The following is a 57671-nucleotide window of genomic DNA, read 5'->3' on the forward strand; positions in this document are numbered from 1 at the left end:
GCGCCAATCCAGCTCTTACCCAACCCACGGTGGCAAATGCAAAGCCTGCTATTCTACGCCCCATGCTACCTGACATCATGAATTCACCTGTAAGCATGAAAAAAGGAATGGCTAGTAGTGGAAATGAATCTACCGAAGTTATTAGTCTTTGAGGAATTACTTCTAATGGAATATAATAGATGCTGGACATAAATCCGGCAACTGAAGCCAAAATAAGGGAAATGGCAATGGGAACGCCGATAATCATTAAGAAGAATAATACAAAAAGGACGATAATAGCTACTGTCATTAATACCCCACCTCAATTTCATATATTGGTATTTTTATGGATTTCTTCATAAACATCTTCTTTTATTACATTTTTAATCGATACCAAACCAAGTAAATGAACCGAAGAGTGAACCAGACAGGACAAGGAACAGATGAGCACAGCTCCGTAAATAAAAGTCATATTTATTCCTAACGACGGTGAAATTTGTTGACTAGTAAACTTCAATATACTCCATCCATATACAATTAAAAATAGAAACAGGAACGAATTTACTATTTCAATAAACGCCAATAACTTATTTTTGAATTTTTTAGGTAAATAATGGTGTAATATTTCTACTTGTGCGTGGCCCTTGCTCTTGTAAACTATCCCAATTCCTAAAAAGACAATCCAAACAAACAAATATCGAATGAGCTCCTCGATCCAGGTTAAATTAAATATAGAAAAATCGACCATAGGAAGAGCCTTTTTCACCATCATACTCTGTAAAATAAAACGTGAAAACACTTGATATACTGTTGACAAAAAGGCAATGACAAAGAAAAAAATTAGGAAGAAACGACTTATTTGATTAATTTTCCCACTCAAATTACCCATAAATACTTTCAATATAAATCCCCCTAAACTTTATTTAAGGCTCTCAACTTTCAAATACAAGTCTTTGCCTAAAGAAGACTCAAATTCCTTATAAACAGGTTTAACTGCCTCCCTAAAAGACTCTAAATCAGGGTTTTCTTCAATTTGAATTCCGCTTTTCCTTAACTCTCCCAATATCTTTTTTTCATCCTTTATAGCTACTTTTCTCTCATATTGGATAGCCTCTTGTGAAGATTCTTTTACGATTTTTTGTAGATCCAGGGGTAAAGTATCAAACGTGGTTTTACTCATGATAAAAACAGCTGCATCATAATTATGGGAAGTTAATGTTAGATATTTTTGAACTTCATTCAATTTATTCAAATAAATTTGTGCGAGTGGATTCTCCTGCCCGTCCACAACCTTTTGTTCTAATGCGGTATAAAGTTCCCCAAATGGTACAGGTACTGGATTAGAGTCGAGAGCCTTAATAAAAGAAAGATATGGTGGGGATTCCTGAACTCTTAGTTTTAAATTGGAGGCATCTATACTTGTTTTTATTGGCTTTTTATTGTTTGTCATATGTCTCCAACCGTTTTCCATATAACCTAAATTTATTAAACCTCTATTTTCCAAATCTGCAGCAATTTCTTTTCCAATCTCCCCATCTAAAACTCTGAAAGCATGTTCACGACTTTCAAATAAATAAGGTAAATTAAGTAGATTAAACTTAGGTGCAAAGTTTGTAACAGGAGCTACTGAACCAATGTGGAAATGAATGGACCCTATTTGAGCTCCTTCAATTTGATCCCTTCCATTCCCTAATTGACTACTAGGAAAAATGTCAACTTTTATTCTCCCCTCTGATCTTTTTTCTACTTCCTCTTTGAACTTTAAGGCACCTTTGTGATAAGGGTGAACCTCAGTCTGTAAATGTCCTAACCTTAACACATATTCGGCACTTTTCTCCTTACTTGTTACAGCATCAGAGCAACCACCAAGAATGAAAATTAAAACAATAAGAATGGAAGCATATCTTTTCATGTAACATCCTCCTAACATTTTGTAAGCCCTTTCATTAATAAAGTCGACTTGCCTAATTCCGTACATATAAAACTAAAATTTCATTTTAAACCTAAGTTGTTCAGTCACCCAACCACTAAACTTATTTTATTGATAATTTCCAAAAAAATCAATAACTTTTTAAGTTATTTATCGAATATTCAAAAAATAATACAGTTTTCCCAAAACAAAAATCTAATAAAATCAGTATTTTCAAAATATTTAATTTTTTATTTTAAAATTCCGTTGATAAAGATTGCAGAAAATGATTTAATTAAATTATTGGTTGGGTCATTGAGCCACTTTGTTGCTAAATTCCAATTTAAAGTTAAAGGAGGATAAAATTTGAGTAGCTTAGCAAGGGGAAAAATAAATGAAAAGTCTATACCCCCTCCAAGTCCTAACCCCAAACCTTATTTAAATTATATAGGTTTTATAAAGGGACTTTTATTAACAGCTGCAATAGCCTTTATCGCTGGGATTGTTATAAAAATTCCCATTTTTTCGGTAATGGGGAGCATGATTATATCAATCATTTTGGGTATGGCATGGAAAGCAACAATAGATGTTCCACAAGGTTCAACAACTGGGATAACATTTAGCAGTAAAATATTACTGCGTGCAGGAATTATTTTGATGGGTTTAAGATTAGATTTACAACAGATTATTTCAGCAGGCTTTTCCATAGTTTTGATTGATGTAATAGTAATTTCTTTTACACTGGGTTTTATGTTGTATTTAGGAAAACTACTTTCTATTGATCGACATTTATCAGCCCTAATCGCAGTCGGAACTGCAGTATGTGGAGCAGCAGCCATTGTCGCTATCGCCCCCTTAATAGGAGCTAAGAAAGAAACTACGGCCATATCTGTTGCCTTTATCGCTATTCTAGGAACAGTAGTAACGATTGTATACACTTTTATATATCCTGTCCTTGATTTAACTAGTTATAAATATGGTGTATTAGCTGGCTCAACTCTACATGAGTTAGCTCATGTAATTGCCGCTGCAGCTCCCGGTGGAAATGCAAGCAGTGATACGGCGATTCTTGTAAAGCTAGGGCGAGTAACCCTTCTAATTCCTGTAGCGATCATTTTTGGTATTTTTTTTAAAAAAAGTCACACTGTAAATATTAAGAAAAGAAGTTTGAAGGAATTACCCATACCCTGGTTCATTTTTGGCTTTTTAGCAATGTGTATTTTGAATACATGGGGGGTTTTTTCAGAGTCCATTACAAAAATATTAATAACATTAAGTATTTATTTATTATCCATGGCTATGGCTGGTCTTGGTTTAAGTGTCAACTTCAAAGAGTTTAAAAAGTTGAATCGCAATGTTTTGCTAACAGGCTCAATTGGCTCTCTTGCCTTAATAATTTTAGGATTTTTTCTTACCAAAATTTAATATAGGTATGAGTTGGGAACAATTCAGCTTGCAGATGATTCTTTAACAAAGAGAGATTTCTGCGAGCATTTTTTATATCACAAGGATAAATTAATGCGTTTCCAATAATGCGAGCCGAAATATGGATTGCTTACTAAATAAGGTCATGTTTAAATAAAATAAAGGTTGGGTCATGGAATCTCTTTAAATGTCCACCTTTATATAGGCAAATACTGTCTGTATCAAAAAAGATAGGAGAGATATACAATGATCGTCAATAGAAAAGGGGTCTCGGAACAGGTTGCAGATAATATAAAAAAAAGAATTCAAGATGGGGTATATAAAGAAGGTGAAAAAATCCTAGGTGAAAGAGATATGGCCTTAGAACTTCAAGTAAGTAGAAACACGGTTAGAGAAGCTTATAAAATTCTTGAAGCTTATGGGTACTTGACTGTCAAACATGGCACAGGTGTATTTATTTCTTCACCAGAATATCAAATACAAAAAATGACAGAAGCTTTTTTTGTATCTTCCGATCAGGTAAAAGATTTTTTTTCAGTTCGAAAAGTTTTAGAAGAATCCACAGTAAAGTGGTCCATTGAAAACTCTGATTTAGAACAAGTTAATCAATTAGATCGAATTATTAATGAAGCAAAAGAGGTCGCAAAAACTAACACAAACTTTGACAGGTTAGCAGAATTGGACCATAAATTCCACTTAACTCTGGCCAATAACTCTAAAAATATGGTACTTATTAGGATTATGCATTTTCTCATCGACTTATTGTCTGAATCTCGAATGAAAACTATTCAAATCCCAGGACGTGCTATACAATCCGTACAGGAACATAGCAAAATTCTTGAAGCCATTAAACAAAAAGATATCGTATTGGCACAAAGGTACATGAAAGAGCATTTAGAAAGTGTTGAGAAATCTATTACCGACAACAATTAATTTATTTAAAAGGCTGTTCATTATAAGACACTTGATCATTGTTATTATGACATGCATGTCATAAATAGCATGGTAAGAGGTTTTATATGAACAGCCTTTATATTATTAAGTCAGAAGGTCTGTTTTCATGGGGCATGGAAAAGGGATGTCAAACTGTTCACCCAATCTAACCAGTTCTCCTAAAACACTGTCCGGCAAATGAATTCCTTCTTTTAAACTATTTAGAGCCTCCTGTCTTCTTCGTTCCCCAGGATATCGTATCTCACTGCTTTCCAGAGCTTTAGGAACCGCTTTCATTTCTTTTAATAGCATGTTAATAGATTGAAAAAATACATCAAGGTCAATAAATTTCTTAATATCCAATAAAATAAAAAAGTGCCCGACATTTGCAGGTTCAATCTCTTTTTCATCATATAAATTTTTTACTTTTGGCCCAAAAGCAGCCCCTGATAGTACACCTGTCAAAATTTCTACAGCTAAGGCTAAAGCCGCTCCTTTAGCTCCGCCCAGAGGTAATACCGACCCCTCAAGAGCAGCTTCGGCGCTAGTAGTCGGCTGACCTTCTCTATCTATTGCCCAGCCTTCAGGTATTTCCTTTCCTTGGTTAGCAGCTAAGATAATTTTCCCCCTTGCTACTATACTTGTAGATAAATCAATGATTACCGGCTTATCATCATCTGTGGGAAATCCAAAAGCGATAGGGTTCGTACCAAAGAATGCTTTTTTTCCTCCCCAAGGCGCAATGCCTGGAGGTGAATTAGTAAATCCGATACATACTAAATTTTGCTCAGCCGCTAATTTACAAAAATATGAAGCTGTACCAAAATGATTACTATTTTTAATAGCAATGGCAGTTGTACCTGTACTTTTAGCCATTTCAATACCTTTTAAAATAGAATGGTAACTGATTACGTGCCCGAGACCATTGTCTCCATCAACCACCAATACAGAAGGGCTTTTTTCTTGAAGTTGAATATTAGGTGATATATTTATTCTGTTATCTAAAAACCTTTTAGAATAAATTGGAAGTCTACTAATACCATGGCTGTCTACCCCTTCCATATTCGCTGTAACTAATGAATCTGCAACTACACCAGAATCCAATTTGGACATTCCCATTTTCCCCAATAGTTCTTCACAAAAACTCTTTAACGCTGATTCATTATACCTTTTCACTAAGATCCTCCTCTGAAATCGACTTTTATTTATCTCAATCTTCTAAAAAGAATCTCCCTACTAGAAATGTGTAGGGAGACTACTTAAGTTATGCACTTCGATATAGTTTTGTCATTACAAACTCTTTATGTCCAAGTGCTTCTGCACTTGTCAGTCGTCCATTCACAGTTCTGCAAATCATTTCCATCAATTGGTCCCCCGCTTCTTCAAGTGAAATTTGGCGAGACAGTAAACCTTGTACATCTACATCAATATGTTCACTCATGGTACCTGCCGTAATTGGATTTGCTGTGATTTTCACTACTGGTTCAACTGGATTACCAATAATATTTCCTTGCCCGGTTGGGAAAAGATGAAGGACAGCTCCGCCAGCGGCCATTAGAGTAATACATTCAGCTGCTGCTGATGAAGTATCCATGAAATATAATCCATTACCATTCTCAGGGCTTTCAGCTGGTTCAAGTACTCCTATTATTTGCTTTGTTCCCGTTTTAGCAATATTGCCAAGGGCTTTTTCCTCGATTGTAGATAGGCCGCCAGCGATATTTCCTTGTGTTGGCTGTGAGCCTAGAAGATCTACACCTTTTGATTCAATTTCCCCTACGTAATCCTCATAAATGGATGTGAACTTTTCTTTCAATTCAGGAGTGGCCATCCGATTATAAATGATGTGCTCTCCTCCAGTTAGCTCCGATGTTTCACCGAAGAATACTGTAGCTCCGGCATCCACAAGGCGATCAACCGCTTGTGAAACTGTTGGACAAGATCCTAATCCTGTTGTGGTATCTGACTCACCGCATTTGATACTGATAGTCAAATCTTTTAATTCAACTGGTACTCTTTGAAGCTCTGAAGCCCACTGTGAATACTCTTTGGCTTTCCAAGAAGCTTTACGAATGGTCTCTAAATCTCCATTACCTTCTATAGAAAAGTATGATACAGGCTTTCCTGTTTCAGCAATACCATCTGCGATTTTCTTAGACCAATTTTCTTCGATACCAATTACTATAACAGCTGCAACATTTGGATTAGATCCGATTCCAATCATTGTTCTAAAATGCAGGTCCAAATCCGGACCATACTGCAATCTTCCATAAGCATGTGGAAGAGCTATAGTTCCTTGAATTTGATTTGCTACTGCTTCACAAGCTGCATTCGAAATGTCATCTACAGGTAAAAGAATTACATGATTACGTACGCCTACTTTACCGTTTTCTCTTCGATATCCATAAATTTGTTGTTCCATCTTTACCACCTCGCCGTTTTAATATTGTGTGTATGGACGTAATCGCCCACCACCCATGATTTCGTTGTTAAACCAATTTGAACACCATATTTCATTACAGGTTCTGCTGCATTTAGATTAACAAGAGAGATTTTGTGCCCTAGGGGGATATCATCTAGTGCTTCCACTTCCACTTCCGTATTATCATCCATATAGATACCAACTACTTTTTCTCCTTTTTGAATCGGAGTTGTAGCCACACCTACATGATCACCTTGGTGGTGAATTAGAAATTTGTGAGTGGATAACAATGGTTGAGCTTCAGGATTATTTTTCACGGGTGTTTCCGTATGACTATTCTTGCTCATTAAATTTCCTCCTTTGTATTGGTATGGTGACCCAACCAATATTTATATTCTTATTTAACCACCAATAAATTGTATAGTCAATAACATTTTTAAATTTTCTGAATATTATCTTTATTTTTTCACTTTTAAAATTTTATTCATGCATCAAACAATGCATAAGGAAACTTTTCCACTCAATACTTTAATTATTTCTTTTGCCACTAATGAAGAAGTACGGATTTGAGATTCATTAGTTAGACCAGCGATGTGAGGTGTGATAAAAGCATTATTACACTCAAGTAGAGGGTGTCCAAGATCAAGAGGTTCTACTTCAAGAACATCTAAAAAAGCACCGGAAATCATGTTGTGATTCAATGCTTCCGCAAGAGCATTTTCATCTATGATTCCTCCTCGGGCAGTATTAATAATATAAGAGGTTGGCTTCATTAATTTCAGCTCATTTTGTCCAATCAAAGAATAAGTTTGAGGTGTCAATGGCACATGGAGTGAAACAAAATCTGATTTAGACAATACTTCATTAAGCAATGATTTGATTTCAACACCTGTCTCCGATAAAATATGGTCATATTCAGTCACAAACGGATCATAGCCTATTACATTCATTCCAAAAGCTTTAGCCCTTTTTGACACCCGATGAGAAATCTCACCCAAACCAACTAAACCAATTGTTTTCTGATACAATTCCCCGCAAGTAAACTTTTTTCTATTCCAATTTCCTTCTCTTACATCTAACTCAGCTAAATGAAGAGGTCTCTGAACGTTTAACATTGCAGTAATAACGTATTCAGCCACAGATGTTGCGTTAGCATGTTTTGCATAAACAACTTTTATGTTTTTTTCTTTAGCTATTTTTAAATCTATATTATCCAGGCCCACACCAAGTCTACCTACTGCTTTTAAATTAATTGCCGAATTCAATAAATCATGATCTACTTTTGTTTGATTTCTTACAATTACAGCATCGAAACGAGGAATAATCTCAAGTAATTTTTCCCTCTTACTCCATAAGGTTTCATCATATTCAATCTCAAAACCTTGGTCCGTCAGTTCCTTTATTCCTTCTTCCCAAATCAGTTCTGTAATTAATATTTTCATAACTAACCCCTCTCTTATATGTGTTCCAAAAGCTTGTATATTAATATCTTAATATCACTTAATTTTTTGATCTTATTACTACAAAAAACTCTTTTGAATAGTAAGATAGAAAACAAACAAACTTATAATATGGCTGTCCATTTAAACGACAGCTTCGCTCCCCTTTCGTCCCTTTACGATTTTGACTCTACTTTTTTTTGAAATGTCTGATAAACGGCTGCAGCATCTTTGTTTCCTAAATCCATATTTTGTGCTTCTTGAAGATGAACCAATGCCAATTTACTAAACTGGGCAGTATAATTTATTGTTTCAGCCATCTCTACACCAAGACGTACATCTTTTTCGGCCAAATCCACAGAAAACATTGGTGTATAATCATTTTGCAAAATTAATGGCCCTCTCAAATTCAACTGGGCTGAATTGGCCCCAGTATCATGCAATAACTCTTTGAATTGTGATGGATCGATTCCAGCTTGGATAGCCAATTGAAAACCCTCACTCATTACTGATAAATTTGCCATTCCCACCATATTACTTATTAATTTAAAAGCCGTTGATTGTTCAACATCTCCCAAGTACGACACAGGTCGCCCAATTTTTTCTAAAATTTCTTTGTGACAGTTAAAAACAATTTCTTTGCCCCCGGCAAAAATGGGTTCTGTACCTTCTTCCGCTTGAGCAGGCCCCTTGCCTAGAGGACAGGCTAAAAATTCCACACTATATTTTTCTGCTTCATCCGCAATCACTCTAGCCGTATCAGGGTCAATGGTACTAACGTCAATCAATACAGCCCCCGGTTTCATCGCTTGAAAAAATTTATCGTTTTCAATTAACAATTCAAGTAAGTGTTTTGGCAAAGGCAAACTTGTAAAAATTAAATCTGCATTAGAAGCTATTTCAATCGGAGAAGCAGCACTTCTCCCCCCTAATTTCATCACTGCTTGTACAGCTTCAGGGTTAATATCGTATAACATTACTTTGTAACCTGAACGAATTAGATTCTTTGCAAGTCCACTCCCCATTTTACCTAGTCCAATAAACCCAATTTCCATATCATTTTTCCCCCTTAAAATTTAATTGAAATATATTTAGTCTCAAGATATTCTTCTACTCCCTGATGTCCACCTTCTCTTCCTAGGCCACTTTGTTTCACTCCTCCAAAAGGTGCTTGAACCACAGTTGGTGTGGCATCATTCACGCCAACTATTCCATACTCTAATTTTTCAGCTACCCTGATGCTTCTTCCTAAATCATTTGTGTAAAAATATGCTGCGAGTCCATAATCAGTTTTATTTGCCGCCTCAATCACTTCTTCTTCAGACTCAAAAGTATAAATTGGTGCTACTGGACCAAAAGTTTCTTCATAAGAAATCTCCATATCGGGGGAGGCATTTGATATAAGTGTAGGTTCAAAAAATAATTCATTAGCATTCCTACGCTTTCCTCCAGTTAAGAGGACCCCTCCTTTTTCCAAAGCATCTTCCACTTGATACTCTACTTTTTTGATGGCTTCTTCATCTACAAGTGGTCCTACTTCTGTTGATTCCTCAATACCATCCCCAATTTTAAGACTATTCACTTTTTCAGTTAACAGAATTTCAAATCGATCTTTTACTGATTTCTGCACATAGAGACGGTTTAAACAGATACAAGTCTGACCACTATTTCTATATTTACTTATAATAACTCCTTCAGCTGCTTCCTCAAGGTTTGCATCTTCAAAAACAATAAATGGAGCATGACCTCCCAATTCCATTGATACCTTCTTAACTTGCTGTGATGATTCTTCAATAAGCTTTTTCCCAACAGCAGTTGATCCAGTAAATGTGATTTTTTTGATAGCTGGATTTTCCATCATTTCATTTCCGATATGTTTAGAGCTTCCAATGACTAAATTGAGTACGCCTTTCGGAAATTTAACTTGTTCAATCAGTTCAAAAAGACGAATAGCACTGCTAGGAGTTTTACTGGCTGGCTTTATAACAAATGTACAACCTGCAGCCAACGCTGGTCCCAGTTTTCTTGTTAACATCGAAACAGGAAAATTCCATGGAGTGATTGCTCCTACTGGTCCAATGGGTTGTTTTAATACCTGCAAGCGTTTGGATGGACTTGATGAAGGAATGCTTTCACCGTATATTCGTTTTCCTTCTTCCGCATTCCATAATAAGTATTCTGCCGCTAACTCAATTTCTCCCCTAGCTTCTTTAATCGGCTTACCCATTTCAAGTGTGATCAATTTAGCTAAACTTTCTTTTTCTTTAAGCATTAATTCATATAATTTCGTTAAATAGACTGCACGTTCTTTAGCAGTTAATACAGCCCATTTGGGAAAAGCGTCATTCGCCGCCTTAATTGCCAGCCTAGTTTCTTCGGTAGAACCGTAAGCAACTGTTGCTACAACTTTATTAGTAGCAGGATTCAAAACGTCGTACGTTTTACCAGAAAAAGCTTCTGTCCACTCGCCATTGATAAAAAGTTTTTTTGTTTTAGTTTTTATGCTATTGTTCAAGATTTTCCGCCCCTTTAATTAAAATAATAGAATTTTCAGATAATTATTTCTTTAAAATCTTAATTTCATCCACTATATGAACTTCATTTTTAAGTTTTTCAATTTCTGAAATATCTTTTTTAAATGTCTCTTTTGCAAAGAGAGTAGCTATCAAAGAAATAAGGGAAGCACATACTAAGAAAAGTGAGATGTATAAAACTCCTCCTTCCCATAGCAACAAAGATGAAGCAATAAGAGGAGTAAACCCTCCAATAATACCGGATACTTGATATACGAATGACAAGCCACTATATCGTACATGGGTACCAAACATTTCTGTAAAGAATACCGATTGGATACTAAATAAAGCTGTTGTACCAAGAACATAACCCAGAGTAATAGCTAGATAAATGATTACCGCAACCCCTGAGTTGACTAAGGAGAAAAAAGGGAATGCAAAGAGTACCAAAAAGGATGTTCCAATTAGATATACAGGCTTCCTGCCTATCCGATCAGATAAAGCACCAAATAAAGGTGAAACGACTACTGCAACGGCTGATGCTACAAATACTCCAGTTAATGCAACATTGCTTGAAAGTCCTAATTGTGTGTTAACATAAGAGATGACAAAAACGTTGAACAGATTAAAACTCACGGTTTCACCTATCCTTGCCCCAAATGCAATTAAAATACTTTTCGGATATGCCCTAAACAATTCGACTATTGGCAGTTTTACTTCCTTACCAGTCTCTTTTAGTTCTTGAAAAGCAGGAGTCTCCTTTACGCTAAATCGTATAAAAGTACCTACACCCAAAAGAATAATGCTGATTATGAAAGGAATCCGCCATCCCCAAGCTAAAAATTGTGCTTCAGGTAATAAAGTTACTATTGTAAAAGTACCGGAGGCTAACAGCAAACCTAGGGGAGTAGCGGATTGTAATAATGCTCCCCAAAATCCTCTTTGCTTTCTTGGGGCATGTTCTATCATTAACAAGGAAGCTCCTCCATACTCTCCTCCGAGCGCAAACCCCTGAAATAGACGCAGAGCTACTAACAAGATTGGTGCCCATACTCCGATTGAATCATACGTTGGTAATAAACCTATTGCAAATGTAGATCCGCCCATCAATAAAAGGGTAATTACGAGAATAGATTTCCTTCCGACTTTATCGCCAAAGTGCCCAAACACTAGTCCTCCAAGAGGCCTTGCTAAGAAACCAATAGCAAATGATGCAAAAGCGGCAATAGTACCAACTGTAGGATCTAAATCGGGGAAAAATAACTTGTTTAATACAATTGCCGAAGCAGTCCCATAAAGGAAGAAGTCGTACCATTCCATCAACGCACCCACAAAGCTAGCACCTGCTACCCTCTTCATCGAGGTTTCATTATTACTCATCACATCATTCTCCTTATACTATTGATGTTTACTCCCTCTCACTTTTAAAGCGCTTACAAATTCGATGAGAAAACTAATCACTATATCAATCATTAAACATTAATATCTTAATCAGCTTCCACCCCCCCTAAATTGGTTGGGTGACCCAACCAATAATATTATTAAACCACACTTTCTCTTTCAAGACAACATATTATCTAAATATTCACACTATTTATTTCGAAGAGTCACAATACCATCAAACTAAAAAAATCACTTTTTAATTTAACAAAGAATCTTAGATTTCAAATATTTTTCTGTAGAACCCTTAAGGGTTCCTAAATTTGTTAATCATTTATAGTTAAACGATTAACCTTATGTATAAAAAATAACAAAAAAAACCAGATAATTCAATACAAATATTTCATTTTCTTGAAAATGTTATATGGAATAATTGTATTTTACTGATCATTTCGTTGTTTCCCCTAAAAAAATATGATAAATTATTAATTGATAATTGCCCATGAAGAAAAACGATTAACTTTACTGCAGATGGTAGGGAGAAAAAATGAAAATAACAATAAAAGATATAGCAAGAGAAGCTGGTGTTTCTACTGCTACAGTGTCCCATGTCATTAATGGGACAAAGAATATCTCGGAAGGTAAGACTAAACTAATCAAAGGAATAATTGATAAATATAATTATGTTCCTGATATCAGAGCGAAGAACTTACGCAATCTAAAGACTAAAACAGCTGGTTTAGTTGTCTCCTCATTTCCGGACTCTCATGTATCAGGCATTGTGAATGGAGTAGGAAAACGAGCTCGGGAATTAGGCTATCAGATGCTTTTTATCAACACAATTGAAGATCAAGAATACGAGAAAGAAACCATTAAACTTCTCAGCTCCCATATGGTAGATGGGATTATTATCACTCCTTCTAAAATGGACTCACAATATTTAAAAAAGTACATAGAACAAAATCTTCCCATTATTCAAGTGCTTCGGTATGATCCAAATTTGCCGCTAATTCCAAAAGTGACGATGGATGATTTTCAAGCTGGGTATGATGCAACTGTTCATTTATTACAACACGGTCATCACCATATAGGGTTGATCTATGCCAAAGCAGATGTCACTTCTACTACTGGAAGAATTGAAGGCTATAAGGCTGCTTTAAAGGATTACCATTTTACTTTTAATGAAAGTTACTTAGAACTTGGAAATGCTACGGTAGAAGGAGGACTGAAAGCAATTAAACATTTAATTAATCGTGAAAAACAAATTACCTCATTATTTGTTTTAAACGACTTAATGACAGTGGGTGCTATGCAAGGGTTAACAGCACTTTCACTTAAATGTCCTGAGGATATCGCTCTAATAGGTTTTGGAGATTTTCCAGCAGCAAATATCACTAGTCCTCCGATTACTAATGTTAGTATGTCTTCTGAAACAGTTGGTCAAACCGCCTTTGATGTACTGTTAAATAAAATAAATAACCCTTCTTATTCCAGACACATTCAAATTCCTGCTTCACTAATGATTAGGAGATCTTGTGGTTGCTAAGTAAGATTATTATAAATAAGTTACCTATTCTTCTTAATTTTATTCTGTTAATTTTACTGTTGATAATATTTTAAATTGAATCTAAAAATCGGTGCTGGTAAAAAAAAACATTTGATAGACATAGAACTTACATGGCTTATTTAATTCCAGATTAAGATGCAATTCCAAAAACAACTTGCTTATGTATTTTGACATCATTTTGGACAGATTTCAGCCGATTTGGAGAAGTTGTCTTTTTTTTTCATCATATGCATCGATTCAATGCCACTCATTATTGAAGTGGCTGTTTCCTATGACTTGAATCCTACCATAGAACGCACACGCTTCTATACGAAACGTTAACCACTTATGTTGTTAGGATACCGCATTCGTGGTGATGCCTGAAGGCGTTAAAACCAGACCACTTTAATGGCTAAAGGATACGATGGATTTTTATCAATTGTAACGACATGTGTTAAATCCTTTGGCAGCATTCAGACCAACAACTTGTTGCATTGTTTTTACTCCTATACTTACAAACCAGTATCCCTAGTACTCCATGCAGCTTGGCTTGTTATACGAAATCTACGTCCCAACGAGCCTAAAACATGTTTCTACAAGTATGGTGATGACAGTTAACTCCATGGGCCCATGTCCCATACACCCGGACTTTACCCTGGTTACTGATATAATTTACAAAAATGGTGCAATTGAAATCCAAATTCATATGTTTTCCTTACTATCAACAACACTTCATATTACTGGTTATCGGATAAAAAGTCTGGGATACGATCTCCTTCTAACAATAAAAAAGATTGTTTGTATTCCCACCCAACATAACTTGGACGGCAATGAGTTGCATATGGCAAACTATCTGAAAAGAATGATATTAATGAATCCCTGACGAAATCCCCGGATGTCATCCCCGCAAAATATCCTAATTCAAACGGGATTCATATGTATTTTCGACTGTAAAACTAAATAAAGTTCCGCTTTCATTAGATTCCAAATTATATTTTATATATAATGTCTTAGCTATATCCTCAATTATTTTTAAGCCAAGTCCCTTACTTTTACTTTCGATATCAAAACCAATTCCATTATCCTTGATACTGACCACATTATTTTCAATGGTTATCACAAGTTTATCAGCCTTCGAATGGTTTAATACATTTTGAAAGACGTTATCGAATAACCTTTGCAGCCACAAGTCATTACTCATCCATTCCAACTCTCCATTTAAAGGATGATATATTAATTCAATACCATGCATGTTATACAAATAGCCCCATTTTTTAACCATCATTTCTAATAAAGCGTGCATATTCACTTTATCATTCAAGATATAAGAATTATCTAATTCATCCGTGGATTGAATATTATATTCATTTGTTAATTCGGAAATATAATTTATTTGTTGATATAGTGATTGTAATAGTGGAGCTTGTTCCGTATATTGGCCTTCTAAATAAAATAATTGTAATCTTACTGCTGTTAAAGGTGTATTGATGTCATGCCTTAATTTATTTAAGAGTTCCTTTTTCATTTCCTCTTGTTGCTTTAGTTCCAATTCACGATAGGTCGTTCTTTCAATTAGTAAGTTTACCGATTCAGTTAATTTCCCGATTTCATCATTGTTATTAACCTCTAATTTATTCGGAATCTCCTCATCACTGGCTAAATTCCTGATGGTTTCATTCAATATATTTATTTTATTTAATAGTGAGTTAATAGATTTGGAAAATAAGAAGGCTAACAATAATAATGATAAAATGAATACTCCCAGCATTGTAGGATATGCAAAAGATTCATGAAAAGGAATGTCACCATTTTTAGGTTTAAAGGCCCAATCATAAATTAGTGACATAAGGATACTGATCATCAGTAATATACATGGCACGCTAATGACGGCACTAAATAACAATAGCTGGTATTTTCCCTTTAATTTCATTTCTTTATATAGGTATTCAATCTATACCCTTCTCCATATATATTTTGGATGATTTCACCTGTGTTATCATTGATTTTAGTTCTAACTTTTTTTATATGTACATTCATGATATTTTGATTCCTATCTTCGAGCTGCCATAAATATTCAAAGAAATGTTCTTTCGTTAAAATCCGATCCCTATTTTCATATAAATAGAAAAAAATTTTACGCTCTATCGCAGTAAAAACCACTTCATTATGCAAGTCATTATTGAATACCTTCTTATGTTCGGCATCAATATATAAATGTTTAATTTGTGCGAAAGTACCATATTGATTTTCCAGCAACTTCTCCATTCTTAGTAATAGCTCCCTGGGATCAAAAGGCTTAGTCATATAATCCTCACCAATTTTCAAACCTTGAAGTTTGCTATCCATATCATTTCGGGCAGATAGAAAAATAACTGGAATATTCAATCCTAGACTTTTTAGTTTCTTTGTAATTTGATAGCCATCATCTCCTGGCAGCAAAACGTCCATAATGACTAAATCGATCTCATTGATGATATCATTAATATCTTTTCCTTCTTTTATCCAACATACATTGTACTCTTCGCGTTGCAAAATTTTTTTCAGTAAATCACCAATCATCCAATCATCTTCAACAATCAAAATATTATATCTTTTCATCACAAACCCTTTCTTCATTCATTTGATAAATTCCATGGAAAGATAATATATTTCATCAGGAGCGTATAAATAAATGCTGTGCGTCCCTTTCAGTTTTATTACATCCCCTTTTAATAGTTTCTCTGCAAAATCCTCATAATCTTCTTTTTTTTGTTTTGTATATTTTGAATTTTCATTTTCATCGGCTATCGCATCCAAAAATAAAATGGGTGTATCTTTTGGTATTGGCAAGTTAACTGATTTTTTACCATTATTGTAACTCTGTAAAAGTTCTTGCTCCATATCATCATTAAAAAACTGTTTATAAGATAGTGTTTTATACATTTCCTTTTCATGGTCAGTCAAAAATGATTGCCGGATCACTTCGGGATTATAAACAGCAGAAGGTACAAGACGGTGCAAACCCATTTTCGTTAAAAGATTCAATCCTTTTACTGTCAATGAATCAACCATGCCCATTTTATGAGTCACATATTGGTGCGGTAAACCAATATCCAAAGCAATAATTCCCTTTACTTCACTTGGGTATTTTTGTGCCCAGTAAATAGCCTCAATACCTGATACCGAGTGTGGAACCAAAATATAAGGAGGTTTATTTCCACTTTCCATTAACGATTTCCTGCTTTGTTCCAATATTGTATCGATATCCCTATCATCATGAAAAACATCACTGTATCCATATCCAGCCCTTTCAATGACTGCAATCTTATTTTCTTTTGCAAACTTACTATATAATCCTTTCAATTCATAAACAGGAGCAGCAATTCCGGAACCGGACATAAAAACGTATGTATCCTCACCGCCGCCTTCCATATATACATTAATTTCTTTGTTATTAAAATCAACAGGTGTTCCTTCACTGATTAATGATGATTCCTTTCCCTTTTGATAATTATGGTAAATAAAAACAGCCATCGCTACAAATAAGATCATAGCAAAGAAGGTAAAAAATATATTCTTTGATACTTTAATTATTTTTCTCATATAGAAAACTCCTTTCAAGTTATACTGAAAGGATATATGTTAAAAATAAATTTCTAATTAATTTTCTTTGTATATTTATTTTCACTAAGAAAAGTTTAACTTTTAATGACCAGTGAATTTCATTAGAAAAAGGCTGCGTCAAAGCAGCCCTAACTATTGAAGGAAAGCAACCCTCTACCATATTCCTACGTATAAATAATATTATATGTAGGTTTAAGCACTCCGTTTGGATATTGTTTCATTTCAACTAAATCCAATTTTAGACTTGGCTTAACACTGCCGAAAAGAGGGATGCCTTCACCGATGATGACTGGATTCACTTTAAGCACCAATTGATCAATGAGTTTATGTTTCAATAACGATCCAGCCAGTTCTCCGCCCCCGCAAAGCCATAGCTTTCCGTCACCTTGCTGTTTGAGGTTTTCAATAAACGCAACGGCGTTTCCCTCGATAAGCTCTACCTCCTCATTCGATTCAAACTGAAGGGAGCTCGAGAATATATAATGTTTCAAACCCTTATAACCTGGTTCACCCGGTTTGGCTCCGAATTGAAATCCAAATTCATATGTTTTACTTCCCATCAATACCGCTTCATATTGCTGGATATCGGATAAAAAGTCCGGGACATGCTCTCCTTCAAATAAGAAAAAAGAATGATTGATATCCCCTTCCAACATTGCTTGGTCGGCAATGAAATTATCCAGTGAAACGGCTACATGATATACCAATTCTGCCACTTAGCATCCCTCCAATAGAGATTACACATTTTACGCGAACAAAGTGTGTGCCATAATCGATTGTAAAAGGTATCAAATAGCCATATCGATTATTCTTTTGATATGGTATTCATTTGTTTCGACACCCAATTGAGTACATAAGTATTCATTTAGTCTGAGGAATTCTGGGATCATACGTCTTAACGTTTTAATAATTTCATTTGAATTGCGGCCACAATCCCAACTTTCCAACAGGGATAACTGCTTTCCAGCTAACTTACTTCTATTGCCCTCGATTTTTGTCCATGCTCCATAGGGAACATCTAAATGCTCTTCCATTTCCATATACCAACCAGAAACAATCAGCCACCGTATCCTATCAAGATTGGATAGTGCATATAACATTTCTCTTCTCATAACGGCCCTGTAGGTTTCATGGACAAATGCAAGCAGCTTTCCTCTCCAATGCTCAACTTCATCAGGTGTAGGTCTATACACTTTCTCTGCCGATTCTTTTATAACAGGACTCATAATATTAAAAGGATCATAGATGACTTTTACCTCTTTTAACCAGATGGAGGGAACAATTTCCTCAGGTGCATGATACCAGCTATCCACTTTTACAAAGGTATTATAATGAGTGACGACATACGGTGAATAAGGATTGCAGTCTTCATGAAATGAAACATCTCCCCAATTATTGGCTCTATCCCTTTTTCCTTTTAAAAATTCTGCTTTACGTTTTGGATTAACAATGGTGTGCAAATCTATATCGGAGTATTGATCATCGTTTCCTTTTGCTAATGAACCAGCAATGTAAATAGCCAAAACATCAGGATCTGCCGATAAATCTTTTAATGCATTTTCCAAAAGAATATCGCGTTGTTTCGGTAAATTTGCATCTCTTTTTATATGTTTGCTAACGAATCCCGCACACAAGACCATCTCCTTTTTTTGTAAAGCCGTCAAAGTAATATATATTCGTGAATTAGAATAAAATCCCTTTAGCAGTATTGCCGTTTCATATATATACTGCTTCTTACCGCATTGTTTTCTTTGCCGAGTACCCGCTTTATCGGGAATCTATCCATGCATCTTCCGGTATGATATTATTTTGAATAATAAGTTAAAAGGAGGCATCATTTCATGTTTTTTGCAAATACCCCCGAACCGCCCTATTACGCTTGCATTTTCACTTCCCAAAGAAGCGATAAGGATGCCGCAAGCTATAATTCAACCGCTGATTTCATGGATGAACTTGCCGCTCAACAAGATGGCTATTTAGGAGTCGAAAGCGTAAGAGATCAAAACGGGTTAGGAATTACCGTATCCTATTGGAAGTCCTTGGATGCCATAAAGCTTTGGAAGGACAATGCCGCTCACAAAAAGGCACAAGAAAAAGGTATGAAAGATTGGTACTCGTCATACACCACCCGAATTTGTAAGGTTGAAAGAGATTATACAAGCAAATGAGTAAACTAAGATTTATGAATATATAGTTATAAAAAAAACCGCTCTACTATTTTGGGTTAGTAAATTCGAACGTTGATTTCCATTCCAGGCACTCGCTTTCCGCGGGCGGTCCGGGAGCCTCCTCGGCGCTCTTCGCGCCTGTGGGGTCTCCCTTGGACGCGCTTTTCCCGCAGGAGTCTCGTACCTTCCATTTCAATCAACTAGAATTTTTTTCACTTTAGGATGTTCATCCCAAACCAAAAAGACTAATTCCCATTATGGATTTTTACTGTTTTGTGAAACTCTTATTAAATTCGACATTTCACCATACCCTTGGAGTTACTTTCAGATACCAAAGCCGCTTGCGAACTTTTTTAACTGAAATCAAACTAGTTTTCCATTGAGTTTGTCTTCAGCATGAGACCGCTAAAATCCCAATTGGTAATCATCCCTTCAGTAAAATCGTAAAAGGGCGTCGGGATGAGTGCATTCCGAAATCCACTTTTGTCGACAAACAGGGACCGCTTCTTAAACGATCTTCACAATGAATTAATTAAAAGGAAAAGCCGTTAAGATCTTCTTTTATGAGTGAGTACATGTATAAATCATCGAATTTGCCACGGGTATATTCATAATGCCTAAGAAGTCCTTCTCTTCTAAATCCTTGTTTTTCCACTAGTTTTTGGGATGGGTGATTATCAGGTTCAATTAAAGCTTCAATCCTTTCCAGGTGAAAGTGGCGATAACCATACATAACAACTGCTTCCAATGCTTCACTCGCAATGCCTTTTCCCCAATGGTCTTTACTTAATTCATATCCAATTTCAGCACGATGGTGTTTGGTTACCATATTCAGAAAACCACAACTTCCTATAACCTTACCGGAATCTTTTAATGTAATTCCCCATCTAATTCCCGAACCTTTTTCGAATATAGATTCATACCACTTAATTTCATCCCATACATCATTTACTGTCTCGAATGGATCTAACCCCATTGGCTTCACCACATCTGTATCAGATAGATATTTGAACATGTCACCCGCATCTTCCAGTGTTACCTCCCTTAATATCAATCGTTTGGTTTCAATAACCGGAAATACCTTCTCCATTCAATTTCCCTCCTCCAAACTCCCATTTCCATATTTAACTATTTAATCATTGCCTAATTAAAGTCGATAATCAACGCTTAATTGCATAGAAAATTATGATGTTAAATAAAAAGGCATCCCTACTTTCGTAGAACGCCTTTTTTTCGTTTACTTCATTATTTTCGGTTCCTTTACTGCTGAGATCATTAAAAACATGGGCCTTCGATTTTCATCTTTCATTTCAGGAACACTTTTTAACATGTCATCAGAAGGCATCGGTTCCTTTACTGCCTTAATGCTGAAACCAGCACCAATCAAGTCATTCATATATGTTGAAATCGTTCGATGATACTTTACTACGTTTTCGGTTAAGAAGGTTGTTTCTCTCACACCTTCGTACTGATAGTTGTCAACTGGCCAATGCAGATGATTGCCGTGATCATCGTCATACCAAGCTTGTTCGTTGCGAGAAGTAAAGATTGGATGTTCAACCGAGAAAACAAAAGTGCCTCCAGGCTTTAAACAATCATGGACCTTTTTGCAGATTGTCTCATATGACTTAATGTAATGAAAAGCCAATGAACTGATAACCACATCAAATTCAGAGCCGGAAAAATCGATATCCTCAATCGGCATTTTAATATATGAAATACAAGGGTCATCCGTTTTTTCACGTGCTCTTTTAAGCATATTGTCGGAAATATCCACACCAACGACGGAACTTGCCTGTTGCTCTCGGGCAAATCGGCAATGCCAGCCGAAACCGCAGCCCAAATCAAGTACCGTTTTATTACGCAGATTTGGCATTAGCTCTTTTAATACATGCCATTCTCCGGCAGCTTCGAGTCCTTTGACTGATCGTGGCATTTGCTCATACTCAGAAAAGAAATTTGCATCATCATATTTGTTTTGTTTCATAACTCATACATCTCCTATAATTCAAGGTAGCCTCCTAAGATTTATACCACATCTATTACAGGAGGCTACCTATCTCCTTCTCACCATTTTTTTCACCTCATTATCTTGATGGATCACTGTCCTAATACTAACACATTGCTTGTTTTCCTACCCTCCCACATAAAGAACAAAATACTTCAAATTAGTTGTTATCCTTGATTTCAAATTGTAGGCATTAGGCCTTATCTCCTAATGTCTTTTTTAGTAATAAGTCTTTTTTACTCATCCTTAATAAGTTATCGAGAAGATAAGCAAACTATACCTTATTGCAGCTTATACGGAATCTCCCCTACCTAGGCTTATTTCTCAAAAATTACCCAGGTAGTAAGTAAAGAATACATGTTTAACCATTATTCTTAAATTGCTTAATCTAATTTAAAGGGGTGAATATATTATGAGAATGAAAAAAGCATTTATAGGTCTCTCACTCTTATGTATGATTGTTCCTGGTATTGCCAAGTCAGCCGATTCTTTAAATTCCGTTGCTGAAAATGATCGGAGCAGTATCGTTGCAAATTGGAAATTCACAAAACAACATGTCAAAAGCGGTTCAATCGATAAAGGTAATTTAATTATTGAAGATACAACCAAACAAGGAAATGATTTAGAGTTAGTGACGATAGGTGACCCTGCATCACCCGAATTAAAAAATATGTTGAAATGGTCTGAAGAAGATTTTTATGCTCAAGATAAAGTTGATAGCTTGAAATTCGCCAATTACGAAAACGCCCCTGCAGGAAGGTATTTTAAAACCATACGGGATGCGCCTATCAATTCAGAGAATTTCGATAGGGGTTTTACCATTGAATTTGTATTTAAGATGCCAAGGAAACCCAAAAGTGACATGGGGCTTTTTTCAAGACAAGGACAGGCGGCAGATCTTAATAAAATGGAAGGCGAGAAAAAAATCCTTTCTGCTTTATCTATATCCAGTGATCAAAAATTGCACTGGACAAGCCATCCATCCAATTTGAACTATAATGTAAGCAATTGGTCTCGTTCTTTAAATGCTGGTGAATGGTACCATTTGGCAGTCGTTAATGATGGTAGCACAACGACTCTAACTTTAAATGGCGTTAGTGATTATGGAGAATCAGAAAAGGCCATAGGTATTGCAGCATTAAAAGGTAAAGGCTGGAATATCGGTGCAACAGAATGGGGAAATAAGTTAAATGCGCTTTTCGGAGGGAATATCCAGGAAATACGAATTGCCAATAAGGCATTGACTGAAAAAGAATGGCTAGTACAGGATGCTCGTGACGATGAACCCTTTGAAGGATCAAACAAGTCCTTCCCCATTCTAACGAATAAGAAGAATTATAATTTCCTCTTTATTCCAGATACCCAGAAATATTCAAGCCAAAATCCTGAGATTTTCAATAGTCAAATGAACTGGATATCCAATAACACCAAGAAGAACAATATTATCATGAATACATTTGTTGGTGACATTGTCGATAGTGATTCAGAAAAACAATGGCAGAATTCGCTCAGAGCCATTTCTCTTTTGGATAAAAAGGATATTCCATATATGATGGCGGCTGGGAATCATGACTATGCTGCCGGAGATCCTTTTTTAACACATTATGGGCCACAGCGTTTTATGAATAAAAACTACTATAAGGGGTCGGCTCCCTCTGGGTATAGCTCATATGCAATCGCTAAGGCAGGGAGTTATGAATACTTAGTTTTAATCGTGGATATGAAAAATCTCCATAAGGACTTGGAATGGACAAAAAAAGTTCTGGAACGGCATAAAGATAAACCGACAATCCTCGTCTCACATGATATTATTTTTCCGAAAGTTAAAGATGATAAAACCATTGCCGCCGATTCGTCCAATGGCCGGCTGATATGGGATGAACTTGTAAAGAACCATAATCAAGTGTTCATGACGGTTAATGGACATTTTTATGGGATAGCGCATCGGGTAAAACAAAACTCAGCAGGAAATGATGTCATTCAAATGCTGGTCAATTACCAAACGAATTATCGAGGGGGAAATGGCTGGCTAAGACTTGTAGAATTTGATGAAAAGAAAAATGTATTATTATTCCGTACTTATTCCCCATATGTTGACGGAATGACTAGGAAAGAAAAGTCCTATATTGATTATAAATTTTTAACAGGTGAAAATAATTCATTTAAATTGGATTGGGACTTTAAGCATAGATTTAATTTCAGGTAATGAACAGCGCGGAAAAATCCAATTCCCCAGGTGTATCTGATTAACCTCATCAACCTGGGTGAATTCCTTTTATTGGGCTGCCCTCCTATGTGTTCAGTCGTCCAAGAAGGATATACGTTCATTCATGATGATCTGAGATGCTGCTATTTTTCTAGTTTTCATGCTGCTTTTTTCACCACTGATTTATACTTTCCGAAACCATTAACGACAAGGACCCCCAATATCGCAATACTGCCGCCAATGACTGAAAGGGTACTAGGTACTTCCTGCAGCCAAACCCAAGCGACGAAAATGGCAATCACAGGTTCAATGTACAACAAACTGGAAACGGAACTGGCTTTTCCTAATGATAAAGCGACCGCCCAAGTTACATAACCGATGGCCGCAGGGAAAATACCAACAAAAACCGCTGATAAATGACCTTCCAAAGTAGCATGTTGAATTTCTTGAAATAGCCCAGGAAAAAATATAAAAAAGGGTATTGTACCGATCCATGTGAAGTAAGCTGTCAATTCAATCGGATTATAACGGCTAAACAGTGGCTTTTGGAAAACAAAAAACACCGCAGAAGCAATAGCTGACATGAGTACTAAAAAAGCTCCTTCAGAAATATTCAGCGAAGGTCCTGCGGTACCTAATGTTATTAAGGTGATCCCTGTGAATCCAATTCCTAAACCAATCCATCCGTATAGTCCGAGGCGTTCTTTTAAAACGAACGCAGCAATGATCGCGATGAAGACAGGTGCTGAACCGATCAGCATTCCAGCCGTTCCCGCCGAAACCGTTTGTTCCCCGAATGTCACCCCGATATGGTAAATACTAATGCCAATAAATGCAAGGATCGAAATCCTCAACAAATCCTCTTTTTTCGGGAGTCGAAATTTCACCCCAGGCCAGAGAGCATAAAGGATAAAAACTCCTGATGCTATAAGATAACGAACAAGTACCAAATGACCGGCTGAATACCCGCCATGCAAGCTTGCACGAATAGCAGCGAATGTAGATCCCCAAATAATAACTGTAATAGATGCCAATAAAAATGCCTTTGTGTTCAAAAACTATTCCTCCCAACCATTCCCTATAAACTGAAGGTATCATGGATACGTGAGAACTTCAATAAAATTTCTATCTCGCTGTGAAGTGTCACAGTAAAAAACGAATTAGAGTACAGTCTGAGTTGTAATCATCGCTGAAAAAATTCTATTACATTTGGGATTGGATTTGAAATCTTTGTTTAAAGATGGATCAGGTTTGAAAAGCATGTTAAACCAAAGGTGCTTCGTATAGGAAGCACCTTTGGTTTAGACTGGAGACAAACTCGATATTAAGATTGCCTATATTTTTTTGAGTGAGTGTAAAATATGAACGTTAATTTCCACTCCAGGCACTTGCTTTCCGCGGGCGGTCCGGGAGCCTCCTCGGCGCTCTTGCGCCTGTGGGGTCTCCCTTGGACGCGCTTTTCCCGCAGGAGTCTCGTACCTTCCGTTCCAATCAACTTTGTTTATAAATTCAAATGGAAACCCTTTTGTCTACAAACTTGTTTACAATTACCTTTTCCAAATTTAAGCTTACTTGAAATATTGGCTTGAGGCTTTTACACTGTAACCGTTTTGTGCTGTAATACTGAAAAATAACGTTTAAAGTGTAAATTTAATTAATTATTTTCTGGTTTCCAAGATGAAAAGCGTCTTTCAATAATGCCTAAAAATGAAGTAAGAATGATTCCCGTAATCGTAATGACTAACACGCCAACAAACATGCGATCTGTTTGTAGATTTTGACCATTGCTTGTCAATTGGTATCCGATACCAGCTGTCGAAGCGAATAATTCACCTACAACCACTGCAATTAATCCTTGACCTATACCTAAGCGAATACCGTTTAAAAGGAATGGTACCGTCGAAGGCAATGCAATTGTTTTAAAAATTTGAAATTCACTTGCACTAAATGTCCTTGCTGCTTTTATTAAGTTTTGATCTAATGTTAACATAGCTTTTTGAGCGCTCATCACTATTGGAAAGAAGGCCATCAAAAATACGATAACAATTTTTGATGCTGGCCCGATTCCGAATGCAATGATGATCACTGGTAATAGGGCGACTTTAGGAGTTACATATAATCCTGAAATGAAAGGGTTAACCACTGCATTAAAGGTAGAGTTCCAACCTGATAACACACCTATTGGGATTCCAATAAGTATGGCTAAAACAAAGCCTGAAACAAATTCGTAACCACTCACCTTCATATTTTCCCAAAAGGAAACTTCTTGGACCATTAAAACTGCCGCTTGTGCAATTTCAATTGGTGAGCTTATGAACAATGGATTTATCCATTCATTTTGAGAGGCAGTTTCCCAAAGCAACAGGAATAGTAAAACAGAAGCAACACTGATAAAAAATGACTTTTTTTCTTTTTTCATTTTCTTCGCCTTTTTTATCTTTTGCTTTGATTGTGTAAGTTCTATCGTACCCTTCGTCATAGTGTTCTCCTTTCACATTAATTATTTCTCTTTATTATCGAAACCTTGTTTAGAAGACTCCTGTTCAATAATGGACCAAATATGATCTACAAACTCTAAAAATTCCGGGCTGCGCTTCACATGGAGATCTCTTGGTCTAGGTATATCAACATCAACAACCTCCACTACACGTCCTGGTCTTGCCCCAAAAACAAAAACTCTATCAGCTAAAAATACCGCTTCATCAATTTGGTGTGTAATGAAAAGACTTGTCTTTTTTGTCTCATCCCATATTCTAAGTAACTCACCTTGCATAAATTCCCTAGTTTGTGCGTCCAATGCCGAAAATGGTTCATCCAATAATATTAATGATGGGTTTACCGTTAATGCCCGGGCCAAGTTTACCCGTTGCTGCATCCCACCTGACAATTCATGTGGATAATGATTTTCATAACCTTTTAAACCGACCATTTCAATAAACTCTTTAGCCTCTTTCTTTTTCTCTGCGGTTATTTGCTTTAACAGTTCAACTCCATAAAGAACATTTTCCAAAACAGTTCTCCAAGGTAATAGACTCGGGTTTTGAAAAACCATTGCCCTGTCCTTGCCGGGACCATCAATTTTTTGCTGATCTAATAGTATTTCTCCCTTACTTGGCTTTAGCAATCCAACTACAGTATTTAAAAAAGTGGTTTTTCCACAGCCGCTCGGCCCAACAATACATATAAATTCACCATCTTTAATATTTAAATTTATATTCTGCAGGGCCATCACTTCTGCACCAGTTTTATTGTTTACGTAAGTAACATCTAAAAAACGAGTAGACAATTTAAAGTTATCCAGTTGTGCATTTTCCATCTTACCTATCATCTCCTTTCCATTCTAATTATTTTTTAAAAGCCTCTTCTATATAACTATTTGTCCAAATAACATCTTCAGTTGTATCCTGTTTAGTAGAAACGCCTGATATCTTGCCAAATTCAACTAATGGATCCTGGGCATTATCCCAAGCCTCTTGATTCATTTCTCCATAGCCTTTAAAAGTGTTTTTCAATCCGATTAGTGATTCCTCTAGGATATCTACATCAATTCCATCAAAATAAGATTCGATTGATTCGGCTGCCTCTCTTGGGTTATTACGTGTGAATTCCATACCTTTCCCTATTGCCCGAACCACTTTCAAAGATGTTTCGTGATTTTCTTCTAAATATTCTTTTTTAGCAAATACAGCTTCCCAGACCATATTCCCATACATTGGCTCTTCACTTGTATTGATTACAATGTCTCCTATATCTTTACTTTCCGCTTGTAAACCCATTGGGGGTGATGCTATTCCCCCGTCAACAATCCCCTCCTGCATACCGCCAATCTTCGATCCATCTCCTGCTAATTTGACGGTTTTTAGAGTATTGGGATCAACTCCATGCATTTGCATTAAATGACGGGTGTATACGTCTCCAGAATCTCCAACAAGGTTTGTACCAATAGTTGCGCCTTTCAATGAAGCCACTCTATCTTCAAGTGATGAGTCTTTAGAAACATTCTTTTTCTTTTGATATTGTTTAGAGAGTGTAATTTGATAGGTTAGCGCAGAATTTAAAGATTGAATTGCCAATAAATCTTCACCTTTGTCAAGAGGAGTAAACATACTTCGAGGACCCGAGACCGCAAACTGAGCTTCGCCTGATAATACAGAAGCGATTACTTGTGCTCCTCCACCACCAGAAACAATTTCAGCTTCAATTCCTTCCTTTTCAAAAAAACCTTGTTCTATTGCTACATACAATGGGGCAACCGACAATAATCGTGCAGGTTCCGTAAAAGTAAGCTTAACCGCTTTTCCTCCTGAATCCCCTTTGTTTTCTGTAGTTGTTTCGTCACTTGGACCGCATGCAGATACTATTAACACCAAACAAAGCAGAACGAATGCCAATTTATTCTTAAACATATTACTTACCTCCCTGAATCAGATATATTTTTAGTTCAATTGAAAATTTCCCATACAAAGATATTACTGTTCCCTCCTTATTTTCGTTTTATATACAAAACATATTTTTATATACATATCAATTCTAAAACAGCTGTCCTGGTATGGTCAATTACATTTTGGAAAATTTAGATAATTCAGTGGATTACCAAACAAAAAAACACTCTTTTAGAATCATGAGTGTTCTTTAAAGGGGAAATGAAAACCGCCTTAAATTATGCCGCTCCTTTTTTACATCTTTTATGAAGCTTCCTGGAAATCTGTATAGTACTTAATAGATCACTAACAGTCCTTTTTATGTTCATGAAAAATCAAAGAAGCCCTACTTTGATAAAGTGGACTTGTTGGGAACTTGGGGGATTATTGGAAATGCAAAAGAAAATTATGGAAAAGTGAATGACTATCTAAATATTGTCCCCTTTCCGCCTTTTATTGTAGGGTCAATAATCTTTTTCTAACTCCTCATTCGCTTGATTATATCACCCACTTCAAAGGCAAGACGCATAAGCCCCCTTGCTTCAGGATAAGTTGGACAATTGGGGCTATAAGGAAAAAGAGAACAATTCCAGCTGATATTCCCCTCCGACCACTTTGGGTATCGGTATGACCTTAAACGAGAAGCTATGATACTCAAAAGAGTTTTTCAATAGGTGGTGAATCAAATATTCCGAGTCATTACTTTCTTCTTATTGATAAATATCTCAATTTATGTCAATTGAAACCAAATTATGAGTTTGTTATCTTAGTTAATGAACCGGTTCATGACTAGTTTATGTATGAATATTAGTCACAATAAAAGGAGAGATGAAACCATGACACAAGTACGTAACTCAACAAGCGCAGTGGAGCAGTATGCTAATCTCATCCCCATGAGCGAAATTGCTTCGAACGCAGATCAATTATTTCCTTTTCCAATCTTTAATAGTTTACGACAAAAAACTCCTGTAAGGTACGACGAGGCTCGAAGCTGCTGGGATGTGTTTCGATATGAGAACGTTCATTATATTCTAAAAAATCCAAAACTGTTTTCTTCGGAACGAGGGTCTGGAACTCTTCAAGGAAGCATTTTGACAATGGACCCTCCTAGACACACAAAAATGAGAAACTTAGTGAACAAGGCATTCACTCCTAAAGCAGTGAAGGATTTAAAAAATAAAATCGAAGAGGTGACACTTTACCTTCTCGATCAAGTTAATGAGAAGGGGACTATGGATCTCGTTCATAACCTTGCTGGTCCGTTGCCTGTCATAATAATTGCCGAATTATTGGGGGTCCCTGCTAAGGATCGGGATCTTTTTAAAACCTATTCTGATGTTCTCGTGGCAGGCGCCAAAGATAATTCAAATGAAGCCTTTCAAAGAATGGCACAGAAACGTAAGGAAGGAAGTGAGTTTCTTAAAGAATATTTCAAAAAAATAATTTTAGAGAGAAAGGTAAATCCTGAAGAAGATTTAATTTCGCTATTATTAGCAGCAAAAATTGATGGGGAAAAATTAACAGAAGAAGAGGTACTATCTTTCTGTGTTTTATTATTAGTTGCGGGAAATGAAACAACAACTAATTTGATTACAAATGCCGTACGTTATATGACAGAAGATAAAAACATTCAAGAACAAGCTAGGACAAATCTGCCTTTAATACCAAAATTGGTAGAAGAAACACTACGCTTTTATCCTCCAATACAGGCAATTGGCCGTGTTACAAAGGAACAAGTCAAAGTTGGGGGCAAAACAATCCAAAAGGGGGAACAAGTAATTTGCTGGGTCGCTTCGGCAAACCGGGATGAACAAAAGTTTGCAGAGCCTAATCGGTTCACATTAGAAAGGAAATTAAATCCTCATTTGAGTTTCGGGTTTGGTATTCATTTTTGTTTAGGTGCCCCGCTTGCACGTCTAGAAGCAGAAGTAGCTCTCGTGACACTATTAAGTACATTTGCAAAATTGGAAGGTGTAAAAGGGACTGAGCTGGAGGCGATTCCAAGTCCGTTCGTTTTTGGAGTGAAAAGACTTCCTTTAAAATTCACAAGACAATGAGCCTTGCTGCCTAAGAATATAAACGAACATAGATTAGGTAATACAAAAACCTATCAATCACAAAAAATGATTTTTTTAATATAACCTCAATGAAAAAGGGAGTATATTAAATTAAGACCTCTTAAAATTGATTATTCGTAAAGCATTTGTCGTAGAAGATATCAAATCCCATATTTATCCAATTATTAAAAATTCCACTGTACTAGGTTGATAAAAACTTAATATATAATACGGATTTTATGACATAAAAAATACAGAAACAAAAATGGAAATCACAAAATGAGTTCCATTTTTGTTTTGAGTACTATTTTGTTTTAGGGCACCTTCATGAAAGACTTTTCTTATCAAAATATACATAACCCTACTGCAAATACTACTTTCCATATATTTCAAGAGGTAAATCATCCGGATCACATAAAAAGGTAAACCTTTTTCCTGTTAACTCATCAACACGGATAGGTTCGACTGGAATGTTTTCTTTTTCTAAATCTTCAATCGCTCGATTAATATCTTCCGCTTCAAAAGCAAGATGTATAAGCCCTCTTGCTTCAGGATAACTGGACGATTTGGGCTATAAGGAAATGAGAACAATTCAAGCTAAATTTCCCCTCCGACCATTAAATCCAATTTATACGACTGCCTATCTGAGCGATATGTCTCCTTCACGATATCACACCCTAATTTTTCATAATCGGAACAAATTATTGACATGATGTATTTTTTTACCTTCATTTCTTACCTCCCTAAGAGCATTGGTTAGTTTTAAAAATTATTTCATCAAAGTTATCCATTAATAAAAACTTAGTTTTCAGTGCTTCCTTCGGAATATACTGCACCATACTGGTACATCCATTTCCCTTTCACCTGGATATAGCTCTTTACAAAGGGCGTATAATATAAGGTAATCTAAAAAAACGTATAATAAAAAAGGAGCCTTCCCCTCCTACTCTCTAGATCTATAATATAGATTCCTAGAACGCTGATTATGTTAATTAACTTTGTATATTGGTGTACTTGGTTGTAGTTTAAAATTAAGTCGTTACGTTTTCTAGTTGTAAACCAACTCCCACTTCCTCGCCAAATAAATTAAAATTGTTTAAGTTCGAGAATTTATTTAACGTTATACTTAAATAATAGCCCCTGTCAAGATAGCAACAATGATAAGGACTAATGAACAAATTAGAGCCCATTTAAATGCATACCGCTGTAGTTCCCCGATATCTGTTTTTACCATCCCCACTAGTAAAAGAGTCGATGCCACGAGTGGACTTAAGAAATGTACAGGCTGGCCCAGTACGGAAGCTCTGGCAATTTCTAAAGGACTCACTCCATAAGCTTCTCCTGCTTCGGCAAGAATTGGCAAAACACCAAAGTAGTAAGCATCATTGGATAAAACGAACGTAAATGGCATGCTGGTGAACGCAACGACCATCGGTAAAAAAGAGCCTAAAGAATCCGGAATGATGGCCACTAATGAATTTGCAATGGCATCTACCATTTTCGTTCCGGAAAAGATCCCTGTGAATATACCAGCCGCAAATACTAGTGTGACGACGGTAATAGCATTTCCTGCATGTGACACGATTCGCTCTTTTTGCTGTTCTAGATTAGGGTAATTAATGATTGAAGCAAGCACAAATCCGATTAGAAACAACACAGGTACCGGCACTAAGCCCATTACAAGAATGACCATGACCGTGAGCGTCAACAAAAGATTGACCCATATTAATTTAGGGCGCTTTAAATCGTCTTGTATGGCGGAAGCTACCGCTGCTTCAGCTAGAGCTCCTTTCATTTCAGGTGCAGCTTTGATATGAACAACACCAAGCCTTTTGCGCTCTTTTTTCCCAAGTACGTAAGCGGTAAAAAGAATAGCTGCAATACCTGCGAATAGTGTTGGGATAATCGGAACAAAGAATTCATTTGCATCGAGACCTAGAGATGCTATTGCTCTTGTTGCAGGTCCTCCCCAAGGAGTCATGCCACTCATAATACTTACAGCCAGCATAGAAATAGTGGCAAGAATAAGTGGATTCATACCAAGGCGTAAGTAAAGGGGCAGCATAGCGGAAATCGTAATCATATGAGTCGTGGTACCATCACCATCCAAGGCAACGGTCATTGCGATTACTGCTGTACCTATCGCTATTTTAACCGGATCCCCTTTTACGATTTTCAACATGGTTTTAATGAGTGGATCAAATAATCCAGCGTCAATCAGAACTCCGAAAAACAAAATAGCGAACAATAGCAAAGCGGCTGAAGGTGCGACAACCTTTATTCCATCGAGCATCATATCTCCGAGCTCTGGACCAAATCCGCCAATTAATGCAAAGATAATTGGAATGACCACTAGAGAATTAACAGGTGATAACCGTTTAGACATGATTAAATAAGTGAAGACAACGACCATTGAAATTCCAAGTAACGTAAGAATATGAATCCCTCCTAATAAAGAAACCGCTTACAAACCAGTTGAGAAGTTTGAATAACTAAAAATATTACATATCATTCTGTTTCCCAGTTGCTTTGTTTTCTATTTTTAGAATAGTTCATATCATCAAATAAGTGAAATACATATTTTTTTTACTTTTTCGAAAAAAAAACTTATAATCCATTTTATATTAAATTAAGAAATCCAAAAAAGCACTATGAAATTTTCAATAATTTCATAGTGCTTTTTCGTTAAAGATTGGAACTTTTATTCAAGAAATCAATAAAGTTTTTCACAGTAGAGAGTTTTAATGAATCCTGGTTATACATTAACCATGTATTTCTTAACACCGGCTTCCCATTTTTGTAGGATAACCCGTATGTATGCAAATTATCTGAAGGCTGCAGGCATATCTCCGGCAGAATGGAAACACCAAGATCATTTTTGACCATCTCTTTGCACGTCTCCTGCCGATCTGTTTCCATAGTTACAAATGGTGGCTCCGGGAATCTATCATGCCACCAGCCATTTATTAAGTTTTTTAAAGAACTGTCGGTTTTATAATTTATGAATGGAAGTTCCGGCAAATTATCCAAGTCTACCTCTTTCTTAGAAATTAAACAAAGTCTTTCTTTATGCAGTAACGATTTGATTCCATACCATTCATAGTTTCCACGCAGAATGCCTAATTGAACACTAGAGGAATCCAGAAGATGCATGATTTCAGTACTCCAGCCTGTATTCACATTAAATTGTACATGAGGATATTGTGTTGAAAACTTTTTCAATATTTCTGGTAGTTTATATTGGGCAAAGTTGCTGGAAACGCCAAGCCTTAACGTTCCTCTAACTTCATTTTTCATATTCAGCATATAATCTTTCGTTTTTTGCAACTTTTTCACCATTTCTTCCGCATAGCCCGCCAAATGTATCCCTTCTGAAGTGAACTCAATGCCTCCTTTTATTTTGAAAAATAAGTTCGTGCTAAATTCTTTTTCTAAATTTTTAAGCCGGTACGTAAGCGCCGGCTGCGATATATATAAACGCTCTGCGGCACGGCTAATGTTTTTTTCTTCATATAGTACCCTTATCGCAATCCAATCTTTTTCGTCCACTTAACCATCTCCCTATTTTTAGATTATAAGTTTTTTTATCATTTTCACTCAAAAAATATGTATTTTACTTATGAATGAACTTATCATACTATATTTTCAAAGGAACCGGTAGTGCTATAAATATTGATTTGAGAAAAGGTGGTTATACAATGAAAGTACCTGTAGTTGTAATGCGCGGCGGAACAAGTAAAGGTGTGTTCCTTAACTTTGAACATATGCCTTCGAATCGCTCACTCTGGGAAGATTTCTTACTTGACGTGATGGGCAGTCCGGATCGGAGACAGATCGATGGTCTTGGAGGAGCGAATTCATTGACAAGTAAAGCAGCGATCATCAAAAAATCAGATTCACCGGAATTCGATGTGGAATATACATTTGCGCAAATCAGCATCGATAATCAAATGGTTGATTTTAAAGGAAATTGTGGGAATATTTCATCTGCTGTAGGACCTTACGCAATTGAGCAAGGATTAGTTCCTATACAAGAACCTGTAACAACGGTGAGAATTTTTAACACGAATACACAGAAATTGATAATTGCAGAAGTAGAGGTTGAAAATGGACAAGTGAAAAAAGAAGGCAGCTGCTCAATTCCAGGCGTGCCTGGTAAAGGATCACCTATCTATCTTTCTTTTACTCGTGCTGAAGGAGCCGTTACAGGAAAACTATTCCCTACAGGAAATCCAATTGACATGATTAAAACGAAGGATCGACTGATTCAAGTTTCAATCATTGATGTTGCCAATCCACTTGTTTTTGTAAGGGCACAGGATATTGGTCTAAACGGAAGCGAATTGCCCACTGATTATTCACAGGAAAAATTAAATGAACTAGAAGAAATCCGGTCGATTGCAGCTGAAATGTGTCAATTTTCCGATAAGAAATCAGCAACTGTCAAATCTCCTGCTGTGCCTAAAATGACCCTAATTGCTCCTCCTATGGATTACGTCGACCTAAACGGATCGGAAAGAAAAGCGTCAGAGATGGATTTGATGATCAGAATGATGTCGATGCAAAAGCCCCATCAAGCTCTTGCTATTACAGGAGCCATCTGTGCAACTGCAGGAGCTTACTTACAGGAAACGATTTTATCTGAGATGGTGAACATTAAACAGGAAATTTTTCGATTAGCCCACCCGGCAGGGATCATGGAAACGAAAGTTGATTTTTTGGCAGGACACATACGCGCTATTAAAGTGGTACGCACAGCGAGAATCATTTTAGAGGGATACGTGTACACGAAAAAAAATTACGAGCTTTCCTATCAATTAGCTTGATTTGAATTGATTTGCAAATTACAGCAAAAAAAATTATCTATCACTTGGAGGCTTTTCAATGTGGGTCATCACTGTCTTTTTAAAAGGAAATATTAAAATTTTTGAATTTGACACAGAAAAAGAAGCGAAAGAACTATTCAAAAATATGAAAGGCACTAAAATTCTTTCCGAAATAGTTTACTTCAATGATCCTTGTTTTGTATAAGTGAGTTTTCAATAGAGCCCAGACTATAATGTATCTCCAACTAACCGATGCCTACAAAATTCAATTGTAAAATAGGATTGAGAATGGATGAAAATTTTCCGGGCGGAGCGCTCACCCTTATACAAGTTTGGATATACTGAATCCCGATTTTCATGGTTACTGGAGTATTTAACCAAAAAGAAAACTAATTGTTATCTATCATCCTTGTTATAGGGAAAAACACCCACAAACCAACCCATTATTTATTGAATGGTATCCTTTTTCACAGGCTCAAATTTAGCATCAATCGGAGCAAAGTAAGAACAGCTATATAAATATATATCATATAAAATAGTTGATATCTGGTAACTGTTGATAAGTCAGCGCTGACTTCATGCGCGATAGTGCCCAGCTGATCCATTCAGCTGGTGCTAAAATTGAATAGCTATAATAGAAGAAAAATAAGATATTGTCTGGCCATCAGGACGCTTAAAGCTAACTCATATCCCTATATGATATGAGTTTTAGTCAATGCATAAAGACTTTTAATATTTGAAGTACCAAACAGCCAAGAACTTTTTAAAGCCTTGGCTGTTTTTCATTCTTCTATTTAATGTATCCCTAGATTTTTTGGACGAATTCTTATCTAATTAACCATTCAAGGAAAAGACTCAATGATTATTGACCGCTTCAACCTTTTCTTGAATATAGTGGGCTGCGGATGAACCAGCTAATTTTCCAAAGACTGCTCCAGACATTAACCCGGATCCACCAGGATAGTTTTCATAAAAAATACCCCCAATCATTTCACCAGCCGCAAAGAGACCATTTATCGGTTGTTCTTCTTTGTTTAACACATGTCCCGTAACATCTACATGCAAACCGCCGAACGAGAAGGTGATTCCGCACGTTACGGGGAAAGCGTAGAATGGACCTTGCTCAATTCGAAGTGCCCAGTTGGATTTAGGAGGGGTAAGTCCTTTCGTTCCTTTGCCATCTTTCTCTGCGGGTCTATATTCGCCATCTTGTACGGCACTGTTATATTCTTCGATCGTTTTAAGGAATTGCGTTTGATCGACCGGCAGTAAACTAGCCAACTCTCCAAGTGTATCTGCTTTATAAAAAGTCGCTTCTTCAAGGTCATATTCTTTACGCAGCATCGGGCGTACCTGTGCATCATAAATTTGATATGCCACATGTCCAGGCTGTTTTAATACCTCACGGCCGTATTTGGCATAAGTGTAATTTCGCAGATCTGCTCCTTCATCAACAAAACGTTTCCCTTCATTATTAAGCATGACGCTGTACGGATAAGAATGCTTTTTAAAAATATCTCCCGGCTTTGTGAAATCTCCTACTTTTGGCGCGTTATAATCTGTCCCAATCGAATGACATCCAGACCACTGCCCAAATTTTTGAGCCCCTACTGCCATAGCCATGGAAATGCCGTCTCCTGTGTTGAACTCGGTTCCACGAACAATTGCCGCTTCCCATTCTTCACCAATATTTTCACATCTCATTTTCTTATTGGCTTCAAAGCCGCCACAAGCCAAAATCACACCGGATGTCTGAACTGTTACCATTGTTTGATCCTTCTCAACAACGACACCGGATATTGTGTTATTCTCTGATACAAGCTCCACAGCACGTGAATCGTACCATACGTCAATGCCAATTTCTTCTGTCCGCGCAAAGAGCTGTCTCATTAAGCCCACGCCTTTATCTTCCGTTTTGATAGGCAGTCCCCCCCAGAAATTGCGCTTGCCAGCTTGTACGAAAGATTGATTTTCATAATTCAATTCAAATTTTATTCCCTGATCACGCATCCACGCAATTGTTTCATACGATTTAGTAACCAGCTGTTTTGCTAACTCAGGATTACTTTGTCCACCTGTTACTCGCATTAAATCATTGTAATAGTCGGATTCCGTGTATTCAGGCATTACAATTAAATCGGATTCTTCATCTGTTAATTCAGGTATTACTTTTCTGATTGCGTCTAAATTATTGTATGCTACACGAATGGCTCCATCCGTGAAGAAAGAGTTCCCTCCACGCTTTTCCAATGGTCCCCGTTCTAATACAAGAACTCTAGCACCTCCCTCTTTTGCTGAGATTGCGGCACATAAAGCTGCATTTCCTGCCCCTACTACAACTACATCATAATTTTGTGTATTTGACATTTTTACCCCTCCTGTTAAGTAGTGATAACTCTTCATGTAAATAATAAGTGAAAATAATGAATAAAAATAATATTGTTTTTTTATTCATTGCCATAGAAAAAATTTATGAAAGGATGTTGGAAAAGCAAAACTATAGTGAGTCTATTGGTTTACATAAAAAGATAGATTTCTTTTTTCATTAGTTGTATTATACTTTTAGAAATCAAATAAATTATCATTATTTATAATTACCCATAAATATTTTTTATGGTTAAAGGAGAAAAATTTTATGGATGAAAAAGACTGGCTTATATTAATTACTCTTTACGAAGAAAGAAATATAACAAAAGCAGCACAACGACTATTTATTTCTCAGCCAGCTTTATCCTATCGTATAAAACAGCTGGAGAAAGAATTCAAAACAAATTTAATCTCTAGAGGCAAAAGAGGTGTCGAGTTTACAGTTGAAGGGGAATACCTCGTTCAATACTCGAAGAATATGCGTAAGCAATTAGGAGCTGCAAAAGAACATATTTCAAATTTGGATAAAAAAGTAAAAGGAACTTTGCGCTTGGGTGTATCTGGCTTGTTTGCCCGATATAAACTACCAGTATTATTAAAAGAATTTCTAACCTTATATCCAGAGGTTGAAATCAGTTTGAAAACTGGATGGAGTTCTCAAATTCATCAGATGCTTCAAAAAGAAGAAGCACACCTCGGGATCGTTAGAGGTCCTTACAAATGGCAGGAAAATAAAGTGTTGTTTCAAGAAGAAAAGATTTGCATTGCCTCCAGTAAAAAAATTGAATTAAAAGAACTTCCTTTTCTTCCTAGAGTTAATTATCAGACAGACCAATCGTTAAGAAATACTATTGAAAACTGGTGGCAGGAAACATTTGCGTCACCACCTAAGATTTCAATGGAGGTAGATCGGATTGAAACATGTAAGGAACTGGTTCTTAATGGTTTAGGATATGCCATTTTACCAGAAATCTGTATTAAAGATGATGAACCACTGTATACTTTCCCCATTGTATTAAGCGATAATAGCTTTTTGCTTAGAGAAACTTGGGTTTTTTACCGAGATGTGACTATGGATTTGGCACAAGTAAAAGCATTTATTGATTTTCTTAATGATTCCAAACAATGAAATAAGACGAATCGAAATAAAACTAGTACAAAGGAAGAGAATTAATATGAAAAAGTGGGATTTAAATGATGCAAGCAAGACAATCCAATTTTCAGCTGCACTTCTAACTGCTTTTATTGGAGGCAGCCTTTTCTCTCTTATCAGATTGCCAATCCCCTGGCTTCTAGGTCCAATGGCAGCCCTATTAATTGCATCACGTTTCAAAAACGTTAAATTGATTTGGCCCGTTTCGATGAGAAATACTGGATTAATTATTGTAGGTTATTCAATTGGCATCTCTTTTACCAAGAGCTCACTGTTTGACATGATTAGTCACCTTCCTTCAATGTTGATCCTTACAACCTTAATTGTCCTTGTGTGTGCATGTACAGCTTTTGTTATGTCAAAATATTCCGGCATTGACTACCCTACCTCCTTAACGAGTAGTATACCTGGAGGTTTGTCACAAATTGTTGTGTTTGCAGAAGAAATGAAAGGTATTGATATTACTACCGTAACCTTTTTCCATGTTACAAGAGTGATAATGGTTGTTTTCTTAGTTCCCCTTTTAATTTTCAGTCCCATTTTTGCAGCGAAAAGTACCAATGACTCATCTAAAATAATCTATAACGTTATTCCTGAGTGGAGTGATTTATTTCCTCTTATCTTTCTGTTCGCGCTTATTTGTTTTCTCGCAGCAAGAATAGGTAAAATATTCAAATTACCAGCTCCTTACTTTTTAGGACCAGTAATCGCTGTTGCGGCAGTAGGCCTTTTTGGTTTGCAGGGACCACCACTTCCTCCTTCACTTCTTGATATATCTCAATTTATGGTTGGCGGTTATATCGGTTTACTATTAAAACCGGAACAACTTGACAACAAAAGAAAAACCTTATTATTTGCTTTGATGAACGGACTGATTTTGATCTGCGCAACAATGTTTTTTAGTTTTCTACTGACCCAGTATTATGATTTATCGACTATTACGGGTTTTTTAAGTTTAGCCCCTGGTGGAATGGATCAAATGGGAATCATTGCACAAGAAGTAAATGCTGATGTATCTACTGTTACCAGCTATCAACTATTTCGGATGGCTTTTATTTATGCCGCAGTGCCTCCATTACTAAGATTGGTATTAAAATTAAGTTTAAGAAAAAAAGACAAGAACAGTAACGTTAAAACTAAATGTTAATTAAAAAAGGAGAGAGCTTTGCTCAAGGACACTGAAAAAGTGTGATTTATAAAGAAAAGAAGGTCATCATTCACAATATTTAGATGATGACCTTCTTTTTAAATACTAAAAAAAATAGCATTAAATTTTTAAAAATTTCTTTATTGTATCACTTATCCTTTGCCTTTCTTTGTTCTCCTCCCTCCAATCTTTTTTTTAGAATAAATTATTTTGATACCAACACAAAAAAAATATGTATTTAACTTATTGTTCTCCCTGTATTACCTTTAATAAAGAAAAGCGCATAAGCATAATGTAAAACTTATTAATCTACCAGTTAATTTTTTATGAAGAGTCACGAAATTAATTCTTAGTCATCCAGAGATCAATTGAAAGCGCATTCAATATTTGGGAGGGGATTTAATAATGTTTCTTACAATTTTAGGCATCTCCATGGTTACCGTTTTTACCTATTTAATTATGTCCAAACGTTTATCACCCATTGTTGCTTTAACTTTAGTTCCGATCGTTTTTGCAGGAGTTGGTGGTTTTGGAAGTAAAATTGGCACTATGATGATGGAAGGCATTAAGCTAGTCGCTCCTTCTGCAGCTCTATTATTATTCGCCATATTGTTTTTTGGCATTATGATAGATACGGGCTTATTTGACCCACTTATCAAAAAGTTATTAGAAGTTGTCAAGGGAGATCCTGTCAAAATTTCGATGGGTACCACAATTCTTGCATTACTTGTGGCCCTAGATGGAGACGGTACAACAACGTATATCATTACTGTTTCAGCTATGTATCCACTTTATAAACGAATCGGTATGAATCCATTGGTTTTAGCCACTGTAGCCATGCTGGCTTTAAGTGTTATGAGTGGTATGACCCCCTGGGGAGGACCTGCTACCCGAGCAATAGCAGTATTGGGACTTGATGCATCCGAATTTTTTGTTCCACTTATTCCTACCATGATCGGTGGTGCTCTTTGGGTTATTTTCGTCGCATTTATTTTAGGGAAAAGAGAACGTAAACGACTTGGTGTAATACACATAGAAGAGTTCAAAAATGAAATAGCTGCTACTGTTGAAAATGAAGCCATTGAAACATTTCCTCATATTGACATTAAACGTCCTCGTTTTTTGTGGGTTAACTTATTAATTGTGGCAGGCATTATGGTCATGCTTATTATGGGATTGGTTCCTTCCCCCATTTTATTTTTGGTCGGTTTCGCTATAGCTTTAATGGTTAACTACCCCAATCTGGAAATGCAAAAAAGACGTATCTTAGCACATTCTGGAAACGCTTTGATTGTTGTTCTATTAGTTTTTGCGGCAGGAGTATTTGCAGGAATCTTTTCCGGTACAAAAATGGTTGATGCTATCGCTAATGGACTGGTTGCGATAATACCTGCTTCATTAGGACAGTTTTTTCCCGTCATTGTTGGCATTACAAGTATGCCATTCACTTTTGTTTTATCGAATGATGCCTATTATTTTGGAGTTCTCCCTATTCTTGCAGAAGCAGCATCAGCCTATGGTATTAGCCCATTGGAAATTGCTCGTGCTTCTATATTGGGACAACCCGCTCATTTAATGAGTCCACTTGTTGCATCAACCATTCTATTAGTTGGCATGGTTGATAAAGACCTTGGAGAATATCAGAAATTCGCATACAAATGGGCCATCTTGACAACGTTAATCTTAACAATATTAGCTATTATTAGTGGTGCTATTTCTTTTATGTAATTTATAAAAGTCCTTGTATACTTGTTTGCAAGGACTTTTGTGGCATTTTTCAGCTAGATGGTTTTTTGATACAACTTTGTTGTTAGGTAAAGTTCTATGATTGAAACCATGAAATAAGATTGGAAAACTGAAGTAATTACTGATATTATGTGGATCTATTGGATTAAAGAATGTAAATATTTTTATCATTCATTATGTTAATGTAAAGCATGTCCTTCCTTGACTTACTTAAAGTTCCATTTCTTTTTCAACCGTTCCACAAAACGCTCATTGATATAAGTACGGACAAACTGTCCTTTTTCCAAATCGATGTCTTTTTTAAAAAGGCTGTTTTCACATACTTTGTTGCTATTTACCAGGTAGTGAGTTGTGGTTGATTTCCCCTCCAGATGCTCGCTTTCCGCGGGGCGGGCGGTGAGCCTCCTCGGCGTAAACGCCTGTGGGGTCTCACCTGTCCCGTTGCTCCCGCATGAGTCTCGCACTTCCGCTCCAATCAACCTTAAATAGTTTCGTTTTAAAAACAACAATCTTTACGAAAAGAGCCTCTAAAAAAAACACCCGCTTAAGGCGTTGATCCTCAGGCAAGTTGGACCATGCCTGGTTCGCCTCCTCTTACAGTGAACTTTCAATCTTTCTCTGGATCACCATCGCTTGATAATACTAAAAAAGAGAATATATGGTAATCTACTAGAGTTCAATAGATTCTCATGCATTCTCATGTAATAGACTATATTCGGTTTTTTAATAGCAGATTCTGCTTCTGTGCGGTTGTTACTTGCTTGTAGCACTTTTACCATAGTAATAGCCACCATTTCCATGGTTTCAATTTTTACGGTCAATTGCTGAATGTGATTTTTTACTATAAGATTTTTATTTATGGCGGCAGTTTTTGCAGACTTTGATGGTTTGGGATGTTTCAGTTTTGTGCGGGTAGAGAAGCTTTACTCCTGTTCTTTCACACAGTGGGCATGTCCCTCTGCCATTTGAAGGCAAGTGGCTGATTGATTTTCCTCGGTTTCTTTTTGCCATTCCCCATCATTCCTATTCATAATAATTCTTGTTTCTTTATTAAATGTTGGACTGGCACAAAGGTTGATAGGCATTTGATGGTTTTTAACAATAGAGCCGCAATTCACATGAAATATATTACAACTTTCCTTTTACAAAATTAAACAAACAGCAACAATATTAAACAATATTAAACAATAAAAACAGTTGATTACCAATATACAGTTTATAGGAATTATAACGGAATAAAATCTAGTAATTTTGTACTCCTAAAATTACTGGATTTCGAGTGGCGCAGTACTTTTTAAATAGGAAAAACAGTCTAAAATTCAATCTTCTAAAATAAAGTATTATATTTTCTCAATAAAATTTTTGTATTTTTAACTGCCTCTGATTTTACGACAAGATATTAAGTACATTCAACTTACAATAAGCTTGTATTAAAATTTTTAGCATTTTGGGGGTGCAGTTTTTGACACAACAGAAAAAGCAGAAATGGAAAAGGAATTTAGTGGTGATGACTGCCATAACCGGACTAGGGTTCTCTACATTTTATACAGGCCTAAGTATTCCGGTTGCAGCGGTCGAACAACCTGACCAGCCGATTCCTAAGAAAGAATCGGTCTCAATTGTTCAACTTGTCGTACCAAATGATAAGGCAAAGGACAAGCTTCTTGAGCTTGGAATTGACCTTACCCACAGAATCCAAGCACACGACGGAGTCTATGAAGTGGATGCCGTTGTCACACCAACAGAAATTGCCATGTTAAAGACCTTTGGCATCAATGTAAAAGAGACCCTGATCACCGAAAATCAATGGAGCACACGCGTGGCAGAGCGGCAATCTACTGTCCAGCTGCAAGCCAGTCTGGCAGCTTCCGAGGATACACTTAAAGTCCTTAGGGCAAACCATTTTACCAATCAATCAGGCACCTTCCTATATCTCGAAGTGAAATCAAGCGCCGGTGCGACTGCTAGCACAGCACTTAAAGCAACTTGGACCGAGAACGGTGAGGAAAAATCTGCTACACTTTCTAGATTGGTAGATTACGGTGAATATTTATATCACTATTTGCTTTTACCAGTTAGCGCCATTCCTTCATCTGTTAAAATTGAAAGTAATCTTGGAGGAACAGCTACGAGCACCATTACTGAATGGTTAGGGAAAGAGCCGAAACATCCAAAAACAGATTATGTTACGGATTTTGTTGACCACTATATGGCACCAAATGAATTATATGAACGTGCCGAAAATCTTTCAAAAGAATTCCCAAACTTGGTAGAAATCATTGATATGCCAAATAAAACAAATGGTTACAGACGTCTTGCCCAAGCAACTATCGGCGGCACGACCAATCTCGCAGTTGTTGTTTCCTCAAAAGCATGGGGGCATGAAGGCGGGAATGATGTATCGGTAGAATTCAAGAATCCGGGAACCAATAATGCACCACTAAAAGTGACTGTGGATGGTACCAAGATTTTAGTAGATTTAGCTACTGATTCGTCAGGAAAGGCAACAAGTACTGCCGCACAAGTGGTTAAAGCACTGAATGAGAATGCTAGCCAACTTGTCACTGCGACTACATACCGCGGTAATACTGGTGCTGGTGTTGTCGCACCAACTACAAATGCTGCGATATTAACTGACGGCTTGAAAGCTGGGGCAGACGTTTCCCGTGATCCTTTTACAGTAAAAGCGATCCGAATCGGCAAGCATCGTGACGGTTCTAAACCAGGTGTTCTTGGATATGCTCAGGAGCATGCCCGTGAATGGGTGACCCCACTCGTAACAATCGAAACGGCGGAAAGACTACTGCGAAACTATAGTCAAGATAGTGAGACAAGAAAGCTTGTTGATAATCTTGATATATTCCTTGTACCTTCAGTAAACCCTGATGGTGCTAATTACAGCTTAAATGATTACAATATGCAGCGTAAAAATATGACCAATCACTGTGGTCCCACTGCCTCTGATCCTGGGTACCGAAATAATTGGGGAGTTGACCTTAACCGCAACCATTCTGTTGGTTCCGTTTTTGATGGCTATATTGGCGGAGGTACAAGTTGCACAGGAGATACTTACGCAGGACCAGCTGAAAACTCTGAGCCTGAAGGAAGAAACCTTGTCTGGCTTGCTGACAAAAACCCAAATATTAAGTTTGCAATGAATATTCATAGTTATGGCGGCTACTTCATGTGGTCCCCTGGTGCTTACGATTCAAAACGTACAACACTGCCACGCCCATCAGCTGGTGAAGAAGCTTTTTACTGGGCAGCTTCTGATAACATCTTAAATGATATTCAAGACCACCGCGGAACGGTCATTCTACCTAGCCGTACAGGTCCAATTCCTGACGTACTATACTCTGCTGCAGGTAACTCTGCGGACTACCTATGGTATGAAAAGGGGATTTATGCCTGGAACTTCGAAGTAGGGGCAGATTTATGGAATAAGGATACAAAAAGATGGCAGGCAGTTGGATTCCAGCCAGCCTTTGCAGAAGGTCATGAAGAAGCAATGGAATTTGCCAATGGGTTGATTGGCTTAATGAAAGTAGCCTACAACAGTGCAAAAGACCATCAGCCGCCTTCCTCAAAAGCTACACCTGGAAACGGTAACTACACAGGTCCGGTTGATGTTAAGGTTGAAACAAGTGAGCCAGCCACGATTTATTATACGCTTGACGGCAGCCGCCCTACCTTCCAATCAACTAAAATTAAATTAAGCGGCACCCGTGAATTTGCAGAAACATTAAAAATTGAAAAGACAACAACCATCAATTATTTCACTGTGGACGCCGCAGGAAACATTGAGAAAAACTTCAATCCACTTGGTAATGGGAAAAACTATAATTCTGTAACGCTTACAATAAAATAACAGTTTGCAAGGGGTTGGCCTTACGGGGTCAACCCCTTTTTCATTGGTACATTTGAACTGATAGACTTTCTATTATATTGGGCCTTTTTTTATATTTCAGCCTCTTTAATAGGTGGCCATAAAATCAACAAACCTCTAGCAAATAGTTCTGCTATTCCAAACCCGTTGTCACATAGCTTAATAGGATTAATGGGGATAACCCTAGTACAAATTATCGCACTTTCCAACTGTAATTATATAGAAATACCCTGGTTGCCAAATTTTAAAAAAAGGCTCCTTCTTGAGAGAATGGGCATCCACAATTAAGAAAAGTTATTGAGACCCGGCTAAAAAGGCTTCTAAAAAAAGCAGAAATAGAAAAGAACATTACTCCACACTCATTTAGACATTCGCAAACTTCATTATTGATTGAAGCTGGAGTTGGCATTAAAGAAATACAACAGCGACTTAGACATACAGATATTAATACTACAATGAATATCTATGATCACATGAGCCAATATGGAAGAAAAGGCCTCCCAACAGTTTAGCAAACTGATGAAAGACCTTCTCCTATAGTTAGCTTTTTTGTCACAGGTTGCAGTGTTTTTTAAAAAACGAGGACAAGAATAGCATATTATCATTCTAGACGTTGATATAACAAGGTTTTAACCCCTTATTACATCATGCCGCCCATTCAATTCATAATTTAATAGGAAGTAACAAGGTAATAATATCAACACATTTGGTCAAAGCCACCTAAAATAACTTCACTTAGTGTCATGATATTTCAATGTCAGGTGAGCAAATAGGTGAGCATTTTCAATTATATTCTTATAAGTAACTGGTATGAAGAACCTGAAAGCCCCCTATTACAAGAGGAAGCATAAACCTAATCCTATATTTACCGGAAGGAGAAAAAATTATCATAAAAATGAAAAAATCCTTAAATCGAATTCAAACTGCATTATTAAAGAAACATATAAATGAGTTTGAAGAAACATTATCCTATTATGCGTTCACAACAATCCCAACATGGACAGAAACTAGCCACCAGCACATCATCCCCTGTAAAAGATTGAAAAAAATCCAAAATCGATTTTTTATAATTTATTAAGATAATCTTATTTTGTTCCCTCTAATCAATTTTTAAATATCCCCTTAAAAAATTTCAACAATTTCTTAGATGTTTTAAGAACACTTTCTCCTATTTTCTTTTCCATTAAAAACGAAAATTTTCCTGGAATAAACCATTCAATAAACACCATAAGTGCTAATGACAGGCCAACAGTAAATACAGCTAATACCATTAAGTCATAAGGTATTAAGTATAAATCATCAAAATGATTAAATTCCTTCAAGATTCTAAAATACATGCCTAGAAATATAGTTATTCCACTTATAATAAGGAGAAATTGACTAAAGTTTCTTATATACCTAATACATTCTAGAAATACTCTATAAGTAAAATGGGTATTTAAAATACGATTATACCAAATATAATCCTTATAAAGAGAATTAAAAATAGACCAATACTGTCTCTCAAGATTATTATGGAAGTCTTTTAAACCTTTATAAAACTCCTCTTCAGTCTCTAATCTTTTTTCACTTAGGTTTTGGAACATTTCCCTTATCTTTAGGAACTTTTCTATGAGGGATTTATCACCCAATTTATGAATAGGAACTTCATAAGGCGTGTAGTCATTTAACCATTTGTCCAATTTTAATTCTCTTTCATACTTATCATCTATACTAATTATATCTTTTAATCGAAAGTACATAGGTTCTAATAAATCCTCAATATTTTCTTTAGCTTTACTATGAAAATTAACATAATTATTATTCTTCCTTCCATAAAAGTAAGCTAATGAAGCACCAATAATAACAACTAATAAAGGGGGGAAATACTCATTAAAAATGTCCATTAAATCACCTACTTCCATCCATCCATTAATATATATCTTTTATTCCCAAATTAATGAAAGTAAAAATATGATCCTAAAAAAGGGACCTCTTAAACATTTTGGTCCTATACCCTTTTCCGTCTTAAACTAACACTACCAGGTTAGTTTAAGGATTAATTAGATGATTAAAGAATAACCAATATACTAATTTTTTACAATAACAAACAATCGTAAGTATCAGTCAGCCCAAATACGACTGATATTAGCAAGAATTCTTTGATGTTTGTTTTGTACTTTCATCTGCGACAATCTACATACACAAAACAAAGCGAGGAAATGTCTATGTTGTTAAGTAACAATAAAGTTGTTTAATTTTAAAGTCGTTTAAAAAATAATAAAGTTTGTTTAAAACGCTAGTCATACTATAATCAGGCCATATTGTTGAATAAAACATTTCGTAGAAATTAGAAATTTTACAAAACCATGGAAAAGATTGTGAAGAATTGTACTTAAGCTAAGTAAAAGTATTAATGATCGATAAAGTGTCCCTTCTTTTAATTCAAACTGATCATCACTTTTTTTCTCGGACCAAATTTTTAATTTACTTATCATGTGTTTACAACTAAAATTGATTAGTGCTAATTGACTAGAATATTAACGGAGGAACAAAATGAAGGACAAGGATATTATTAAAGTAATTAAATTGTTGCTTATACTTGGGTGCCTATACTTGTTTATGCTTATATTAGAATGTATTGTAGGTTCAATTTGGAATCTCATATTATTTCTTGCAATTATTCTTACAGTTTTATGGTGCTATTATAGAAAGAAAAAAGAAAAAACATATGCCAAAGGAGTCCTTTTACTAATAATATTATTATTATTTTTAATTTGGTCTATTGGCCCCTGTGTTTACGAACGACATATAGCTGAAATGAAGAAAACAAAGTTAGAAGAAAAACAAAGAGAAATTGAAGGTAAAAAGTACGCAAAAGAAATGGAAGAAGATATGAAGAGAGCTCAAGAAGAAACAGAGGAAGAACATGCTAAAAGAAAAGTAGAAGAAGACGAATCTAAAAAAGCTGAAAAAGCCAATGTCTCATCTACTCCAATTTACAATTTTAAAGAAGATAGGGATTGTTCTGATTTTAGTAACGCTTCTGAAGCAACTGAATTTATGAAAGAATCAAAGGCAGCTGGCTTTGGAGACCATCGCTTGGATAGAAATAGAGACGGTATTGCTTGTAACTAATAGAAAGAATTGAGTGATTTTAGGACTGAGGCAATATTTTTTTAGGTTATTCCATTAAAGGGCACTATTATGGAATAAAAACTAGATATTAAACGACTTTATTGTTGTTTTTTAAGTTCAATGAAGTGTTTTTCATCAAAATTTAAACAACTTTATTTTAACCCTATCCTAATTTTAGGACAGGGTTAGGTGTGTTAAGGTTTTAAAAATAAATAGCTTTATTGTCATTCTACATAAGTATTTTGCAGCCACACTTTTAAAATAGTTAATCATTTATAAAGGTTTCTTACATTTTGATTCTACCTAATTTCACTGAATTGCACCATAGTGTATTCATTAGGTATACAAATTGTTATGCTGGCGGGCAATATAAGTAAAAACATTCAGTTATGCCAGAGGGAAGGGAAGGAATTTTAACATTGTTTTATTTAAGATTGTTCTCTCAACAATTCGGACATCCACTTCGATTACCATTTCTATTGTATATTTGTGCATCCCATTCGTGACTGCACTTTTTACATAACCACCAAACTTTAAAATGAGAGTTTGCAAAGTAAGCTTGAGGACCCTTTTCATTTTTAGTTGGATGCCACTCCTTAACTAGTTCTGGATTTACAGCAGCTAAATTATTATCCGTATGCAACCTTCTATTCCCACAATCTGGACAGTTGTTGCCTCCTTGTGTTCTACTTGCAATTGTAGCAGGCCATTGATGCCCATAAATACAAACCCAATTTACTTTTTCATGACTTGTAACTTTAAAGTTTTCTGGTTTTAAATCAGTATGGGTCTAACATTGGCTAAGGAATTTTCATATTCCCAATGATCCATTAAATCTAAAATTGACACATTATCTCTTTCAATATTTATATCAGGACTTTGTTGAATATGATCAGTAAATATCCTTTCAAGACACGTTTGAAATACTTTCATTGAATGATTTTTAAGATCATAAAAAAATGTATTTGGATTTGGTGATTTATATGTAGGACATTCCGGTTCTCGAATTCTAATGAGCTTTGTATATGGCATTTTTTCTAGTAACGCAATGTCTTTTTTTATATCACGCTTATAATCCTTATGATATAGACCTCCGTCATACTCAATTACTAACTTAATCGAAGAAATGTAAATATCCAAAACCATACGTGTGCCTAAAAGTGGTGTTTCCATCTCAACATCATCAAAATGTTTTTTTAAATAATAAAAGAGTGCATATGATTGTTTTGACACTTTCTTCGTTGTATTACACCTTTGACAGCCTGTTCCACCACTTGTCCGATGTTTTGGAGTGGTTTTCCACTCATGTCCCTTCTTACATCTCCATAAAACCTTGTAAGATGAACCAGGTGTGACATCTTTTGCAGTCTTACTTTTATAATCAATACATTCAACCCATTCATTTGCAATATGCGGATAGAGGTTAGCTAGACTGTTTGTTTCATTCACCCTTAAACCTCGACAGTATGGGCACCCACTACTCCTTCTTTTTCTAGTCATTTGTTTAATTGACATATCAAACGAATGACCTTTATTACAAATCCAATAAATCACAATATTGGATCCAGCAAGTACCTTATCTGGAGTTAATGAACTATTTCTCTCTTTGTCCCACATGGCTACTAGATCTGGTCTTCTTCCTAATAATGAACGTTCAAAACACACTTTTGAACCTTTGCAATATGGGCATCCTGTTCCATTAGATCTAGATGCTAATTTAGCCTCATAACGATGTCCCTCTTTGCATTTCCACCATACATGCTGTCTTCCTTTTGGAGGAACATCACTAGGTTTTATATCTCCGTTTAATTCATAATCCCATTCATTGGCCAATTCTGGAAATTCACTTGCTAGACTTTTCTTCATTAATACCACTCCAAAAAACACAGCCTCTAAGTTTATTCATATCCCAAATTTACAATAATTAGACAAAGGAAGTATTTTCTCACTTTTATTTTTATTTCAACTACTGTAGCTGTGAAAGGAAGCTTGATCAAATTAATACTAATAACCTTGATAAACAAACAAAAAGAAAGAGCCTGTTTTGAAAAAAAAGATTAATCAAAACAGGCTCTTAATATATTCAATTGAAAGTAATACATAAGATAAAGCTACGACCGGCAACGATTCATATCAAAATAAATTATTTTTAAATCAGTGTTTTTAACTGTTATGTTAATAATCAGTATTATGTTAACTAGTTTTGAATGATAACGGCTCCCCGAATTTCAAGAGGCGTTGTCAAAATTTTTTAGGCAATTAGCTACTAATATTCCTCAAACTACTCTAAGAATATACTTTAGAATTTCTTGTACTACATGAATAATCAATGAAACGTCATTTAAGAATATCCGTGTTCGTTTAAATTTTTTTTGGGGGTTTGCCCTAAAACTATTTCAGACTGCAAGTGCATAAGCAGGAAGACAATAAATTCAAGATATCTAAATACTAGACATAATTTCCTTGGCCGGAGTTAAACCCTTATAAAAAGGCATTTCTTTTATAGTGGAATGTGTCATTTTTAGTCCTTCGCAAGAGATGTTCTGATACCAGTAAGTAAAGCGGAATCCAAAATTGTAACAAATAAAGGCAATACTGAACAGGAATCAAAAGATGTATTGAATTAACCCATATGCAAATCCACCCAAAATAAATTTAACACTGCCAAATCTCTTAAAATAATAATATGTGTTCCATCTTCGTGTAACTCTTCAATAGACCAATGATTCGGGGCACATTTATGCAACTGATTTGAAACCAAATGTAGTTCTCTTTCAATTTATTCTACTTATTTTTCAAAAAGGGCTTAGGAACCACTGGGAGGCCAAACCATTGCGCAATTTTGTTGTATTGATCAGCAATATCCTGTGTAATTGATATGCCTCCTTTAATATTTTTGACCGTTTTTCCTAGCAGTGTATCAGGATTTTCTACTTCATCCATAAACCTATTAAATTTTCGTAAGAACCCGGACTGAATGATCTCTTCTTTAGACTTAGCCGTAATAAGTTTATTTACACCCTTTTCTAGTTTATCAAGTTCTTCTCCTAATTCAGGTGCTTTAGATTGAACCTCGTCTCTTAGGTCATTTACAGCACCTTGTAACTCATAAATGGTATATTTTATATCAATAGTATTCTTATTAACATTAACATTCTCATTATTATTATTATTATTATTGTTTGTGGTATTAGTAATAGGTACATTAACAATAACAGAATGAGGATAATCCATAAATTCATCTACCTTTTTAGTTCTTTGTTCAATTGAGGCAATGCCATCAAGAAGAGAAGAAACATCAACATCTTTAAGGGAGGTATTGCAGACAATATGCTTTCTACTATTTTGTTCATATCTTAAAAGCAAATTATAATCATGTAATTGCATGCATTCAGAACTACAATTACATTTAATAAATTCAGTAACTTTTAGTTTCTTCATACTCTCATGTATTTGATCAAAATATAATCTTATCTGCTTAAGTAACTCTTGCTTATTTCTTAGACTATTACCTGTGACACTTATTTCAATTCTTTTATTGGTTAAACTTTCAAGTAATCGTACCCTTGCCACCGCATCTTTATATTTTAGGAACGCTCCTTTTTTCCAACAAGCTTTTTTGTTATTATATTCAATTAAGAAATTATGCGCTTTTACTATAAATCTAGTCATTATACCCGCTGGTAAAAAATCATAGTTGTACTGGAATGTCAAGGTATTATCCAATTTAAATTCTATATCATTTATTTCAAATTCAAGATTCCCCATAAATTCAGGAATTAGGAATACTTTATTTTTCTCAACTTCAAATGACAATTGAAAATTCTCCATTAATCGTAATATTAATAAATACTTATCTTCCGAATAATTTTCCTTGTCTACCCAAATATTCTGTAAGTCCTCATAATATAGGGTTCCATTCCTGTTTTTTAAAATATCATCTTCGGTGTCTAACACCTTATAAACAGCAGTTGTCCCCCAATCAGGACTAAGAATAACTGTATTTTTTAGAATTATATCCTCATGGAAATGTAATATTATTCCTAGATCATGTAAATATTTACTTAAACTTTTAGCTTCTGATTCAGGAACACCATATCTTTCACATATCTCTAAATACTCAGAATACGGAATTAAATTAACTGATTTTGATAACTCTTCAAGATAAGTACGTATTTGTATCCACGACGATAGCCAAACTAGCCCCATTAAAGGAAGATGCTTTGTTTCTTCTTGTATAACATCTCGCAAATCCGCAATACCCATACCATTCTGACAACTTACTTTGTATACTTCGATTATTTGTTGAAAGTTTCTTCGCAAACTTTTTAAATCTATATCTTTTATTATTTTTCTTTCATCACATTTATTAATGACAAGTAAGATAGGGCTATCCCCAGCAAAAGATTCTATTGTATTTAACCAATAGTCAATTCTCCCATACTCGTCTTCCTGTCTGGCATCCCAAACGAGTACATACAAGGATCTGTTTGTAAGAAAAAACTGATGTGTTGAATGATAGATTTCTTGCCCGCCAAAGTCCCAAACGTTTAAAGTGTAATTATTAGAATCCTTATCAAATAACCACTTTTCAATATCTATTCCTTCGGTAGACTCAAGAGTACCAGGCTCTGCAAAATTATCATATACCAATCGATTTAATAAGGTGCTTTTCCCCACTCCACCTTGACCTACAATTAACATTTTAGATTCGTTTAGTGTTACTTTGCTTTGATCCTCTTGGTATCTAATTATATAGTTAATAGTCTCCTGAGGAGTTTGCGCTAATATCTCTGGAGCAATAAATGTTTGAAAATATGTATTATCTAAACCTAGGAGCTTAAGATTAGACAAGTTTCTTATACTTCTAGGCAATGTTTTGATTTTACTATTGTCTAGTCTAAGCACAGTCAGTTTGATTAAGTTACCTATTTCTTCCGGCAAATGTGTTATCTCAGTTTCAATTATGTTTAGAAAATCCAAGTTAACTAATTTATCAATTCCAGCAGGTATCTCTTTAAAATTACTAGGTAATGCAAGTTTGGTTAAATTTCTCAAGTCAAAGATGTGTGTAGGAAAAACTTTAAATTCGTTGCCTGTTAGGAATAAACCATTTAAGTTACAGAGATTGGTTATTTTAGAGGATAACTCCTTAATATTGAGATAATAAAGGTCTAAAAATTCTAAATTCTTAAGTTCAAAGAATTCATCTGGAAGTCTCTCTATATTATTTTTATAAATACTTGTTGAGTTTCTCATAAGGTGAACATTGCCTAAATACAATCTTTTTAGGCTCTTTAATTTGCCGATTTCTTTGGGTAATTCTTTGAGACCAGTACCCGTTAAGTTAAGTATTTCCCATGATTCTGTTTCCGCTTTCTCAATTATGCTTTGAAGCACATCATTTGTAAGGATTTTATTAATAGGGCGGATAGGTTTTTTAAACTTCGTATGACTAATCAGTTGTATTAAGTCATTGTCTAAGAGTTGTGTTTCCATTTAAATATTTCCTCCTTAAATAAATTATATAATAATAATAGCAAACCCTCTGGAAAAATCTACATATTTTATAAATTAAGATGAAAGCATAAAGGATAAATTAAGTAAACAACAAATTTAAAGTTAGTCCTGGAGAATTTAGATTGAACTTGCATTTTATGATAAAGCACTAAATAAGAGGGTAAAAAATTCTAAGAAGAACGGTAAGCTCAAGGGGCGTTACCTTGAAGTAACAGAATCTATGTGAAACAAGCTAGTGATGATATAAAATGGGTAAATCTGTTCAGGGCATCTGTAAATCATAGTTAATCACAGGAACCTTCCTTATCGAGGAAAAGCACCTGTTAGTTGAACAAGTAAAAATACACACTAGAGTCATTTAATGATTTCATAACACAAAACCACAATTACGCAATAACACAATAACACAATGAGAAGTGTAAAAAAAAGACACCTTCCCAAAATTTAAAAATGTCCTTTGATATAATAGATAGTATAGAAGGGTGGAAAAAATGAAAATAGAAAAAAATATACTAATTACACTTATATTTGTTATCGGTTTTATTACAATAATACCTTTTATAATTATTATCGGTATGAAATGGCAATGGACTAGTTTTGCATATGGATCTGCTGATGGTTGGTTAGGTTTTTGGGGTGGCTATATTGGGGCAATTATAGGAGCCTTAGCTGCTGGTTTTATAGCTTATTATGTAGCACATAAACAAATACATCTACAGGTTGATAAAGAAGATCTAAGAGCCAGAAAGTTTTTAGGAACCCAACTTCGTATCGATAAATTTTCGGAGATTTATTCTGTACTTAGTGAAATGGGTAGAAACTTTGCGGAATCTGATATGTTAATTTTTACTTATCACTTCAAGGAACCGATGGAATTGTATGTATTACGTGATAAACAGCGAGAATATCAAGATAAAGATTTATCTTCAATTAGAAACATAAATAGTTTGTTTCCATTTGTACCAGACCTAAAAAATGATATTGATAACATGATGGAGATTTATCATGAAAGGAACAGGTTTATTTATAAGCATTATATTCATCGAAAGGATCCAAGTAAAAAAGTTTCTGATTCAATATATGAAGATTACAGCAGAAAATCTGATGAATTGATGATTGTGCTACACGTTATATTAACTGATATTAGCAATAAACTTAGTCATGAAATAGATAAGTTAGAGAAGGGAATTAATTAATTTTACTTGTTTCTTTGTCATGGGCACCATAGGGATATAAATAATAGATGTTTTATACCACTCAATCGAGTGGTTTTTAATTATAGATAAGATACAAAAAAGAACCTCTAAAGAAATCCCTAAATTATATTTTTAGTTGATTAATTTTAAAAAGGTAAATCATCTTTTATTTTAGGGCGTACCTTTCTTACTAAATCTGTAATGTCATTTTCTCCGTTGTAAACAACACTGATAATTTGAAAGTCGTCTGGATAGCGAACAGAGCTTTTTATCTTTTGTATCCACTCATAAGCTGATACAGCAGCAGTCCATTCCGGTTCTTTTCTAAAGTCAGTTGCTATTACTGAACAACTACCGGACTGTAAGAAATTAGCACCGTTCGCAAACAATTGAACCTCAATCTGAATCTCCATTTGTATACTCCTATATCTCTGTGCCTTTCTTGTTAATTCTTCAAAGACTATAATGCCCTCCTGAATTTTAAGAAGGGCTTTTTTTTAATCCTCAACGATTACATTAATAATTTCATTAAATTTAATTTTCTTAAAGATACTATCTTTCTTCTGAATACTTAACTCCTTCGTGACAGGATCAATATACACACAGTATCCATGCAGATCAATTGGATTTCCATCGTTATGCAATCTAAAACTTATCGGTAAATGATATTCCATCGCATAATGAATGTTGTTTTCAAATTCTTCAACCTGGTATTCATCTAGGACAGGTTTTTTATTTAAGTAATAATCGTCCGTATTATTTTTTTTAGTTAATGCTTTATGTTCTGGTAATATCAATGCTGCTTTCCATTTAATGATTCCTCTATCACGAATTTTACCCATTAGAAAAATCGCTCCTTTATATTTATTATATACGAACAAACGTTCCTTATAAAGGAGAAAAAAATGGCTATTCCTGTATCCAAATGCTTACAATGTAAGTGCTTCGATGCCAGAAACAGCATATTAATAGACTTTGAGGACCCTTATTATATTAAGTGTCCTTTTTTTTGTTCCAATAAAGTACACCCAATTGGCACGTTTTCCTATCCATTTAAATCAAAGTTGCACCCTTATTTTTTATGCATTACGAATATAGGGAAATACATCATTTTTTAAAAATTCCCTAATTTCAGCAACACTATTAAAACGATTTTCTTTATCACCAATTGCTTTTTGAATGAAATTCTTTAATGGTTCATTCCGTTCTCTGTGGTAGTTTGTTTCTCGTCCTGTCAATATAAAATAGATTACTTTTGAAATTGCATATGTCTCGTGTCGTTTTTCGTAATTTTCAAAACCTACTCTATCAAGATCTGAATAATCATTTATTGCACCTTTTATCTCCGTTCCCTGTTTTGTTAAATTACTTTCAGGGCGTTTTACTAAACCAAAATCGGAAACCTTAATAAAATAATTTCCATCTTCATATTTTTTAATTAATATATTTTGATAACTTACATCTCTATGTAAAAGTCCTTTACTATGGATATATTCAAATGCATTAAGTAACTGGATTATTAATTTCCTTCTTGATTCAAAAGTTAGAGAGTTATTATTATTCCTTATAAACTTTTGTATGGTATGATCGGCAAATTCCATCGTATATTCATTTTTTTCTTCGTTATATGTATATGCTTTTATAATAAATGGAGAGTCTAATTGTTTAAGATCATTAAACTCATTTCTAAACCTTTCAAGTTCATCTTCACGTAAGTTATCAAGTGCGCGTTTTATTGCAAATTTCATTTTATAATGTGGGTCCTTATATCTAAACACGTTTGCATACGAACCACCACCAATTAAATCAATGGCCATTTTCCTTGAGTTATCAGGGTTTTCTATTTCAGTACTATTGATTTTTAAAAAAATAGCCTTATGTTCGATTATATCTATTTTAGGGACTCCTTCAGGAATTGTACTACCACCACGTGAAGATAGAAACTTCTTACAACGATTAATAATTTCTAAGTAATATTCATCAACTTTAAAAGGATATTGATTTGTCAGTTTAGCTTGAAGTATTCTTATTTGTTCTATGATATCTAATAGTTGTCTGCTATCTTCTGCATTATAATGACCTCCATTAGCACCGTTTTTAAAATTTAAAAATTCAAATAGATCATTTAAATTACTATGGAGTATTGAAAAAATATCAATTAAATGAGAATGAGCAAAATGAATGTAATATGGCTTAAAAAGGTCGATTTTTTGAGTATCATGACTATTTATAAATTGAGTTAGTTTTATTTTTAAGAAATTATCCAATTCGTAGCTTACCTGATCAAAAGTCATATCATCATTTCCTTTATTGTGATTTTAGTCCTAATTTTATCATATAGGCACAAATTTCTTCTTATTTTAGTGTGTATAATTACAAATTTCCACATTATAAACAATACATTCATACAAATTTATCTGTAAACACAAAGGGGAAGGCAATATCTATACCCTCCCCTTTTTTTAATCTTCTTGATTATTTTATTAATAAGATTGATTATTTTTGTGATCCTTATGAACTAACGCACCCGTTAGTTTAAGTAGATTTCTTCACAAACTTTTTAGTATTTCAGTTAATACAGGAATGCTGCCCCTTTAGTGCCATAAGAAAAGGAGCTGCTGATCAGCTCCTGATAAAGAAGAAGAACCCGTTAGCTTAATAAAAATTATTTATCTAGTTGTTGATTATAAATACTAATTGAATG

General features: G+C 35.3%; 48 protein-coding genes and 2 pseudogenes (2 of these 50 cut by a window edge). 15 read left to right on the forward strand and 35 right to left on the reverse strand.

Annotated elements, in window-relative coordinates:
• The 3 genes in view from ACFX4H_RS22045 to ACFX4H_RS22055 are tightly spaced (at most 18 nt apart) and all read right to left on the reverse strand, a layout consistent with a single transcriptional unit that may run on beyond the window.
• A protein-coding gene (locus ACFX4H_RS22045) for a TRAP transporter large permease (RefSeq protein WP_367411096.1) crosses the window boundary here: on the reverse strand, positions 1-289 show its 5' end (the start). The gene continues 992 nt to the left of window position 1, outside the view; 289 of the gene's 1281 nt are visible here — the first part of the coding sequence; it begins with the start codon at positions 287-289; its stop codon lies beyond the left edge, outside the window.
• 18 nt (positions 290-307) lie between these two features.
• Complete coding sequence (locus tag ACFX4H_RS22050; protein WP_367411097.1) at positions 308-880, reverse strand: TRAP transporter small permease; 573 nt, start codon at positions 878-880, stop codon at positions 308-310.
• Between the two features lie 18 nt (positions 881-898).
• A complete protein-coding gene (locus ACFX4H_RS22055) occupies positions 899-1891 on the reverse strand; it encodes a TRAP transporter substrate-binding protein (RefSeq protein WP_377436221.1) in 993 nt (330 codons plus the stop codon).
• 363 nt (positions 1892-2254) lie between these two features.
• Between ACFX4H_RS22055 and ACFX4H_RS22060 the strand changes: the two genes are divergently transcribed.
• Together ACFX4H_RS22060 and ACFX4H_RS22065 are read left to right on the forward strand one after the other, a co-directional pair.
• Complete coding sequence (locus ACFX4H_RS22060) at positions 2255-3313, forward strand: YeiH family protein (RefSeq protein WP_367411099.1); 1059 nt, start codon at positions 2255-2257, stop codon at positions 3311-3313.
• Positions 3314-3559: 246 nt separating this feature from the next.
• Complete coding sequence (locus tag ACFX4H_RS22065) at positions 3560-4246, forward strand: FadR/GntR family transcriptional regulator (protein ID WP_367411100.1); 687 nt, start codon at positions 3560-3562, stop codon at positions 4244-4246.
• Positions 4247-4351: 105 nt separating this feature from the next.
• Here the strand turns inward: ACFX4H_RS22065 and ACFX4H_RS22070 are convergent, their stop codons facing one another.
• From ACFX4H_RS22070 to ACFX4H_RS22100, 7 genes are all read right to left on the reverse strand, one after another.
• Positions 4352-5422 carry an Ldh family oxidoreductase gene (locus ACFX4H_RS22070; protein ID WP_367411101.1) on the reverse strand — a complete coding sequence of 357 codons (1071 nt, stop codon included), beginning with the start codon at positions 5420-5422 and terminating at the stop codon, positions 4352-4354.
• A gap of 88 nt (positions 5423-5510) precedes the next feature.
• On the reverse strand, positions 5511-6668 hold the full coding sequence (locus tag ACFX4H_RS22075; RefSeq protein ID WP_367411102.1) for a UxaA family hydrolase: 1158 nt from the start codon (positions 6666-6668) through the stop codon (positions 5511-5513).
• Positions 6669-6670: 2 nt separating this feature from the next.
• Positions 6671-7015, reverse strand: coding sequence for a UxaA family hydrolase (locus ACFX4H_RS22080; protein ID WP_367411103.1), 345 nt, complete (start codon positions 7013-7015; stop codon positions 6671-6673).
• 144 nt (positions 7016-7159) lie between these two features.
• Entirely contained in the window at positions 7160-8110 is a 951-nt protein-coding gene (locus ACFX4H_RS22085) for a hydroxyacid dehydrogenase (protein ID WP_377436222.1), read from the reverse strand.
• A 173-nt stretch (positions 8111-8283) separates the two neighbouring features.
• Positions 8284-9162, reverse strand: coding sequence for an NAD(P)-dependent oxidoreductase (locus ACFX4H_RS22090; RefSeq protein WP_377436223.1), 879 nt, complete (start codon positions 9160-9162; stop codon positions 8284-8286).
• A 14-nt stretch (positions 9163-9176) separates the two neighbouring features.
• Positions 9177-10622, reverse strand: coding sequence for an NAD-dependent succinate-semialdehyde dehydrogenase (locus ACFX4H_RS22095; protein ID WP_367411106.1), 1446 nt, complete (start codon positions 10620-10622; stop codon positions 9177-9179).
• Between the two features lie 43 nt (positions 10623-10665).
• Positions 10666-12000: an MFS transporter gene (locus ACFX4H_RS22100; protein ID WP_367411107.1), complete on the reverse strand. Its 1335-nt coding sequence runs from the start codon at positions 11998-12000 to the stop codon at positions 10666-10668.
• Between the two features lie 547 nt (positions 12001-12547).
• On the opposite strand from ACFX4H_RS22100, the gene ACFX4H_RS22105 reads away from it, so the two are divergent.
• Positions 12548-13546 carry a LacI family DNA-binding transcriptional regulator gene (locus ACFX4H_RS22105; RefSeq protein ID WP_367411108.1) on the forward strand — a complete coding sequence of 333 codons (999 nt, stop codon included), beginning with the start codon at positions 12548-12550 and terminating at the stop codon, positions 13544-13546.
• Between the two features lie 151 nt (positions 13547-13697).
• On the opposite strand, the pseudogene ACFX4H_RS26880 reads toward ACFX4H_RS22105, so the two are convergent.
• The 6 genes and pseudogenes from ACFX4H_RS26880 to ACFX4H_RS22130 form a co-directional block, all read right to left on the reverse strand.
• Positions 13698-13872: pseudogene (locus ACFX4H_RS26880) on the reverse strand (IS6 family transposase); the annotation flags it as partial.
• 590 nt (positions 13873-14462) lie between these two features.
• Positions 14463-15476, reverse strand: coding sequence for a sensor histidine kinase (locus ACFX4H_RS22110; RefSeq protein ID WP_377436224.1), 1014 nt, complete (start codon positions 15474-15476; stop codon positions 14463-14465).
• Positions 15473-16144: a response regulator transcription factor gene (locus ACFX4H_RS22115; protein WP_377436225.1), complete on the reverse strand. Its 672-nt coding sequence runs from the start codon at positions 16142-16144 to the stop codon at positions 15473-15475. The genes ACFX4H_RS22110 and ACFX4H_RS22115 overlap by 4 nt, the downstream gene beginning before the upstream one ends.
• Positions 16145-16162: 18 nt before the next feature.
• Positions 16163-17128 carry an alpha/beta fold hydrolase gene (locus tag ACFX4H_RS22120; RefSeq protein ID WP_377436226.1) on the reverse strand — a complete coding sequence of 322 codons (966 nt, stop codon included), beginning with the start codon at positions 17126-17128 and terminating at the stop codon, positions 16163-16165.
• Positions 17129-17313: 185 nt separating this feature from the next.
• Positions 17314-17865 carry a dihydrofolate reductase family protein gene (locus tag ACFX4H_RS22125; protein WP_328136811.1) on the reverse strand — a complete coding sequence of 184 codons (552 nt, stop codon included), beginning with the start codon at positions 17863-17865 and terminating at the stop codon, positions 17314-17316.
• 72 nt (positions 17866-17937) lie between these two features.
• Positions 17938-18714, reverse strand: a complete 777-nt coding sequence (locus tag ACFX4H_RS22130; RefSeq protein WP_377436227.1) for a nucleotidyltransferase domain-containing protein — start codon at positions 18712-18714, stop codon at positions 17938-17940.
• A gap of 276 nt (positions 18715-18990) precedes the next feature.
• Here ACFX4H_RS22130 and ACFX4H_RS22135 point away from each other — a divergent pair, with 276 nt between their 5' ends.
• The gene (locus ACFX4H_RS22135) at positions 18991-19317 is read left to right on the forward strand and encodes an antibiotic biosynthesis monooxygenase family protein (RefSeq protein ID WP_034313024.1); all 327 of its coding nucleotides are present in this window, start codon (positions 18991-18993) and stop codon (positions 19315-19317) included.
• A 532-nt stretch (positions 19318-19849) separates the two neighbouring features.
• On the opposite strand, the gene ACFX4H_RS22140 is transcribed toward ACFX4H_RS22135, so the two are convergent.
• Both ACFX4H_RS22140 and ACFX4H_RS22145 read right to left on the reverse strand, forming a co-directional pair.
• On the reverse strand, positions 19850-20407 hold the full coding sequence (locus ACFX4H_RS22140) for a GNAT family N-acetyltransferase (RefSeq protein WP_377436228.1): 558 nt from the start codon (positions 20405-20407) through the stop codon (positions 19850-19852).
• A gap of 147 nt (positions 20408-20554) precedes the next feature.
• Positions 20555-21304, reverse strand: a complete 750-nt coding sequence (locus ACFX4H_RS22145) for a class I SAM-dependent methyltransferase (protein ID WP_377436229.1) — start codon at positions 21302-21304, stop codon at positions 20555-20557.
• A gap of 433 nt (positions 21305-21737) precedes the next feature.
• Between ACFX4H_RS22145 and ACFX4H_RS22150 the strand changes: the two genes are divergently transcribed.
• On the forward strand, positions 21738-23531 hold the full coding sequence (locus ACFX4H_RS22150; RefSeq protein WP_328136815.1) for a laminin G domain-containing metallophosphoesterase family protein: 1794 nt from the start codon (positions 21738-21740) through the stop codon (positions 23529-23531).
• A gap of 158 nt (positions 23532-23689) precedes the next feature.
• On the opposite strand, the gene ACFX4H_RS22155 is transcribed toward ACFX4H_RS22150, so the two are convergent.
• The 4 genes from ACFX4H_RS22155 to ACFX4H_RS22170 all read right to left on the reverse strand — a co-directional run bounded on the left by ACFX4H_RS22155 (position 23690) and on the right by ACFX4H_RS22170 (position 27937).
• The gene (locus tag ACFX4H_RS22155; RefSeq protein WP_063591493.1) at positions 23690-24586 is read right to left on the reverse strand and encodes a DMT family transporter; all 897 of its coding nucleotides are present in this window, start codon (positions 24584-24586) and stop codon (positions 23690-23692) included.
• A 599-nt stretch (positions 24587-25185) separates the two neighbouring features.
• Positions 25186-25950, reverse strand: coding sequence for an ABC transporter permease (locus tag ACFX4H_RS22160; RefSeq protein ID WP_174878735.1), 765 nt, complete (start codon positions 25948-25950; stop codon positions 25186-25188).
• Positions 25951-26031: 81 nt separating this feature from the next.
• Positions 26032-26847 (reverse strand): ABC transporter ATP-binding protein, encoded by an 816-nt coding sequence (locus ACFX4H_RS22165; RefSeq protein ID WP_241637550.1) that lies wholly within the window; start codon positions 26845-26847, stop codon positions 26032-26034.
• Between the two features lie 28 nt (positions 26848-26875).
• Positions 26876-27937 carry an ABC transporter substrate-binding protein gene (locus ACFX4H_RS22170; protein ID WP_063591496.1) on the reverse strand — a complete coding sequence of 354 codons (1062 nt, stop codon included), beginning with the start codon at positions 27935-27937 and terminating at the stop codon, positions 26876-26878.
• Between the two features lie 851 nt (positions 27938-28788).
• On the opposite strand from ACFX4H_RS22170, the gene ACFX4H_RS22175 reads away from it, so the two are divergent.
• A complete protein-coding gene (locus ACFX4H_RS22175; RefSeq protein WP_377436230.1) occupies positions 28789-30009 on the forward strand; it encodes a cytochrome P450 in 1221 nt (406 codons plus the stop codon).
• Positions 30010-30382: 373 nt separating this feature from the next.
• On the opposite strand, the gene ACFX4H_RS22180 is transcribed toward ACFX4H_RS22175, so the two are convergent.
• The 4 genes from ACFX4H_RS22180 to ACFX4H_RS22195 all read right to left on the reverse strand — a co-directional run bounded on the left by ACFX4H_RS22180 (position 30383) and on the right by ACFX4H_RS22195 (position 33558).
• Positions 30383-30544 (reverse strand): VOC family protein, encoded by a 162-nt coding sequence (locus ACFX4H_RS22180; protein ID WP_377436293.1) that lies wholly within the window; start codon positions 30542-30544, stop codon positions 30383-30385.
• Between the two features lie 62 nt (positions 30545-30606).
• Complete coding sequence (locus ACFX4H_RS22185) at positions 30607-30741, reverse strand: VOC family protein (RefSeq protein WP_376708688.1); 135 nt, start codon at positions 30739-30741, stop codon at positions 30607-30609.
• Between the two features lie 394 nt (positions 30742-31135).
• On the reverse strand, positions 31136-32446 hold the full coding sequence (locus ACFX4H_RS22190) for a CitMHS family transporter (protein ID WP_095680033.1): 1311 nt from the start codon (positions 32444-32446) through the stop codon (positions 31136-31138).
• 248 nt (positions 32447-32694) lie between these two features.
• A complete protein-coding gene (locus ACFX4H_RS22195) occupies positions 32695-33558 on the reverse strand; it encodes a LysR family transcriptional regulator (RefSeq protein WP_241637553.1) in 864 nt (287 codons plus the stop codon).
• Between the two features lie 149 nt (positions 33559-33707).
• On the opposite strand from ACFX4H_RS22195, the gene ACFX4H_RS22200 reads away from it, so the two are divergent.
• Both ACFX4H_RS22200 and ACFX4H_RS22205 read left to right on the forward strand, forming a co-directional pair.
• Entirely contained in the window at positions 33708-34835 is a 1128-nt protein-coding gene (locus ACFX4H_RS22200) for a 2-methylaconitate cis-trans isomerase PrpF family protein (RefSeq protein ID WP_249598261.1), read from the forward strand.
• Positions 34836-34893: 58 nt separating this feature from the next.
• Complete coding sequence (locus ACFX4H_RS22205; RefSeq protein WP_164468794.1) at positions 34894-35040, forward strand: hypothetical protein; 147 nt, start codon at positions 34894-34896, stop codon at positions 35038-35040.
• Positions 35041-35690: 650 nt separating this feature from the next.
• On the opposite strand, the gene tcuA is transcribed toward ACFX4H_RS22205, so the two are convergent.
• On the reverse strand, positions 35691-37202 hold the full coding sequence (tcuA, locus tag ACFX4H_RS22210) for an FAD-dependent tricarballylate dehydrogenase TcuA (RefSeq protein WP_377436231.1): 1512 nt from the start codon (positions 37200-37202) through the stop codon (positions 35691-35693).
• Positions 37203-37470: 268 nt separating this feature from the next.
• Here tcuA and ACFX4H_RS22215 point away from each other — a divergent pair, with 268 nt between their 5' ends.
• From ACFX4H_RS22215 to ACFX4H_RS22235, 5 genes and pseudogenes are all read left to right on the forward strand, one after another.
• Entirely contained in the window at positions 37471-38331 is an 861-nt protein-coding gene (locus tag ACFX4H_RS22215) for a LysR family transcriptional regulator (protein ID WP_241637557.1), read from the forward strand.
• 46 nt (positions 38332-38377) lie between these two features.
• Positions 38378-39502 (forward strand): AbrB family transcriptional regulator, encoded by a 1125-nt coding sequence (locus ACFX4H_RS22220; RefSeq protein ID WP_377436232.1) that lies wholly within the window; start codon positions 38378-38380, stop codon positions 39500-39502.
• Between the two features lie 405 nt (positions 39503-39907).
• The gene (locus ACFX4H_RS22225) at positions 39908-41230 is read left to right on the forward strand and encodes a CitMHS family transporter (protein WP_377436233.1); all 1323 of its coding nucleotides are present in this window, start codon (positions 39908-39910) and stop codon (positions 41228-41230) included.
• Positions 41231-42710: 1480 nt separating this feature from the next.
• Positions 42711-45116 carry a M14 family metallopeptidase gene (locus ACFX4H_RS22230; RefSeq protein WP_377436234.1) on the forward strand — a complete coding sequence of 802 codons (2406 nt, stop codon included), beginning with the start codon at positions 42711-42713 and terminating at the stop codon, positions 45114-45116.
• Between the two features lie 287 nt (positions 45117-45403).
• Positions 45404-45674 (forward strand): annotated as a pseudogene (locus ACFX4H_RS22235) (tyrosine-type recombinase/integrase); the annotation flags it as partial.
• Between the two features lie 563 nt (positions 45675-46237).
• Here the strand turns inward: ACFX4H_RS22235 and ACFX4H_RS22240 are convergent.
• Positions 46238-47038 (reverse strand): hypothetical protein, encoded by an 801-nt coding sequence (locus ACFX4H_RS22240; protein WP_377436235.1) that lies wholly within the window; start codon positions 47036-47038, stop codon positions 46238-46240.
• A gap of 631 nt (positions 47039-47669) precedes the next feature.
• Between ACFX4H_RS22240 and ACFX4H_RS22245 the strand changes: the two genes are divergently transcribed.
• Entirely contained in the window at positions 47670-48251 is a 582-nt protein-coding gene (locus ACFX4H_RS22245) for an excalibur calcium-binding domain-containing protein (protein WP_377436236.1), read from the forward strand.
• A 442-nt stretch (positions 48252-48693) separates the two neighbouring features.
• Here the strand turns inward: ACFX4H_RS22245 and ACFX4H_RS22250 are convergent, their stop codons facing one another.
• The 3 genes from ACFX4H_RS22250 to ACFX4H_RS22260 form a co-directional block, all read right to left on the reverse strand.
• Positions 48694-48975 carry a zinc-ribbon domain-containing protein gene (locus tag ACFX4H_RS22250; RefSeq protein WP_377436294.1) on the reverse strand — a complete coding sequence of 94 codons (282 nt, stop codon included), beginning with the start codon at positions 48973-48975 and terminating at the stop codon, positions 48694-48696.
• A gap of 50 nt (positions 48976-49025) precedes the next feature.
• Positions 49026-50117 carry a zinc-ribbon domain-containing protein gene (locus ACFX4H_RS22255; protein ID WP_377436237.1) on the reverse strand — a complete coding sequence of 364 codons (1092 nt, stop codon included), beginning with the start codon at positions 50115-50117 and terminating at the stop codon, positions 49026-49028.
• A gap of 918 nt (positions 50118-51035) precedes the next feature.
• Entirely contained in the window at positions 51036-53750 is a 2715-nt protein-coding gene (locus ACFX4H_RS22260) for a COR domain-containing protein (protein ID WP_377436238.1), read from the reverse strand.
• 512 nt (positions 53751-54262) lie between these two features.
• Between ACFX4H_RS22260 and ACFX4H_RS22265 the strand changes: the two genes are divergently transcribed.
• Entirely contained in the window at positions 54263-54967 is a 705-nt protein-coding gene (locus ACFX4H_RS22265) for a hypothetical protein (protein WP_377436239.1), read from the forward strand.
• A gap of 146 nt (positions 54968-55113) precedes the next feature.
• On the opposite strand, the gene ACFX4H_RS22270 is transcribed toward ACFX4H_RS22265, so the two are convergent.
• The 4 genes from ACFX4H_RS22270 to ACFX4H_RS22285 form a co-directional block, all read right to left on the reverse strand.
• On the reverse strand, positions 55114-55380 hold the full coding sequence (locus ACFX4H_RS22270) for a hypothetical protein (RefSeq protein WP_377436240.1): 267 nt from the start codon (positions 55378-55380) through the stop codon (positions 55114-55116).
• A gap of 84 nt (positions 55381-55464) precedes the next feature.
• The gene (locus tag ACFX4H_RS22275; RefSeq protein ID WP_377436241.1) at positions 55465-55809 is read right to left on the reverse strand and encodes a YolD-like family protein; all 345 of its coding nucleotides are present in this window, start codon (positions 55807-55809) and stop codon (positions 55465-55467) included.
• Positions 55810-56046: 237 nt separating this feature from the next.
• On the reverse strand, positions 56047-57261 hold the full coding sequence (locus ACFX4H_RS22280; protein WP_377436242.1) for a protein kinase domain-containing protein: 1215 nt from the start codon (positions 57259-57261) through the stop codon (positions 56047-56049).
• Between the two features lie 371 nt (positions 57262-57632).
• Positions 57633-57671, reverse strand: partial view of an NUDIX hydrolase gene (locus ACFX4H_RS22285; RefSeq protein WP_377436243.1) — the final stretch only. It continues 420 nt past the right edge of the window; 39 of the gene's 459 nt are visible here — the last part of the coding sequence; its start codon lies off the right edge, out of view — the gene reads right to left on this strand; the stop codon is at positions 57633-57635.

Source organism: Peribacillus sp. YIM B13477 (assembly GCF_042787955.1).
Classification (GTDB): Bacteria; Bacillota; Bacilli; order Bacillales; family DSM-1321; genus Peribacillus; species Peribacillus frigoritolerans.

Bases quoted from the DNA above. Each gene is read 5' to 3' on its own strand.
- ACFX4H_RS22055 (WP_377436221.1), bottom strand. From the start codon at position 1,891: ATGAAAAGATATGCTTCCATTCTTATTGTTTTAATTTTCATTCTTGGT.
- ACFX4H_RS22065 (WP_367411100.1), top strand. From the start codon at position 3,560: ATGATCGTCAATAGAAAAGGGGTCTCGGAACAGGTTGCAGATAATATA.
- ACFX4H_RS22075 (WP_367411102.1), bottom strand. From the start codon at position 6,668: ATGGAACAACAAATTTATGGATATCGAAGAGAAAACGGTAAAGTAGGC.
- ACFX4H_RS22080 (WP_367411103.1), bottom strand. From the start codon at position 7,015: ATGAGCAAGAATAGTCATACGGAAACACCCGTGAAAAATAATCCTGAA.
- ACFX4H_RS22085 (WP_377436222.1), bottom strand. From the start codon at position 8,110: ATGAAAATATTAATTACAGAACTGATTTGGGAAGAAGGAATAAAGGAA.
- ACFX4H_RS22090 (WP_377436223.1), bottom strand. From the start codon at position 9,162: ATGGAAATTGGGTTTATTGGACTAGGTAAAATGGGGAGTGGACTTGCA.
- ACFX4H_RS22100 (WP_367411107.1), bottom strand. From the start codon at position 12,000: ATGAGTAATAATGAAACCTCGATGAAGAGGGTAGCAGGTGCTAGCTTT.
- ACFX4H_RS22105 (WP_367411108.1), top strand. From the start codon at position 12,548: ATGAAAATAACAATAAAAGATATAGCAAGAGAAGCTGGTGTTTCTACT.
- ACFX4H_RS22110 (WP_377436224.1), bottom strand. From the start codon at position 15,476: ATGAAATTAAAGGGAAAATACCAGCTATTGTTATTTAGTGCCGTCATT.
- ACFX4H_RS22115 (WP_377436225.1), bottom strand. From the start codon at position 16,144: ATGAAAAGATATAATATTTTGATTGTTGAAGATGATTGGATGATTGGT.
- ACFX4H_RS22120 (WP_377436226.1), bottom strand. From the start codon at position 17,128: ATGAGAAAAATAATTAAAGTATCAAAGAATATATTTTTTACCTTCTTT.
- ACFX4H_RS22135 (WP_034313024.1), top strand. From the start codon at position 18,991: ATGTTTTTTGCAAATACCCCCGAACCGCCCTATTACGCTTGCATTTTC.
- ACFX4H_RS22140 (WP_377436228.1), bottom strand. From the start codon at position 20,407: ATGGAGAAGGTATTTCCGGTTATTGAAACCAAACGATTGATATTAAGG.
- ACFX4H_RS22145 (WP_377436229.1), bottom strand. From the start codon at position 21,304: ATGAAACAAAACAAATATGATGATGCAAATTTCTTTTCTGAGTATGAG.
- ACFX4H_RS22150 (WP_328136815.1), top strand. From the start codon at position 21,738: ATGAGAATGAAAAAAGCATTTATAGGTCTCTCACTCTTATGTATGATT.
- ACFX4H_RS22160 (WP_174878735.1), bottom strand. From the start codon at position 25,950: ATGAAAAAAGAAAAAAAGTCATTTTTTATCAGTGTTGCTTCTGTTTTA.
- ACFX4H_RS22165 (WP_241637550.1), bottom strand. From the start codon at position 26,847: ATGGAAAATGCACAACTGGATAACTTTAAATTGTCTACTCGTTTTTTA.
- ACFX4H_RS22170 (WP_063591496.1), bottom strand. From the start codon at position 27,937: ATGTTTAAGAATAAATTGGCATTCGTTCTGCTTTGTTTGGTGTTAATA.
- ACFX4H_RS22175 (WP_377436230.1), top strand. From the start codon at position 28,789: ATGACACAAGTACGTAACTCAACAAGCGCAGTGGAGCAGTATGCTAAT.
- ACFX4H_RS22185 (WP_376708688.1), bottom strand. From the start codon at position 30,741: ATGAAGGTAAAAAAATACATCATGTCAATAATTTGTTCCGATTATGAA.
- ACFX4H_RS22200 (WP_249598261.1), top strand. From the start codon at position 33,708: ATGAAAGTACCTGTAGTTGTAATGCGCGGCGGAACAAGTAAAGGTGTG.
- ACFX4H_RS22205 (WP_164468794.1), top strand. From the start codon at position 34,894: ATGTGGGTCATCACTGTCTTTTTAAAAGGAAATATTAAAATTTTTGAA.
- tcuA (WP_377436231.1), bottom strand. From the start codon at position 37,202: ATGTCAAATACACAAAATTATGATGTAGTTGTAGTAGGGGCAGGAAAT.
- ACFX4H_RS22215 (WP_241637557.1), top strand. From the start codon at position 37,471: ATGGATGAAAAAGACTGGCTTATATTAATTACTCTTTACGAAGAAAGA.
- ACFX4H_RS22220 (WP_377436232.1), top strand. From the start codon at position 38,378: ATGAAAAAGTGGGATTTAAATGATGCAAGCAAGACAATCCAATTTTCA.
- ACFX4H_RS22225 (WP_377436233.1), top strand. From the start codon at position 39,908: ATGTTTCTTACAATTTTAGGCATCTCCATGGTTACCGTTTTTACCTAT.
- ACFX4H_RS22240 (WP_377436235.1), bottom strand. From the start codon at position 47,038: ATGGAAGTAGGTGATTTAATGGACATTTTTAATGAGTATTTCCCCCCT.
- ACFX4H_RS22245 (WP_377436236.1), top strand. From the start codon at position 47,670: ATGAAGGACAAGGATATTATTAAAGTAATTAAATTGTTGCTTATACTT.
- ACFX4H_RS22255 (WP_377436237.1), bottom strand. From the start codon at position 50,117: ATGAAGAAAAGTCTAGCAAGTGAATTTCCAGAATTGGCCAATGAATGG.
- ACFX4H_RS22260 (WP_377436238.1), bottom strand. From the start codon at position 53,750: ATGGAAACACAACTCTTAGACAATGACTTAATACAACTGATTAGTCAT.
- ACFX4H_RS22265 (WP_377436239.1), top strand. From the start codon at position 54,263: ATGAAAATAGAAAAAAATATACTAATTACACTTATATTTGTTATCGGT.
- ACFX4H_RS22270 (WP_377436240.1), bottom strand. From the start codon at position 55,380: ATGGAGATTCAGATTGAGGTTCAATTGTTTGCGAACGGTGCTAATTTC.
- ACFX4H_RS22275 (WP_377436241.1), bottom strand. From the start codon at position 55,809: ATGGGTAAAATTCGTGATAGAGGAATCATTAAATGGAAAGCAGCATTG.
- ACFX4H_RS22280 (WP_377436242.1), bottom strand. From the start codon at position 57,261: ATGACTTTTGATCAGGTAAGCTACGAATTGGATAATTTCTTAAAAATA.